This window comes from Massilia sp. Dwa41.01b, assembly GCF_014171775.1.
Classification (GTDB): Bacteria; Pseudomonadota; Gammaproteobacteria; order Burkholderiales; family Burkholderiaceae_D; genus Telluria.
On sequence record NZ_CP050454.1, the window covers coordinates 1,253,994 to 1,309,940 of the forward strand.

Annotated in this window: 53 protein-coding genes, 1 tRNA gene and 1 pseudogene (2 of these 55 running past the window's edge); 29 read left to right on the forward strand and 26 right to left on the reverse strand. The window is 65.3% G+C overall.

What is annotated here, in order from left to right:
• Positions 1–569, reverse strand: the 5' portion of a protein-coding gene (locus G4G28_RS05770; protein WP_182991216.1) for a LysR substrate-binding domain-containing protein. 370 nt of this gene lie to the left of the window's left edge; only the first 569 of its 939 coding nucleotides appear in the window; its start codon is at positions 567–569; its stop codon lies beyond the left edge, outside the window.
• 115 nt (positions 570–684) lie between these two features.
• Between G4G28_RS05770 and G4G28_RS05775 the strand changes: the two genes are divergently transcribed.
• Positions 685–1,929 (forward strand): urate hydroxylase PuuD, encoded by a 1,245-nt coding sequence (locus G4G28_RS05775; protein ID WP_183108126.1) that lies wholly within the window; start codon positions 685–687, stop codon positions 1,927–1,929.
• Positions 1,929–3,161, forward strand: a complete 1,233-nt coding sequence (locus tag G4G28_RS05780) for a M20/M25/M40 family metallo-hydrolase (protein ID WP_183108127.1) — start codon at positions 1,929–1,931, stop codon at positions 3,159–3,161. Before G4G28_RS05775 ends, G4G28_RS05780 begins: the two co-directional genes overlap by 1 nt.
• A 568-nt stretch (positions 3,162–3,729) precedes the next feature.
• Here G4G28_RS05780 and G4G28_RS05785 read toward each other — a convergent pair.
• The 7 genes from G4G28_RS05785 to G4G28_RS05810 all read right to left on the reverse strand — a co-directional run bounded on the left by G4G28_RS05785 (position 3,730) and on the right by G4G28_RS05810 (position 12,744).
• Positions 3,730–5,481, reverse strand: coding sequence for a von Willebrand factor type A domain-containing protein (locus G4G28_RS05785; protein WP_183108128.1), 1,752 nt, complete (start codon positions 5,479–5,481; stop codon positions 3,730–3,732).
• Between the two features lie 2 nt (positions 5,482–5,483).
• Positions 5,484–7,907, reverse strand: a complete 2,424-nt coding sequence (locus G4G28_RS05790; protein WP_229507902.1) for a hypothetical protein — start codon at positions 7,905–7,907, stop codon at positions 5,484–5,486.
• A gap of 70 nt (positions 7,908–7,977) precedes the next feature.
• On the reverse strand, positions 7,978–9,327 hold the full coding sequence (locus G4G28_RS28020) for a S9 family peptidase (protein WP_308601837.1): 1,350 nt from the start codon (positions 9,325–9,327) through the stop codon (positions 7,978–7,980).
• A 44-nt stretch (positions 9,328–9,371) separates the two neighbouring features.
• Entirely contained in the window at positions 9,372–10,316 is a 945-nt protein-coding gene (locus G4G28_RS28025) for a hypothetical protein (RefSeq protein WP_308601839.1), read from the reverse strand.
• A gap of 343 nt (positions 10,317–10,659) precedes the next feature.
• Positions 10,660–10,806, reverse strand: a complete 147-nt coding sequence (locus tag G4G28_RS05800) for a hypothetical protein (RefSeq protein WP_182991220.1) — start codon at positions 10,804–10,806, stop codon at positions 10,660–10,662.
• 153 nt (positions 10,807–10,959) lie between these two features.
• Positions 10,960–11,991, reverse strand: coding sequence for a hypothetical protein (locus G4G28_RS05805; protein WP_183108129.1), 1,032 nt, complete (start codon positions 11,989–11,991; stop codon positions 10,960–10,962).
• A 3-nt stretch (positions 11,992–11,994) separates the two neighbouring features.
• Positions 11,995–12,744 (reverse strand): DUF6345 domain-containing protein, encoded by a 750-nt coding sequence (locus tag G4G28_RS05810; RefSeq protein ID WP_182991222.1) that lies wholly within the window; start codon positions 12,742–12,744, stop codon positions 11,995–11,997.
• Between the two features lie 477 nt (positions 12,745–13,221).
• On the opposite strand from G4G28_RS05810, the gene G4G28_RS05815 reads away from it, so the two are divergent.
• From G4G28_RS05815 to G4G28_RS05830, 4 genes are read left to right on the forward strand one after another with little or no spacing between them, the layout of a single operon-like run.
• On the forward strand, positions 13,222–14,574 hold the full coding sequence (locus G4G28_RS05815) for a DUF6531 domain-containing protein (RefSeq protein ID WP_183108130.1): 1,353 nt from the start codon (positions 13,222–13,224) through the stop codon (positions 14,572–14,574).
• Positions 14,474–18,292, forward strand: a complete 3,819-nt coding sequence (locus G4G28_RS05820; protein WP_183108131.1) for an RHS repeat-associated core domain-containing protein — start codon at positions 14,474–14,476, stop codon at positions 18,290–18,292. The genes G4G28_RS05815 and G4G28_RS05820 overlap by 101 nt, the downstream gene beginning before the upstream one ends.
• Positions 18,289–19,149 (forward strand): hypothetical protein, encoded by an 861-nt coding sequence (locus G4G28_RS05825; RefSeq protein ID WP_182991225.1) that lies wholly within the window; start codon positions 18,289–18,291, stop codon positions 19,147–19,149. The genes G4G28_RS05820 and G4G28_RS05825 overlap by 4 nt, the downstream gene beginning before the upstream one ends.
• 37 nt (positions 19,150–19,186) lie before the next feature.
• On the forward strand, positions 19,187–20,050 hold the full coding sequence (locus G4G28_RS05830; RefSeq protein ID WP_182991226.1) for a hypothetical protein: 864 nt from the start codon (positions 19,187–19,189) through the stop codon (positions 20,048–20,050).
• Positions 20,051–20,074: 24 nt separating this feature from the next.
• Here G4G28_RS05830 and G4G28_RS05835 read toward each other — a convergent pair whose 3' ends face one another.
• Both G4G28_RS05835 and G4G28_RS05840 read right to left on the reverse strand, forming a co-directional pair.
• Positions 20,075–20,368, reverse strand: coding sequence for a PAAR domain-containing protein (locus G4G28_RS05835; protein WP_182991227.1), 294 nt, complete (start codon positions 20,366–20,368; stop codon positions 20,075–20,077).
• 81 nt (positions 20,369–20,449) lie between these two features.
• On the reverse strand, positions 20,450–20,587 hold the full coding sequence (locus G4G28_RS05840) for a hypothetical protein (RefSeq protein WP_183108132.1): 138 nt from the start codon (positions 20,585–20,587) through the stop codon (positions 20,450–20,452).
• Between the two features lie 562 nt (positions 20,588–21,149).
• Between G4G28_RS05840 and G4G28_RS05845 the strand changes: the two genes are divergently transcribed.
• From G4G28_RS05845 to G4G28_RS05855, 3 genes are read left to right on the forward strand one after another with little or no spacing between them, the layout of a single operon-like run.
• Positions 21,150–21,563, forward strand: coding sequence for a hypothetical protein (locus tag G4G28_RS05845; RefSeq protein ID WP_182991229.1), 414 nt, complete (start codon positions 21,150–21,152; stop codon positions 21,561–21,563).
• Positions 21,563–22,630 (forward strand): YafY family protein, encoded by a 1,068-nt coding sequence (locus G4G28_RS05850; protein WP_182991230.1) that lies wholly within the window; start codon positions 21,563–21,565, stop codon positions 22,628–22,630. Before G4G28_RS05845 ends, G4G28_RS05850 begins: the two co-directional genes overlap by 1 nt.
• Entirely contained in the window at positions 22,627–23,412 is a 786-nt protein-coding gene (locus tag G4G28_RS05855) for a hypothetical protein (protein WP_182991231.1), read from the forward strand. Before G4G28_RS05850 ends, G4G28_RS05855 begins: the two co-directional genes overlap by 4 nt.
• 507 nt (positions 23,413–23,919) lie before the next feature.
• On the opposite strand, the gene G4G28_RS05860 is transcribed toward G4G28_RS05855, so the two are convergent.
• The 3 genes from G4G28_RS05860 to ispB all read right to left on the reverse strand — a co-directional run bounded on the left by G4G28_RS05860 (position 23,920) and on the right by ispB (position 26,429).
• Positions 23,920–24,852 (reverse strand): hypothetical protein, encoded by a 933-nt coding sequence (locus G4G28_RS05860; protein ID WP_182991232.1) that lies wholly within the window; start codon positions 24,850–24,852, stop codon positions 23,920–23,922.
• Between the two features lie 457 nt (positions 24,853–25,309).
• A tRNA-Pro gene (locus G4G28_RS05865) sits at positions 25,310–25,386 on the reverse strand.
• Between the two features lie 53 nt (positions 25,387–25,439).
• The gene (gene ispB / locus G4G28_RS05870; RefSeq protein WP_182991233.1) at positions 25,440–26,429 is read right to left on the reverse strand and encodes an octaprenyl diphosphate synthase; all 990 of its coding nucleotides are present in this window, start codon (positions 26,427–26,429) and stop codon (positions 25,440–25,442) included.
• 270 nt (positions 26,430–26,699) lie between these two features.
• On the opposite strand from ispB, the gene rplU reads away from it, so the two are divergent.
• From rplU to G4G28_RS05905, 7 genes and pseudogenes are all read left to right on the forward strand, one after another.
• Positions 26,700–27,011 carry a 50S ribosomal protein L21 gene (rplU, locus tag G4G28_RS05875; RefSeq protein WP_082493710.1) on the forward strand — a complete coding sequence of 104 codons (312 nt, stop codon included), beginning with the start codon at positions 26,700–26,702 and terminating at the stop codon, positions 27,009–27,011.
• A 36-nt stretch (positions 27,012–27,047) separates the two neighbouring features.
• Complete coding sequence (rpmA, locus tag G4G28_RS05880; protein ID WP_182991234.1) at positions 27,048–27,326, forward strand: 50S ribosomal protein L27; 279 nt, start codon at positions 27,048–27,050, stop codon at positions 27,324–27,326.
• 103 nt (positions 27,327–27,429) lie between these two features.
• Positions 27,430–28,545 (forward strand): GTPase ObgE, encoded by a 1,116-nt coding sequence (obgE, locus tag G4G28_RS05885; RefSeq protein ID WP_182991235.1) that lies wholly within the window; start codon positions 27,430–27,432, stop codon positions 28,543–28,545.
• Positions 28,535–28,948 (forward strand): hypothetical protein, encoded by a 414-nt coding sequence (locus tag G4G28_RS05890; RefSeq protein ID WP_182991236.1) that lies wholly within the window; start codon positions 28,535–28,537, stop codon positions 28,946–28,948. The genes obgE and G4G28_RS05890 overlap by 11 nt, the downstream gene beginning before the upstream one ends.
• A gap of 10 nt (positions 28,949–28,958) precedes the next feature.
• A pseudogene (gene proB / locus G4G28_RS05895) lies at positions 28,959–30,087 on the forward strand (glutamate 5-kinase).
• An 8-nt stretch (positions 30,088–30,095) separates the two neighbouring features.
• Positions 30,096–30,458 carry a nuclear transport factor 2 family protein gene (locus tag G4G28_RS05900; protein ID WP_182991237.1) on the forward strand — a complete coding sequence of 121 codons (363 nt, stop codon included), beginning with the start codon at positions 30,096–30,098 and terminating at the stop codon, positions 30,456–30,458.
• Positions 30,459–30,531: 73 nt separating this feature from the next.
• The gene (locus tag G4G28_RS05905) at positions 30,532–31,125 is read left to right on the forward strand and encodes a hypothetical protein (protein ID WP_182991238.1); all 594 of its coding nucleotides are present in this window, start codon (positions 30,532–30,534) and stop codon (positions 31,123–31,125) included.
• 234 nt (positions 31,126–31,359) lie between these two features.
• Here G4G28_RS05905 and G4G28_RS05910 read toward each other — a convergent pair whose 3' ends face one another.
• The 3 genes from G4G28_RS05910 to rsxB all read right to left on the reverse strand — a co-directional run bounded on the left by G4G28_RS05910 (position 31,360) and on the right by rsxB (position 33,273).
• Positions 31,360–31,731 (reverse strand): energy transducer TonB, encoded by a 372-nt coding sequence (locus G4G28_RS05910; protein ID WP_229507903.1) that lies wholly within the window; start codon positions 31,729–31,731, stop codon positions 31,360–31,362.
• A gap of 114 nt (positions 31,732–31,845) precedes the next feature.
• Positions 31,846–32,550 (reverse strand): endonuclease III, encoded by a 705-nt coding sequence (gene nth, locus G4G28_RS05915; RefSeq protein WP_182991239.1) that lies wholly within the window; start codon positions 32,548–32,550, stop codon positions 31,846–31,848.
• Positions 32,551–32,553: 3 nt separating this feature from the next.
• A complete protein-coding gene (rsxB, locus tag G4G28_RS05920) occupies positions 32,554–33,273 on the reverse strand; it encodes an electron transport complex subunit RsxB (protein ID WP_182991240.1) in 720 nt (239 codons plus the stop codon).
• 182 nt (positions 33,274–33,455) lie between these two features.
• On the opposite strand from rsxB, the gene G4G28_RS05925 reads away from it, so the two are divergent.
• Together G4G28_RS05925 and G4G28_RS05930 are read left to right on the forward strand one after the other, a co-directional pair.
• Positions 33,456–33,872, forward strand: a complete 417-nt coding sequence (locus tag G4G28_RS05925) for an RcnB family protein (RefSeq protein WP_182991241.1) — start codon at positions 33,456–33,458, stop codon at positions 33,870–33,872.
• Between the two features lie 16 nt (positions 33,873–33,888).
• Positions 33,889–34,110: a hypothetical protein gene (locus G4G28_RS05930; RefSeq protein WP_182991242.1), complete on the forward strand. Its 222-nt coding sequence runs from the start codon at positions 33,889–33,891 to the stop codon at positions 34,108–34,110.
• A 100-nt stretch (positions 34,111–34,210) separates the two neighbouring features.
• Here the strand turns inward: G4G28_RS05930 and G4G28_RS05935 are convergent, their stop codons facing one another.
• From G4G28_RS05935 to G4G28_RS25300, 7 genes are all read right to left on the reverse strand, one after another.
• On the reverse strand, positions 34,211–34,465 hold the full coding sequence (locus tag G4G28_RS05935) for a hypothetical protein (protein WP_182991243.1): 255 nt from the start codon (positions 34,463–34,465) through the stop codon (positions 34,211–34,213).
• A gap of 112 nt (positions 34,466–34,577) precedes the next feature.
• Complete coding sequence (locus G4G28_RS05940; protein WP_182991244.1) at positions 34,578–35,813, reverse strand: polyhydroxyalkanoate depolymerase; 1,236 nt, start codon at positions 35,811–35,813, stop codon at positions 34,578–34,580.
• A gap of 263 nt (positions 35,814–36,076) precedes the next feature.
• Positions 36,077–37,174 (reverse strand): NAD(P)/FAD-dependent oxidoreductase, encoded by a 1,098-nt coding sequence (locus tag G4G28_RS05945; protein ID WP_229425474.1) that lies wholly within the window; start codon positions 37,172–37,174, stop codon positions 36,077–36,079.
• Positions 37,175–37,317: 143 nt separating this feature from the next.
• Complete coding sequence (gene fdxA / locus G4G28_RS05950) at positions 37,318–37,641, reverse strand: ferredoxin FdxA (protein WP_182991245.1); 324 nt, start codon at positions 37,639–37,641, stop codon at positions 37,318–37,320.
• Positions 37,642–37,815: 174 nt separating this feature from the next.
• Entirely contained in the window at positions 37,816–38,097 is a 282-nt protein-coding gene (locus G4G28_RS05955) for a protealysin inhibitor emfourin (RefSeq protein WP_182991246.1), read from the reverse strand.
• Entirely contained in the window at positions 38,094–39,452 is a 1,359-nt protein-coding gene (locus G4G28_RS05960; protein WP_229507904.1) for a hypothetical protein, read from the reverse strand. The genes G4G28_RS05955 and G4G28_RS05960 overlap by 4 nt, the downstream gene beginning before the upstream one ends.
• A complete protein-coding gene (locus G4G28_RS25300; protein WP_229425476.1) occupies positions 39,446–39,655 on the reverse strand; it encodes a hypothetical protein in 210 nt (69 codons plus the stop codon). Before G4G28_RS25300 ends, G4G28_RS05960 begins: the two co-directional genes overlap by 7 nt.
• A 157-nt stretch (positions 39,656–39,812) precedes the next feature.
• Here G4G28_RS25300 and G4G28_RS05965 point away from each other — a divergent pair, with 157 nt between their 5' ends.
• Positions 39,813–40,097, forward strand: a complete 285-nt coding sequence (locus G4G28_RS05965; protein WP_182991734.1) for a polyhydroxyalkanoic acid system family protein — start codon at positions 39,813–39,815, stop codon at positions 40,095–40,097.
• A gap of 130 nt (positions 40,098–40,227) precedes the next feature.
• Here the strand turns inward: G4G28_RS05965 and G4G28_RS05970 are convergent, their stop codons facing one another.
• Together G4G28_RS05970 and G4G28_RS05975 are read right to left on the reverse strand one after the other, a co-directional pair.
• Positions 40,228–40,482, reverse strand: coding sequence for an acyl-CoA-binding protein (locus G4G28_RS05970; protein ID WP_182991247.1), 255 nt, complete (start codon positions 40,480–40,482; stop codon positions 40,228–40,230).
• Between the two features lie 231 nt (positions 40,483–40,713).
• Positions 40,714–41,070 carry an FKBP-type peptidyl-prolyl cis-trans isomerase gene (locus G4G28_RS05975; protein WP_182991248.1) on the reverse strand — a complete coding sequence of 119 codons (357 nt, stop codon included), beginning with the start codon at positions 41,068–41,070 and terminating at the stop codon, positions 40,714–40,716.
• Between the two features lie 169 nt (positions 41,071–41,239).
• Here G4G28_RS05975 and G4G28_RS05980 point away from each other — a divergent pair, with 169 nt between their 5' ends.
• The 4 genes from G4G28_RS05980 to G4G28_RS05995 all read left to right on the forward strand — a co-directional run bounded on the left by G4G28_RS05980 (position 41,240) and on the right by G4G28_RS05995 (position 49,199).
• Positions 41,240–42,061 (forward strand): EI24 domain-containing protein, encoded by an 822-nt coding sequence (locus G4G28_RS05980; RefSeq protein ID WP_182991249.1) that lies wholly within the window; start codon positions 41,240–41,242, stop codon positions 42,059–42,061.
• Between the two features lie 393 nt (positions 42,062–42,454).
• Entirely contained in the window at positions 42,455–45,715 is a 3,261-nt protein-coding gene (locus tag G4G28_RS05985; RefSeq protein ID WP_183108133.1) for a transglycosylase domain-containing protein, read from the forward strand.
• A gap of 66 nt (positions 45,716–45,781) precedes the next feature.
• A complete protein-coding gene (locus tag G4G28_RS05990; protein WP_182991251.1) occupies positions 45,782–47,185 on the forward strand; it encodes a TAXI family TRAP transporter solute-binding subunit in 1,404 nt (467 codons plus the stop codon).
• 58 nt (positions 47,186–47,243) lie between these two features.
• The gene (locus G4G28_RS05995; RefSeq protein WP_182991252.1) at positions 47,244–49,199 is read left to right on the forward strand and encodes a CocE/NonD family hydrolase; all 1,956 of its coding nucleotides are present in this window, start codon (positions 47,244–47,246) and stop codon (positions 49,197–49,199) included.
• A 277-nt stretch (positions 49,200–49,476) separates the two neighbouring features.
• Here G4G28_RS05995 and G4G28_RS06000 read toward each other — a convergent pair whose 3' ends face one another.
• Positions 49,477–49,938, reverse strand: a complete 462-nt coding sequence (locus G4G28_RS06000) for a rhodanese-like domain-containing protein (protein ID WP_182991253.1) — start codon at positions 49,936–49,938, stop codon at positions 49,477–49,479.
• Between the two features lie 319 nt (positions 49,939–50,257).
• Between G4G28_RS06000 and glnA the strand changes: the two genes are divergently transcribed.
• The 6 genes from glnA to corA form a co-directional block, all read left to right on the forward strand.
• Positions 50,258–51,673 (forward strand): type I glutamate--ammonia ligase, encoded by a 1,416-nt coding sequence (gene glnA / locus G4G28_RS06005; RefSeq protein WP_182991254.1) that lies wholly within the window; start codon positions 50,258–50,260, stop codon positions 51,671–51,673.
• A 158-nt stretch (positions 51,674–51,831) separates the two neighbouring features.
• Positions 51,832–52,188, forward strand: a complete 357-nt coding sequence (locus G4G28_RS06010; RefSeq protein WP_229507905.1) for a DUF4124 domain-containing protein — start codon at positions 51,832–51,834, stop codon at positions 52,186–52,188.
• 15 nt (positions 52,189–52,203) lie between these two features.
• Positions 52,204–52,338, forward strand: coding sequence for a hypothetical protein (locus G4G28_RS27410; protein WP_267875272.1), 135 nt, complete (start codon positions 52,204–52,206; stop codon positions 52,336–52,338).
• On the forward strand, positions 52,335–53,450 hold the full coding sequence (glnL, locus tag G4G28_RS06015; RefSeq protein ID WP_182991255.1) for a nitrogen regulation protein NR(II): 1,116 nt from the start codon (positions 52,335–52,337) through the stop codon (positions 53,448–53,450). The genes G4G28_RS27410 and glnL overlap by 4 nt, the downstream gene beginning before the upstream one ends.
• A gap of 87 nt (positions 53,451–53,537) precedes the next feature.
• Positions 53,538–54,989, forward strand: a complete 1,452-nt coding sequence (ntrC, locus tag G4G28_RS06020; protein WP_182991256.1) for a nitrogen regulation protein NR(I) — start codon at positions 53,538–53,540, stop codon at positions 54,987–54,989.
• A gap of 286 nt (positions 54,990–55,275) precedes the next feature.
• On the forward strand, positions 55,276–55,947 hold the 5' portion of the coding sequence (gene corA, locus G4G28_RS06025) for a magnesium/cobalt transporter CorA (protein ID WP_182991257.1). The gene runs 297 nt beyond the window's last position; only the first 672 of its 969 coding nucleotides appear in the window; it begins with the start codon at positions 55,276–55,278; its stop codon lies beyond the right edge, outside the window.

Genomic DNA, 55,947 nt, shown 5'->3' on the forward strand with positions numbered 1-55,947 from the left:
AAGGCGGTGCGCTTCGCATACGGGCTGTCGGCACGCATGGTGCAGACGATGGGGTCTTCGAACAGCTTCGAGATGTGCAGGTGCGCCGGCGGCTCGTCCCAGTTGGCGATCACCAGGTCCATCTCGCCGTCCGACAGCATGCGCAGGTAGTCCGAGCCCGGACCCATGCCGTGGATGGCGACGCGGCTGTTGGGCGAACCGCGGCGCACCGCGGCCACGACATTCGGCAGGAACTGGGTGTCGAGGTAGTCGGGCGCGGCAATGTGGAAGGTGCGCGCCGCTTCCTCGGGCACGAAAGGCGACTTCTTGACGAACAGGTTTTCGGTTTCGTCGAGGATGCGCTTGGCGGGTTTGAGCAGGCTTTCGCCATGCTGGGTCGGGACCATGCCGCGGGCGCCGCGCACCAGCAGCGGGTCGCCAGTCAGTTCGCGCAATTTGCGCAGCGAGGCGGAAATCGAGGGCTGCGGCTGGTTCAATTTCAGCGCCACGCGCGAGACGTTCTTCTCCACCAGCAGCAGGTAGAGGATGCGAATCAGGTGGATATCGAGGTGCTGGGGCAGGGCGGCCATGTGGGCGATGTTTGGCGTATATCCGTTCGATTATGTCGAATATACGCCATGTTTCATGTTGTACAAAATGAAATCGGTTTATCGTCAGTGAAATACTCGCGACAAGGACGTGTGCATGGACGTGTTCGGAACCCTGGGCCCCTATGGCCTCGAATGGCTCAACCTGCTCGTACGCTGGCTGCACATCATCACGGGCATCGCCTGGATCGGTGCCTCCTTCTATTTCGTCTGGCTCGATAACACCATCAAGCCGCCGGCCCCGGGCTCGGAGCTGGCGAAAAAAGGCGTCGCCGGCGAACTCTGGGCGGTGCACGGCGGCGGCTTCTACAACCCGCAGAAATACCTGGTCGCCCCGGCCGAACTGCCCAAGGAACTGCACTGGTTCAAATGGGAAGCCTATTCCACCTGGCTGTCGGGCTTTGCGCTCCTCTTTATCGTGTATTACCTGAACGCGCAGGCGATGATGGTCGACCGCAGCGTGGCGGACCTGTCGAGCTGGCAGGCGGTCGGCATTGGCCTCGGTTCCCTGGTCGTCGGCTGGCTGGTGTACGACCTGCTGTGCAAGTCGCCGCTGGGCAAGCGCGACCTGCTGTTCGGTGTCGTCATCTTCGCCTTCCTCGTGGGCGCCAGCTATGTGCTGACCCACCTGCTGAGCGGGCGCGCGGCTTACCTGCACATCGGCGCGATGATCGGCACCATCATGGTCGCGAACGTCGCCCACGTGATCATTCCCGGCCAGCGCAAGATGGTGAACGCGATGATGGCGGGGGACAAGCCCGATCCTTCCTACGGCATCAAGGCCAAGCAGCGCTCGGTCCACAACAACTACTTCACGCTGCCCGTGCTGTTCCTCATGATCAGCAACCACTATGCGATGACCTACCGCCATGAACACGCCTGGGCAGTGCTGGCCGTGATCATGGCGGCGGGCGTCTTGATCCGCCACTTCTTCAACCTGCGCCACAAGGGCCGCATCGAGTGGAAGTACCCGGCGGCCGGGGTCGCCCTGCTGGCGCTACTGGCGGTGCTGATCGCACCGAAGGCACCGGTGGCGCCGGCAGTCGCTGCGGGGCAGCCGGCGGCGGACCACGCCGCCAGTTTCGCCCAGGTGAACACCATCGTCGGCCAGCGCTGTGTCGCCTGCCATGCGGCGCATCCGACCCAGCCCGGCTTTGCCACGGCGCCGGCCGGCGTGATGCTCGATTCTCCCGAACTCGTCGCCCAGCATGCGCAGCGCATCTACCAGCAGACCGTGCAGCTGAAAGCCATGCCGCTGGCGAACCTCACCCACATGACCGACGCCGAACGGGCGCAGGTCGGCGCCTGGTTCGAAGCCGGGGCAAAAACTGGAAGGAACTGATGGATACCAACGCAAGACAGCAGCTGCTCGACTGGATCGACGCCCATTTCGACGAGGAAGTCGCCTTCCTGCAGTCGGTTGTGCGCATTCCTACCGATACCCCGCCCGGCAATAATGCGCCGCACGCGGAAGCGGTGGCGGACATGGTGCGCAACTACGGCTGGGAAGCCGAGCGCCACGCGGTGCCGCAGCAGGCCGTGCGCGACTACGGCATGGAGAGCATCACCAACCTGATCGTGCGCCGGCCCTACGGTGGCGGTGGCCCGACCATTGCGCTCAACGCCCACGGTGACGTGGTACCGCCGGGCGAAGGCTGGAGCCGTCCGCCCTACGGCGCGCAAGTCGAGGACGGCTTCCTCTACGGGCGCGCCGCGGCCGTGTCGAAGAGCGATTTCGCGACCTATATCTTTGCGGTGCGTGCATTGGAGGCGCTCGGCCGCCCGCTCAAGGGCGGCGTCGAGCTGCACTTCACCTATGACGAGGAATTCGGCGGCCTGCTGGGGCCGGGCTGGCTGCTCGAGCAGGAGCTCACGCGTCCCGACCTGGTGATTGCCGCCGGCTTCAGCCACGGCATCGTCACCGCGCACAACGCCTGCCTGCAGCTGGAGGTGACGGTGCACGGGAAAGCCGGCCATGGCGCCATGCCCGAGACCGCGGTCGACGCGCTGCAGGCGGCCACGCGCATCCTGAACGCGATCTACGGCCAGCTGCCGGAACTCAAGAAGATCAAGTCGACCGTGCCGGGCATCGACTCGCCCACCATGCTGGTCGGGCGCATCGATGGCGGCACCAACACCAACGTCGTGCCGGGCAAAGTGACCCTGAAGATGGACCGGCGCATGATTCCGGAAGAGGATCCGGTACAGGTGGAAGCGGGCGTGCGCGCGCTGATCGAGGAAGCAGTGGCGGGCATGCCCGGCATCCGCATCGAGATCCGGCGCCTGCTGCTGTCGCATGCGCTGCGTCCCCTGCCCGGGTCCGGGCAGCTGGCCGCGGCCCTGCAGCGCAATGCAAAGGCGGTGCTGGGCGAAGACATTCCCGCCCACGGCACGCCGCTGTACGCGGACGCGCGGCTGTATGGCGAGCGCGGCATCCCCGCCGTGATGTACGGCGCCGGCCCGCGTACGGTGCCGGAATCGAACGCAAAGAAGGCGGACGAAAGGCTGGCGCTGGAAGACTTGCGCAGCGCGACCAAGGTGGTGGCGTTGACGCTCCTGGATTTGCTGTCGTAGGGTAGGCGGCTCGGTCGCGAGGGTGGTGCACACGCAGCTTAGCGCCGCGGTTGCCACCGCTAGTCGTGCACCGTAGGGTGGACTCCTGAGTCCACGCGTTAGGTGCGTATGCAGTGGCAAAACGTCTTGATAATCGGCGCATGGGCGCGCCGCTCGCTTACGGGGTCTGCATACGCAGTACCGCGTGGACTCAGGAGTCCACCCTACGTTATGCCGCTGCCAGCGACAAAGGTCGTTCCGTAGGGTGGACGGCTTAACTGGTCCGCGCCGTGGTTCGCACACGCGTGCGTTGAACGCGTGGGGTAGTGCACCGTAGGGTGGACTCCTGAGTCCACGCGTTGGGTGCGTATGCTGTGGCAAAACGTTTCAATAATCGGCGCACGTGCGCGCCGCTCGCTCTCCGGGTCGGCATACACAGTACCGCGTGGACTCAGGAGTCCACCCTACGTTAGGCCGCTGCCAGCGACAAAAGGTCGTTCCGTAGGGTGGACGGCTCCACCTGAGTGCCTGTATTCATGCAACCGGTGCGCCGTCCACGCGTTCAACCAGCAGGTGCCCGTTCGCGCGCTTACGGCTGCCCACTCCCTCCCACCTTCGCCAGCGCCTCGGCCTGGCGCACCAGCCTGACGAATTCGGCGCGGTAGCCTTCGCTGTCCACTCCGCGCGCGCCATTGGCCAGGTCGGCAATCTCGGCATGGCTGTAGCCCATTACCTGCGGCTCTCCGCGCAGGCGCTGGCCGAAGGCGGCAACGGCGACCGCGAAGCGCGCGTCAAGGGGCGCGGCCTGCAGCGTCTTGTGGTCCGAGGCGGCCCGCACCGGCTGCTCGACCAGGCGGCTGCTGGACTCGCCCGGCAGCTTGTAGCGCAGGCGCACGAAACACAGCTCGTCGCCCGTGGCCGCGTTGGCCGCCTTTTTCCCTCTGTCCGCGCCGTAGCGCAGCGGGTCGACCAGCTTGCCTGCGGCGGCCGCCGGCGTGATCTCGTAGATCGCGGTGACGCTGTGGCCCGCGCCCATGTCGCCGGCGTCGACCTTGTCGTCCTTGAAGTCCTGGCGTGCCAGCATGCGCGTTTCGTAGCCGACCAGGCGGTAGGCCGCGACCCGGGCCGGATTGAATTCGACCTGCACCTTGACGTCGTTCGCGATCGGGAACATGGTCGAGCCGAGTTCCTCGCTCAGGGTCTTGCGCGCTTCCAGCAGCGAATCGATATAGGCCGCGTTGCCATTGCCCGACTGCGCCAGGCGCTGCATCAGCGCGTCGTTCAGGTTGCCTTCGCCGACGCCCAGGATCGACAGGTAAACGCCGCTCTTGCGCTTCTCGGCGATGAATTTCTCGAGCTCGCGCGGGTCGCTCACGCCGACGTTGAAGTCGCCGTCGGTGGCGAGGACGACGCGGTTGACGGCTTTCGCATCGAAGTGGCGCTCGGCCATGGCATAGGCGCGCTGCAGGCCTGCGCCGCCGGCGGTTCCCCCGCCCGCGCCGAGGGCATCGATGGCGTCGAGGATCTTCTGCCTGTCCTTGCCGCTTGTCGGTTCCAGCGCGACGTTCGTGCCGTTGGCGTAGGTGACGATGGCGATCCGGTCCTGGGGACGCAGCTGCTGCGCGAACAGGTGGAAGCCCTGCTTCAGGAGCGGCAGGCGGTCCTGCGGTCCCATCGAGCCGGAGACGTCGACCAGCAGCACCACGTTCATCGGCGCGCGCTCGGCCGCCTTGACGTCGTAGCCGCGCACGGCGATGTGGACCAGCTGCTTGTCCGCGCTCCAGGGGCTGGGCATGACGTTCGTCGTCAGCGCGAAAGGCTGGGCGCGGTTCGTGGGCCGGACGTAATCATAGGGGAAGTAGTTCACCATTTCCTCGACGCGCACCGCCGCGGCCGGCGGCAGCTGCCCCTCGGTCAGCTGGCGCCGCACGTAGGCATACGAGGCGGTATCGACATCGGTACTGAAGGTGGAGACGGGCTGCTCCTCGACCAGGACCACGCCGTTCGCTGTCTTGTCCGGGAACTTGTCCATGCCCGGCTGAATGGGTGGGGCCACGCGGGAATACGCCATCGGTGGCGGCGCCGGGGCGGGCAGGTAGGACGACGCGATCGACGAACCGGTGACGGTAACGCGCTGCTGCGGCTGGTGCTGCTGTTTCAATGCAGCAGCCTCCGCGGCAGGGGAGGCCGCGGGAGGCTGCGCCACCGCGGCCGGCTGCGGTGCCGTCCCCGCGGTCACCTCGTTGGCACGCATGTGCTGGTTCGGCTCGGGGGCGCTGCACGCTGCCAGCAGGAGGGAAACGGCTGCCATGACGGGCAGCACGGCGGAGGGATGTCGCATGTTCAGGACCTTGTCGAGTTATTGTTACTACAAGGTGCTACAGGGACAGCTTCGTTGCAATCGCGGTTACATGTTGTAATCGTTTGGCCACGCGACAGCGCTCTCCTGGCCGCAACCCGGACCTCAGCGCGGCACGATCGCGAACTGCGGCCCCTTGCTGTAGTCGGGTTTGATGCTGCGCCCCATGAACAAGGCCCAGGCTTTGCGTCCCGCTTCGCCGCCCACGCCCGCCGCGTAGGCCAGCGCCGGCTGCAGGTTGGAGGGAAAGCCCATTGCCGTGGCCGCGTAGCCGCCCATGTCGCCCGGCTTGTGGTCGAGCGCGGCCGCGAGCTGGGGGCTGTCGCAGGGCAGGGCGGCAGCCTCCGGACCGACGGTGGTCGCATAGGCTTCGCCGATGTTGTCGAAATAGGGCGCCGTCGGCGTCGCGCGCACCGTCCAGTGTAGTTGGCCGCGGCCAGCCAGCAGGCGCCTTCGCCCACCATGCGCTCGAGCGGGAAGCGCGCCTTGTACTTCAGGAGCGGCTCGGCATCCTTGAAGCCCAGTTCGGCCAGGTGGCCGACGGCGGCCGTGAAGAAGTCGTCCTGCCAGGGCGCGACGGCGGTCTTCTTCTTGTAGATCACGGCCGGGCCGTTGACGATCACGCCGAGCTTGTTCGCCTGCGGGTTGGCGCTGTACTCGCTGTTGTACCAGTCGAGGTTACTGTCGAGGATGGCGAGCAGGTCGCGCTTGAGCGGGTGGCCGTCGGGCGTGATGTAAGCCGCTTCGCCCAGCGTGCGCAGGCTCCAGGCCTGGCCGCGCACCTGGTGCGGGGCCAGCAGGCCGCGGTTGTTCTTGCGGTAGCCGGGGTTGGAGGCGAACACGTTGTACATCGCCCAGAACTGCAGTTCCTCCAGATAGTAATGGTCGCCCGTGACCAGGTAAGGCAGGTAGGCAAAACCCGGCTGGTGCGCGCTGTCGGCCTTGTAAGGCGACTTGCAGGCTTCCCTCGGGCAGGGCGGGAAGGCTTCGAGCTTGCCGGTCTTCGGGTTATGGGTGTCGCGCTTCCCGCCGAGCAGGGTCATGTACGGGTAGTCGGCGAGGCTGACCGGCAGGCCGCTACGCTTGTCGCGGTAATGGGTGGACCAGCTTCCGGCCAGGTCGGCGGTGGCGAGCGTGATCTCCTTGGCGCGCGCGTCCATGCCGAGCAGGTAGATGGCGGCCCAGCCGGGCAGGATGCCGAGGTCGTGGCGTCCGCCCGTGTTGGGCATCGCCGGCGAGGCCTGGCCGACGCCCATCGGCTCGGTCTTCGGTCCGTTCCACTTGGCGTCCATGGCACTGCTCGACACCTGCACCGACTGGTCGTAGTTCGGCAGGGCGCGCGACGCGATCAGGTAGGCCGTGTCGTGGCGCAGGTGCACGTTCGGTGCCTGTCCGCTCCAGGCCAGCATGCGCCAGCGCGCATGGTGGAAATGGGTCAGGTTCTGTTTCGCGTAGACCGGCTTGCCGTCGACGGACAGCGTGACGTCGTAGGTGATGTTGCCTGGGTCGGGTTCGTAGGCCCAGTCGTTCTCGACGGCGACGTCGACCCGCGCCTTGTCGGTACCGCGGTACCAGCGTACGGCAAAGCGGGCTGCCAGGTGCGGATGCTCGGCACCCCTGGCGCTGCGTAGCGGCGCGGCCACCTGCAGCTCGGTGACGACGGGTCCGTTCAGCCAGGCCTGGGCTTTTTGCGCCTTCAGCAGCGCGCCGAGCGAAGCGCCATAGTGTTCGCCGTCGACGACGATGTCGAGGGTGGCGTCAATGTCGCGCGGCTTCGCGGCTGCGCCATCGTCGGCCTTCTTCGCCGTCTTCACGAACGCAATGCCCAGGTCCTTGCCGGCCGGGAGGCGCGGCAGCAGCGTGGAGATGACGGCGTGGCGCACCGAACCATCGGCATGGCTGGCCTTGACGTCGACCTGCAGCGGCAGCGTGGCGCCGTCGGCCAGCCTGGCGACCAGGCCCGCGCCACGCGGCAGGTCGCCGGGCGCGAACACCTGGCCGAAGGTGAGGGGCACGTCCTTCTGTTCGCCGCGGCCTTCGTTTTCGACCACGACACCGGTGATGCCGCCGGCAGGAATGGCGAAGCGCTTGCGCGGCGCTGGCTTGCCCTTCTCATCGTCGTCGTCATCGCGCGCACCGCCTTTGCGTTTCCCTGCAGGTTCCGATGGCGGGCCCGCCCGTCCCGCACCCGGTTCCTGCACCGGTGCCGGCGCCGCATCGCCATGGCGCTCGCTCAGCACGCGGCCGGCATCGAGCTTGCCGGTAACGGGCAGGCCTACATAGCCTGGATCGGCGCTGCTCCGCTTGTCCTGGGCGTGAACAAAGGCGGTGCCAAGGCACAGCAGGGCGCAAGCGAAGGGTAAGCGAAGGCCGAGGCGCAGGCGGGAAGGAGCGGAGACAGGATGCATGCGTGGTTCAGTGTTGGATACGGATGGGTGCACATTAAAACAAAAAGCGCCCCGCAGGGCGCCCGGTACATCACTGCTTGAGCGTGCGCTCGAACAGCTTGAAGATGCGGCGGTACTGGTCGAACCAGCTTTCCGGCTGCGTGTAGGCATGCCGTTCGAGCGGGTAGCTGGCCAGTTCCCAGTTATCCTTTTTCAGCTCGATCAGGCGCTGCGCCATGCGCACCGAGTCCTGGTAGAACACGTTGTCGTCGACCATGCCGTGGCCGATCAGGAGATGGCCTTGCAGCTTGTCGGCATACTCGATCGGCGAGGAGATGCGGTAGGCTTCCGGATCGATGTCGGGCGTGTTCAGGATGTTCGCCGTGTACTCGTGGTTGTAGCTGGTCCAGTCGGTGACGGGACGCAGGGCCGCGCCGGCCTTGAACATTTCCGGTGCGCGCATCAGCGCCATGAAGGTCATGAAGCCGCCATAGCTGCCGCCATAGATGCCCACGTTCGCCGCGTCGCCCTGGTGGTTCGCCACCATGTACTTCACGCCGTCCTGGTAGTCCACCAGTTCCGGGTGGCCCATCTGGCGGTAGATGGCGGTGCGCCAGTTGCGCCCATAGCCTTTCGACGCGCGGTAGTCCATGTCGAGCACGATGTAGCCTTTTTCCACCAGCAGGTTGTGGAACATCTGCTCGCGGAAGTAGACGGGGAAGCGCTGCGTCGTGTTCTGCAGGTAGCCGGCGCCGTGCACGAACATCACGACCGGGTACTTCTTGCCCGGCTCGAGCTTGGCCGGACGGTACAGCTTCGACCAGACCGGCTCGCCGCCCGCGCTCGAGGGCACGGCCACGTACTCGGGCTGGATCCATTCGCGCGCCTTGTATTCAAGCGTGCGGGTGTCGGTCAGCTTCGTCGCGGCGCCGCCCGATACCGGCACGCTGGCCAGCTGGGCCGGCGTGTAGCTGTTCGAGTAGTGCACCAGCAGCTTGCGCTCGTCCGGCGACAGGGCGAAGCGTTCGACGCCGGCCAGGCCGGTCACTTCGCGGGTGGCGCCGTCCTTCGCGTTCACCGCGCAGACTTCATAGGTGCCGGGTGTCTTGCGGTTGCACAGCAGGTAGGCGGTGGAGCCGTCGAAGCTCCATTGCACGTCGCCGGCTTCCCACTTGCCGCTAGTTAAGGCGCGTGCGTGGCCTGCCGCGTCCTGGGTGTACAGGTGCGAGTAGCCGCTTTCCTCGGACAGGTACCACAGCGTGCGGTTGTCCGGCAGCCAGCCGAATTCGGCATTGTCGTAATTGACCCAGGCTTCGTCGCTCAGGCGGTGCACGGGTTTCAGCTTGGCGGCGCCCAGGTCGACGGTGGCGATCCAGCGGTCCTTGTTGTCGACGGCGCGCAGCATCACCGCCACGCTCTTGCCGTCCTGGGTCCAGCGCATGGCGCCGGCTTCGCGGTCGGAAATGCGCAGCGGGCGGTTGCCCTTCAGGGGCTCCTGCCTGGCGGCCGCGCGCAGCTGCGCCAGCGGATCGACGGCGATGCCGGGCAGGCTGTCGAAGGACAGGTCGTGGACCTTCCCTCCCCCAGGTCGATCAGCTTGAGCTGCTCCGGCGCCGGGTTGTTGCGGCCGACGCGGGTACGCTCATCGTCCGCCTCCTCATAGCCCGATTCGGTCACGTAGCGCGGCATCTTGCCGACGCGGCCCTTGTCCGCGCTCTTGGCGGCGGTGATGACGAGCAGCCAGCGGCCGTCGGGCGACAGGGCGCTGCCTTCGATCGTGACTTTCTCGCCCGGGTAAATCGGGGAGGGCGCGCGGGTCGGGTCGGCGCGGCGCTCTTCCTCGGCGCGCGCACGGCCGGCGTCGCGGTCGTCCTGGCGCGTTTCAGGGGTGGAGATCAGGCGCAGCTGCATCTCGCGCAGCGCGTCTGGATCCGTGGCTGCCGGGTCCTTGGCCGCGCGCGGCAGGGCGAGCGGCGCCTGCAGGCGGCTCGTGCGGTCCCAGCCGAACCAGTCGTGGCCGACGCGGAATTGCACGGCGCGGCCATCGTTTGAAAATTGCGGATCTTCCGCCTTCACGCCGCGCGTGACCTGGACCAGGGCGCCGCTTTTCAGGTCGCGCTCGAACAGGTCGCCATTGCGCATCAGGACAGCGCGCGTATGGTCGCGGTTGTAGACCACGTTCGGGCTATCCAGGCCAGCGAGTTCCTTGTCGGCGACGCGCCGTGCTTCGCCACCGGTTGCCAGGAAGGTATCGCGCAGTTGGGAGCCGGTGCGCTTCTGCTTGAAGTACACGCGCTTGCCGTCCCAACTCCACCAGGCGGCTTCCGCGGGGTTGCCGATCCAGTCCGGGTGGGCCATCGCCTGGTCGAGCGTGACGGGCGTGGGCGCAGCCGTCGCGGAAGCCGCGGACAGCACGGTCAGCGCGCTCATCGCGCTCAGAAATGTCAGTGCAGGAAGTCGCATCGTGAATGTGTGTTGAGGTGAGGGAAATAGCGTTCTGGCTAGAAAATGCGCATGCATTCTAGCTCAGCCATCGTGCTACCGGGCGCCTCACGATACGAATGTCCTGAAACAAAAACGCGGCCCGCGTACGTACGTACGGGGCCGCGTGGGCGGGGCGCAGCGGCCTGCCGGCTTGCTGCGCTGCGATGGGTTCGCTCGGGTCAGTTCACCTGGCGCAGCGTTTTCGGACGGCGCGGCAGGAACATGGCGATGCGGGCAACCACGGCCAGGACGGCCAGGGCGACAGGCAGGAATTCAAGGATCGTCATGATCAACCCCTTGCGACTGTCGTACGGGCGGCGTGCCACCCACCGTGGGCCGCGTACAAGCCATTCGAGAAACTGCGCACCGCACTGAAGGCGGCCCTGAAATGGTGGCGCAGACCCGTTTGCTGCGCCTGGGTGATCTTGTGTTGCATGCTGCTCTCCTGGTCGATACTGCGATGTTGCGTTGCAGTATAAAGAGGAGCGAGGCATAAATAAACTTTCAGTTCATGATGCCAGCGATAAGCGGCGTGAATGTTTGGCGCCTGGTCCATCGCTGAGATATTGACGCTGCAAATGTCTGTCCGTTAGGGAACTGTATGGACGGGGGAATAGCAGGTGCGCCGACGTGTTCTTGCCGGCACACCCGCAAGCGCGCACCTGGGGCGGCCCGTTGGCGCCGGATCAGTCCTCGCAGTGCTTGCCGGCGTTTGCGCGCGAACGGGTGATGCCGGCCTCGGTGCCGAACAGCGGCAGGTCCAGGTAGGACTGCTCGGTGGCTGGCACCGCGAACACATAGCCCCGGGTTTCCGGGCGATGGCGCAGCACCACCGGGCCAGGAAGACCGGCGCGAGCACGCGCTGCGCCTTGCGCTTGCCGAGGTCGAGGTAGCCGAAGCGCAGCGTCTGCGAGACGATGGCCTCGGCCGGCAGGCGTTCTTTCGCCTTGCCCAGCACGCTGGCCAGGTTGCGTGCCACCTGGCGCGCCGCCAGTTCAGGGGCGATGATGGCCGCCGTGTCGAGCGTCTCGGCCACGCCGGGACGGATACGGACCGCCAGCGCGTCGAGCACGCCGTCGCCGGCCAGCGTCACGGCAACCGAGGCCGCGCCCAGCACCGGTATGCCGGCGATTGACTGGCGATAGGCGCCGATGGCGCGAAACAGTAGCGCTTCGGCCACGCGGCCGTTCGGGTCGGCGCCCTGGCCCTTGGACTGGAACAGGCGCTCGAAGGCGAGGGTGTGCTCGCCGGCCCATTCGCGCACGCGCAGGCGCTCGGCGGCCGCTTCGACCTGCCGGGTCAGGGCCTCGCGTTCCTCGACGCGGGCGAAGGGCGTGGCGAATGGCGCCAGCCCGGAATGGAACTGCAGTGCGCCGGACGCGTGATACACCACGGCGCGGGCGCCGGCCGGCAGCTGCACCAGCGTGCGGTCGTCATGGACGACGAAATTGGCGCGGTCGTGCGGGCAGGCGTCCGCTTCCTGGATCAGGTTCAGGAAACGGCGCGCACGGGCGGCGGCATCGTCGCGGGTGAAAGGGCGCAGGGCGAGCACCTCGGCGCGGTTGGGCAGGTGGCCGTCGCAGGAGGCGGCCAGGCCATCGATCAGCTGTTGTTCGTTCATGGTTCAACCCTCCGTCCAGTACCACAGGATGCAGGCCTGCTGGGCCGGCGCCAGGTCGGCATCGACATTGCCGTGTCCCCACAGGTGATCGCGGTTCAGGTAGGACAGGTCCCAGCGGATGTTGCCGTTGTTCCAGGTGGCGGCGTTGCCGACGCAGACCGTGATCGGGTGGTTGTCGACATACCAGTCGGACACGCCGTTGTGCCAGGCCTGGTGGACCGTGTCGCCATCCGTCAGGTTGTCGGCCACGTCCTCGCCGCATTCGTCGGTAGTAATGCCATCCCACATGGTTTCCCAGGCGCCGCAATAGATGTGCATGCGCGCGAAGATGTTCCACAGGCCGCTCACGCGGTCGCGGTTCACCGTTTCGCAGGAATAGGCCATCACCCATTCGTTGTTCCAGTCCTCGCCCAGTTGCCAGCGATTCGAATAGGTGCGCCACTCGGTCTGCGGCGTGTCATAGAGCATGCGCGCACGGCCGTCCGCCTCGTGGCCGCCGTGGGTCTCGATCCAGAACAGGTCGACGTCGTCGACCCAGCTGCGGTCGTCGCCGCCCTGGTCGTTATCGCGGATATCGTTTTCCCAGGCGTCCGTGTTCGCCCAGTAGAAGGCCCGCGTGTGGCCTGCCGAGCGCAGCTTCGCATCGAAGCCGTTACTTCGGTTGAAGGTATAGGTGAGATCTCCAGCCGTGCTCACGCCTGCGGCGCGCGCGTGACTGAAGTATCGGATCGCTTCGACTCCGAACCTTGCCATGACGTTCTCCTTTTCGACTATGAATGTTCCAGCGGAAAGCAATGCCTTTGATCAAGAAAAGCGGCATTTGCGTGGAACGAAGTCCACAGTAGCGGCCCCAACCGTAACAGTCTCTGCGCCAGATCATGGTCGCGACGACTTACCCGATAGGGATTGGTGCCGCGGTGGCAGGCAGCCCAGCCCCCGGCGCCTGGCGGCGAAGCGGCAGCGGCACTCCCGGACGCCTGGCGCAGCCGTTCTTGCGGCAACGCATGAGTTGTTTAAATGCTTGCAACAGTGTCGCTTTATTGACTCTTTGTTGTTGGTAAAACCACTCTGAAAGTGACAATTTATGTGTTTTACGACAAGATTCTCAGCTATAGTCGGGTTGCATCGCAGACATGACGGCAGTGCCGCAGACATCGTTCGCGCCGGTGTCCGCCAGTTCCCGAGACTGTCGGCCGGCCCCTGTTAAAGTTCAGTTCGCAATCAGACATGATGACTTCACTGACTACCCTGATTACCCGTCTTCCGCGCCCCGCCATCGCTCCTTCCTTGTTGACCCTGGTCCTGCTGCTCGTGTCAGCGGCCTCGCATGCGGACTTGCCCGGTTTCGGCTTGCCCACGCCATGTCCGCCCAACATGAGCTGCGTCCCCGGTACCCCGACCCTGCCGCCGACGAATCCGCCTGGCACTTGCGGTCCCGCTCCCGGGGGCGACACCTGCGGCGGCGGCGGGCCGGCCTCGGGCAGTGGCGCCGATGCCTTGAACGTTGGTGCCGGCAATCCCATCAACATCATCAACGGCAACAAATACCAGCGCGAAGTGGACATGGCGCCGCTGCCGGGCGTACTCGGACTGGAAATCGTGCGCCACTACAACAGCGCCTACAGCAAGGCGGGCGCATCGACGAACCTGCTGGGACGCGGCTGGAAGCTGTCCTACGAGACCGAGTTGTACGTGACCGCCACCGCCTTGCAGGTGGTGCAAGCCGACGGTGCACGCCTGATCTTCAACCGCGATCCGCGCAACCCCAGCCTGTGTGCCGGTGCCAATCCCGCCGACGGCAGCATCACCGAGACCGCCACCGCGCGCGGCAAGGAATACGTGTGGCGCTGGACGAACGGCCGCGAGCTGAGTTTCAACTCGGCCGGAAAGCTGGTGCAAATCCTCGCGCCCGGCGGACAATTCGTCACCCTCCAGCACGATCATCGCGGCGTCCTGCTGAGCGTGACCGATCCGCAGGGACGCAGCCTGCGCCTGCACTATCTGGGCAAGGACGATCGCACGGCCGGCTTTCGCGGCGTCCAGCACATCGACAGTCCTGTAGGCCGCTTCAGCTATTCCTACGGCGCCGAGGCACCGAAGGGAGCGGAGGTCGATCGCACGCTGCTGGCGACCACGCTGGTCAAGGTCGCCATGCCCAGCGGCGCCCGTACCTATCACTACGAGGACGCGCGCTTTCCCACCCTGCTGACCGGGATCAGCGAACTGACGGCCATGGCGGGCAAGCCGGCCTGGGAACGGATCGGTACCTACGGCTACGACGTCAACGGCAAGGGCATCCTGTCGATCCGCGGCAAGGCCGGGTCGCAGGCCGAAGCCGTCCGGCTCGATTTCGCGGAGCCGGGCGTGACGACCGTCACCGACGAGCGCGGCCGCAAGACCGTCTTCAGGCATGCCGTGCTGGCCGGCAGCTACCGGCTGCTGGAAGTGCGCGGTGCCGGCTGCACCGGCTGCGGCGAGACCAATGTGCGCTACCGCTACGACGGCGCCGGCCGCCACGTCGGCACGACCATGCTCGACGAAGCCGGGTTGCCGATCGCCTCGTCCGACCTCACCACGGGATAGCCTGGGCCGCACCCTGCGCGTCACCAGGACCCTCTACCAGAACGGCAAGCCGCTATCGAGCCATTGGCAGCGCCGCTACGAATACGTGGGCGAGTCCAGCCAGCCGGCGCTGGTGGCACGCCCCAGCGTGGTGCCCGGCAAGGAGCAGGTCACGCTGATCCGCTACGGCGACAAGGGCGGCGCAGCAGGCCAGCCGGTGGCCGTTACCGAGCGCGGTTTCGCCGCCGCCCCGGACAATCGCGAAGGTATCGTGGCGATCGAACGCAGCCTCGGCTACCGCTACGACCGCTATGGCCAGCAGGTGGAAATCGATGGGCCGCTTGCGAATGCCGCCCAGCCGAGCCCTGCCAACAGCGACATCACCGTCGCCGGCTACGAAGCGCGCAACAAGCTGCTCAAGCGGACGGTCGCACCGGGCGGTGTCGTGACCGAGGTGCTGGCGCGCGATGCCGCCTTGCGCCCGACCGTCACGCGCGTGACCGACGGCCCGCTCGTCACCACGACCACGCTGCGCAACAACTGGCGCGGCCAGCCCGAAGAGGTGCGCGTGGCCACCACGATGGCCGACGGCGCCGAACTGGTGCGGATCACCCGCTATCGCTACGACCTGAACGGCAGAGTGCTGGGCGCCACCGCCGCCGATGGCCGCGCGGTGCCCGTCGCGCCGGACGGCGAGGCGCCGCAGGCCGAAGCGCAGGTCGGCGGCATCCTGGCCAAGGCCGACTGGTCCGGCCGTCCGGTCGCCTGGCAGGACGCGAACGGGCAGGGCGCCTTGCGCGCCTCGTGGGGAGCCATGGGCACCGCCGCCGAATCCTTCGTACTGGCGTTCGCCACCGGGAAGGCCGAAGCGCTGCGCCTGGTCGACGATTTCGGCCGCGTCACCGCCATCCGCAACCCCGGCCAGGGCTGGCGCATCGCCCGCCACGACGCGGCAGGCAATATCGTCGAGCTGCGCGATCCGCGTGGCGCCGTGCAGAAAGCGCGCTGGGACCACGCCGGCCGCATGCTGCAACTGCAGCGTTTCGCGCCAGGCCAGGCGCAAGCCGAACAGACCCTGAGCTACCGCTACATCGGCAGCTTCGTGCACCAGCTGCGCATCCGGGATGCCGACGGCGAACGCGTGACGACCAGCGAGCGCGATGCACGCGGCCTGGTGACGAGCGAGTCGCTCGAGATCATTCCCGCCGGCGCACTGGCCAGGGTGATCCGCCCGATCCGCATGCGCTACAACTGGCGCCACGACGACGCCGGCCGGCTGGTTGGACGCAGCATCGTCGACCAGCACGGCCGTGAAACCGTGTTGAGCCAGGAGACCGACGCGCGCGGCATGCCCGTGCGCATGGCGACCAGGGGCGCACTGCCGGCCATGCTCGGCGGCAGCACCAGCATCGCTTCACGCATCGGCTGGCAGCGCAGCTTCGCCACCGACATCGTGCATGGCGACGGCAGCGTCGACCGTTTTAGCCTGCCGGCCGGGGAAGACGCATCGTCCGCCACGGGCGAGGAGGGCGAGGCTCCCGCAGTGCTGACGGCGGCGTCGCTGGGCGGTGCGCCCGGGGCCAACCACGATGCCGCCGGCCTGCCCGCCACGATCGACACGGCGCGCGGCCCGCAACGCCTGACCTGGAATGCCGCCGGCCAACTGGCCGCCAGCGCGCGCCTCGATGGCGGCAGCCGCTATGTGTACGACGCCCGGGGCCAGCGCGTGGTCAAGATCGTCAGCAGCGCGCAAGGGAAGGACGAGGCGACCGTGTTCTTCTACGAGGGGCGGCGCCTGGCGGCGGAGGCATCCGCCGACGGCAAGCTCAGTTTCGCGTATGCCTATCTCGGCTGGCGGCCACTGGCGCAGATCGACGCGCGTGCCGATTCGCTGTGGCGGCGTGCCCGCAACTGGCTGTTCGGCGCACCGGTGCGCGCCCTCCACACGGACCAGGCAGGCAAGGTGCTGAGCATGTCGGAAGGGGGACGCACCGTGTGGCAGGAACCGCGTGCCACGCCCGGCCTGATCCAGGCCGCCGCGGCGCCCTTGCCGGGGCTGCACCAGCCCTTGCGCTACGTCGGCCAGTACCACGACGCCGACAGCGGGCTGGCCTACCACGGCGCCCGCTATTTCGATCCCGCGCGGACGCGCTTCATCAGTCCGGACCCGCGCGGTGTCGGCGACGCGCTCGACCACCTGCCGGCCACCATGCTGCTCGACCTGTATGCCTATGCCGGCGGGCGCCCGGACGAATTCTTCGATCCGGACGGCGCCGCGCGCATCCGCTATTTTGCGATCACCACCGGCGCCAACGGTGCCGCCCTGGGCGATAACCAGGGCTATACCAAGGCACGCTGGGCCTTCATCGTCGACGACATCCAGGCCGGCCCGGGCCTGAACGCGCTCGGACTGAAGCGCAATGAATACGCGCAGAACGGCGCCGGCCTGCTGGTCGACGTCAAGGGCAACTACCTCGGGGGCAACAACTCGTCCAAGACCTGGATGGGCACGGGCGGCAACGACGTCAACCTGTTCACCCAGCACTACGGCAGGAACCTGATCAGCATTCCGGAGTTCACGATCACGATGAACGACGACGATGCCACCAGACTGATCGCCAGCTATATCGCGGCGGACCGGCAGGCGCTGTTCGGTAACAGCTGTCCTGTGCGTGCCAACCTGCTCCCGCAGATCAAGTTCGCCGCCGGCGACGCCGACATCAAGGTCACCTCGGCCACAGCGAACAACGCCAACAAGCAGCGCATCCTTGCCTGCGGCACCGGGGCGAGCCAGGACCAGGCCAAGCGCCGCATCGCCAAATACGAAGCCGCATCCGAAATCAACGAGACCGGCCGGATCAACCGCGACTGCAGTACCGGAGGGTGCCCGGGGATCGGCTACTACTGCAATGCCACCAAGTGCTTCGCGCCGCGCGACCAGCTGGCCTACGGTCCGCCAAACACCACCGAGCCGGTCTACACGCCCTCGTACGGGCGCTCGCAGTTCATCGCCAGCACGCTGGTGGGCGAATTGCTGGCGGGGTACGACAGCTTTTCCGCCAATGAGCTGACCACGGTGGGGCTGACGGAGGAACGGAAAACGATGCTGAACGCCGCCAAGACGAGGGGCGACAAGATGGCGGCGTGGTGGGCCAGCACACCATCGGCCGGGACGTTCGCCGCGGCGAATGCGGCCTGGTCGAACCTGTCGGCGGCGAACAAGCAGAAGTTCACCGCCGAAACCGGGCTGGGCCAGCGCGAATACACGGACATGGTGCGCATCAAGACCCAGCCGCCGACCAATTCCAACGGGGTCGATCTCTCGGGCGATGCAAAAGCGGCATTGATCACCACCGCGATCATGAGTAATGCCGATACCAAGACCTTCCTGATGGGGATTTTCGAGAATTTCGATACCTTCACCGTGATGAGTCACGCCCTGATGCGCAAGAACATGAACGCGGCGCTCGCCTACCGGCCGAATGCAACCGAGGAGCACCTGGCGGCGATGGTGGCGCGGGCGCACAACGGCGGCAACTGGCAGCGTACCTACGCTTCCCTGACCTCGTCGGACCAGCACGACTATGTGAAGAACTTCATGGGTGCGCCTGGCCATACCGGCAAAGGCGACTTCAAGTCGCTGCGCTGCACCGACGGCTTCGGCGAGCGCACCTTCCGGCCGGGCGTCGCCGACAAGGACATCGGCGGCCTGGAAATGAAACAACTGGACCTCCAATGATCACTACCAAAATCGTTGCATGGCGCCTGCGCCATCTCATCCTGGCCGCTGCCTGCTGCACCCTCGGCCAGGCCGCAGCCCAGGGTCTGACGCTGCGCGTGCCCGAATGCAGGCCAGCCGCGCCGAAGGCCTTGCCCGACAAATACCAGGCGCTGGCCAAGCGCTACAAGGAGTTCGCCTGGGCGGCGAAAGTCGGCCGCGACGCGTCCTTCGCAGGCGGCAATGGCTGGGAGCGGGTGGACGGATCGGAGATGCGTGACAGCTACAGTTTCCGCCGCATCGACCTGAACAACGACGGTTATTGCGACTGGTATCTCGATACCTCGTCACCGTTGTCGACCGGAGGCGACCGCGATTCCATCAACACCCTGTACCTGGGCGGGCCGCAGGGCTGGACCCGGATCGGCGCCACGGTCCCGGACGACAAGCCCGACGTGCTCGGTGTCGGCAAGGCTGCGGAGCAGCAGCCGCGCTACCTGTTCGGCGAAGAGCCCGGCGTGATCTACGATGCCGGCCAGAAGACCCGCTACCTCGTCACCGCCCTGTACAGCCGTCACCAGGCACGCGATACGCAGCCGGGATACCGGATCCTGGCTTGGGACGCGGCCGCAAAAACCCTGCGCGCGCTGGACAAATGGCAGCCGGGGTCGAAAGCGGCCGAGGTGTACGCCTACTTCAAGCAGCACGGCGCCTATGTCGCACCGGGGCCTGGCGAGCGTGCCGAGGACACGGCCCTGAACTTCGACAAGGAGATCGAGGCATACGAACGCGAACGCGCATGCGGTGCCAGCACCGCGGAAGCGGCCGAACGCAAGCTCTCGCCCTACCTGCTGGCCAGCTGCAAGCGGCCGCGCTGACGACTTGAGGTCTCGAAAAGGACCAATTGCAGACGCCATGATCACGAGAGCGGCCTTTTATCCCCGCCTGCGCCGTCTGCTGTTGGCCAGCGCCTGCTGCGGCGCTGCCGGCCAGCCAGCCGCACAGGGGCTGACGCTGCGCGTACCTGAATGTCAACCGGTCGCTCCCAAGGCGCTGCCGGAAAAATACTACGCGCTGGCCAGGCACCACAAGGACTTTGCCTGGGCGCAGAAAGTCAGGCGCGACCAACCGACCGCAGGTGGCAATGGCTGGGAGCTGATCGACGGATCGGAGATGCGTGACTGGTACAGCTTCTATCGTGTCGATATCAACAACGACGGTTACTGCGACTGGTATCTGAATACGTCGTCGCCACTGTCGACAGGCGGGGATCGCGATTCCATCAATACCCTGTATCTCGGCCGCCCTCAGGGCTGGATCAGGTTCGGCGCCACGGTTCCGAGCGACAAGCCTGACGTCCTGGGTTTTCGTAAAACCGCGGCGGAGGAACGGCGCTACCTGTTCGGCGAGGAGCCGGGCATTATCTACGACGCGGACCAGAAGATCAGCTACCTGATCACCGCGCTATATCGCCGCCACCAAAGGCGAGATGCGTTGCCGGGCTACCAGATATTAGTGTGGGATGCGCGCGCAAACATCCTGCAAGCGCTCGACAAGTGGCAGCCTGGATCGAAGGCAGCCTCGGTATATGCCTACTTCAAGCAGCACGGCGCCTACGTCGCTCCGATGGACGGCGTGAGTGCAGAGGAGGCGGTGATGGACTTCGATAAAGAGATTGAAACGCATGAAATAAGGCAAGCGTGCAGCGCCGACGCCGAGGAGCTGGCTGAGCGCAAGATATCGCCTGTCCTGCTGGCCACCTGCAAGCGGCCACGCTGACAGGACTTCGTCGCCGCAGGCCCGTCACGCCTCGACGCGCTGGCCCGAGCGCGTCTGCACCGCGACCAGGCGCGGCGGCGGATTGCATTTGCACAGGCACAGGTCGCCATCGAGGGCGTATTGCCTGCCCTCGTGCGCAACGTCGAGACGGGGGCCATCCGGAGCGATGACGCCATCGGACAGGCAGCGCGGGCAGGACACGGTATCGCCCTCGAGCGCAATGGCGGCGCCATCGATTGCGGTCAGGGAACTGGCGCTGGTGACTTCGCCGCCGGCCGTGGTGGTGGCGCCCAGCGTCATGTAAAAGCGGTCCGGCATTGGCTTCTCCCCCTGCTGGCAAAGCCACGACACTACCGGTGGCGCGCCGCGCTGATCTTGATCCGTCTTAAAGCATGCCGCTCATGCGCGGCGCTTGTCGGCGATCCGGGCGTAGCGCGTGCCGTCGTCCATGAATCCGATCGTCCATTCCCCCTGCTGCACCAGCATCTCGGTGACGTTGCACGTTGCCCGGTATCCCGTTCGCAGGGTTCGCTGCAAGCGCGATATCGGGTAGAGCACCGTGGTGTCGCCGGCGCGGCGCTGCTGTGCGATCCAGGCGCGCGCCTGCTCGAACAGGGCGCCGTTCCAATCGCCGGGGAGGGGCTGCAGCGCCGGCAGCCGGCAGGGCCGGGCCGATGCCGGCCGCGTCCAGCGCGCGGCCCGCTTTGCCTGCTGCGAACGGCGCCATGGCCGCCGCCGCGATGCCGGCCGCCATGGCGAGCATGGTCCTGCGTCTTGATGTGTTCATTTCATCCTTGATGGCGGATTGTCGATGCGGGCCATGATAAGTAGCGGCGGCGACAAGCGGTGTCGCGCAGTCGCCGAATGGGGTACAGGTCCGGCGTTCGCTACCGCGGCAGCAGCGACACCGCTTGTCGCATCGGCATGCCAGGATGGGGACACGGCCGCGTGGCGGTATGTCCGGCAAGCGGGCAGGCCTCCCGTCGGCGTGAGGTGTGCAGAAGAGTCGCAGCCGCGTCGCCAGTATTTCCGAATGGAAATATATTTGGTAACATGATATTTTGAACGGTCGCGGCAACGCACCGGATGTGAAAGCACCATGCCAAGACATATCGAACACATCGATGCGATCGCGCGCCGGCAGCAAGCCGACGCGCTCTATATCGAGTTCCATCCCCAGCCGTTCGCGCAGTGGCGCAACTACCGTTACGAGGACGATGCGACGCGTTCGGCCGTTCTCGCCTGGCTCGATGCCCACGGCGTCGGCTGGACCGCTTGCGGCCCTTTCGCCGATCCGCGTGTGATGGCGCCGTATCTGGGCCAGGTCTACCTCGATGTGCCCTACGACGAAGCGCTGCCGGCCTACCGCCAGTTGCGCGACTATCTCGAGCACCCGGACGGATCGATGCGCCACGACGGCGTGCGCTTCTGCGTCATGCCGCTGGACTACGCCATGCAGAATGCCGAACACGACACGCCGGGTTACTGGGAACGCTGGGCAGAGAACTTCTGATGGCGACCAATCAGTACTCGCTGCTGCGCCAGTGGCACATGCTGCGCATGGTGCCGCGTGCGCCCCAGCAGGTCTCGGCCAAGGAGTTGTGCGAGCGGCTCGATGCCGCCGGTTTTCCGGTGGCGAAACGCACCGTCGAGCGCGACCTGCAGGAACTCTCGACCGTGTTTCCGATCGCGGTCGACGACGGGGCGCGGCCCTACGGCTGGAGCTGGCTGCGCGATGCCTCGAGTTTCGACCTGCCCGGCCTGACCCTGCCGGAAGCCCTGACGCTGACCCTGGTCGAGCAGCACCTGCGCCACCACCTGCCGCCCAGCGCCGTCGATGCGCTCGGCCCGCATTTCCAGTCCGCCGCCCGCGCCCTGTCCGCGGTGGACGGTACCGCAGCGCCGCGGGCCTGGCTGGACAAGGTGCGCAGCATCGAGCCCCTGCAGCCGCTGCTGGCGCCGCTCATGGACGAGGCGTGTCAGCGCACCGTCTACCTGGCGCTGATGCACGACCGCCAGTTGAAGCTCCACTACCGCAAGCGCGACACGGACACGCCGACCGTGTACCCGTCCGTGCATCCGCTGGCCGTGGTGCAGCGGGGAGGGCTGGTCTACCTGGTCTGCATGTTTGCCGGCTACGAGGACGTGCGCACCCTGGCCCTGCACCGCGTCCAGCAGGCCGAAGCCCTGTACGAGCCGGCGCGCCGCAAGCCCGGATTCGACATCGACGACTACATCGCCTCCGGCCAGTTCGGCGTGATCGCGGGCGAGCCGATCGCCCTGCGCGCCGTCTTCACGCGCGCGGCCGGGGAACACCTGTTCGAGACGCCGCTCAGCGCCGACCAGGTGCTCACCCTCGACGAACAGGGCCGGCTGCAGCTGGCGGCCACGGTGCCGCACACCCGTGCGCTGCTCTGGTGGCTGCTCGGATTCGGCGACGGCGTGGTGATCCAGGAACCGGCCAGCCTGCGCGAGGAAATCGCGGGCATCGCGCGCCGGATGGCGGCGGCCTATGACAAACAGAACCCGGCTGGCGCAGCTTGCGCCGGCCAAACACAGGAAACAGAGGAAGCAGCATGAAGCGCATCGAAGTAGACGAGAAGGCATTTGACGGGTTCGAAGACTATCGCGGCAAGGACGACGCGAGCCGGGCGCTGGGGCGCCTGGTTCGCTATGCGGACCGGAAGCAGGAGGAAGAAGCCGACCGCATCGCGCTTGTCATGCTGGAAGACCACTGGTTCGATTTCAACGACAACCCGGGACAGGCCTCGAACGCCCCCTTCCTCGAAGGCGTCTGCCGGCTGTACAAGAACATCCGGTCCTATCGCCTGAATTTCTATGATGCCGACAGCTTCGGGCACGCGCTGGCAGCGGTCGCCACGCTGCCCGAAAGCCGGATCGTCCTCTACATCGGCGCGCACGGCTCGAAGGGCAGAATCGGCGCCGCCAATTCGAGCAACCTGATGAAGAAGGTAGCCGAATTTTCGCGCAAGAAGAAAATCGAGGGCATCCTCCTGAGTTCCTGCTTCGCCGCCGGCCACGACGGCGCCATGCAGGAAGCACTCAAGGGCGGCAGCAACTGGATCTTCGGCTACCGCACCGCCGTCGATTTCCTCGGCAGCGTGCAGGTCGAGGCGGCGATCCTGGCGCAGATGGCGGACACCGGCGCAGGTTTTTCCGATACGGGGGACGATGTCGTCGCAGCGGTCGGCAAGGCGCTGGGGTGCTTCAATCCAGCCTGGGAAATCGGGGAAGAGCCTTGCCTGACCCTGCGCCAGGCCTTCCGCCTGCTCGTACGCGGCAAGCACATGAAGACCGTGGTGGACTACACGCAGGATGCGGCCGACAAGGCCTGGCCCTGACCTGCGCCTGGGCGCGGCGGCGCCGGCGCCGGGTTCATCTGCCATGCGTAGGCGTGGCGAGCACGAAGACCGGGCAAGAAGAACAGCGGCCCGGGCCGCTAATGCCGTTCAGTTAAGCCACAAGCTTCCGTATCCGGTAGGGTGGGCACTCCGTGCCCACGCGGTACGTGCGTCCCCAGCACCCGCAGCTCGGACAGATCGTCGAGTGGGCCGCTCCGGTGGGGCACTCTGTGCCTGCGTCGTCATGCCGACCGCTAACGCTACAGCCAGCAGCCCGACTGACTCATGCATAGTCTCTCATCCCTAGCCTGGGCTGTTGCCTGTTCTGCCAACGGTGCCTTGGATCCGCATGGGAACGAGTGCCCACCCTACGGGCCTGGCTGCGGACTCGCGGTAGCAAAAGGCGGAAGAAATCTTCGAGCACGGCTTGACTGAACGGCATTGGGCCCGGGCCGCTGCTTTTCATGAATTCCGAGGTTGGCGTGAGAGGATTCGAGTCGCCGGGCTCTACTTTTTCTCCTCGCCTTTTTTCTCGTCGCCTGCGGGCTTCGGCGGATCTGCTTGATGAGCGAGATCCGTCGGCACGACAGTAACTTCGCCGATAGGAATTCGTCGGATCAAACCACTGTTCGGCTCGAAGAGAATAATCGCGGTCGCTGTCGAGACAACCAATCGCCCACTTGCGACTTGTGCGTCATTGTTGAATACCGCGACGCAGGTGGCTGTCGTGATCGCGGGCGCGTCCTTTTTCCTGGGCTTCGACCACGTCTGAAGCAGCATCGTGCGTGATTTGACTGGTTCACAAAAATCCGGGGCGACGACAAATTTTTGCAGATAGTGACTGCCCAGTTGCATGCCAAACATCGGCACGATTGAAATCACTACTACGGTAATCATCAAAGCGCCGACCATCAAAAATGGACTGATCATGATGAGTCCGCCGAAGAATCCCGAAGCAATCGCTCCCTTGCCAAGCAATTCACCAGTTGTGTCTCGCGGATTCGGCGGTATGAGGTAGCGCCAAACACTTTTCGTTCTGGTGCGAGCGCTCGCTCTCCGGGATTTGAGGAACACCGCGCAGCATACAAGCGCAAATGGGATGAGTGCGCCGAGCAGGCTGGGCAAAAGAAGCTGCTCGAACAGTGGCCACCAAGTGATTTCTCCCAGCCCCAGCACCAGTGAAATCACGGCGTAGGCCGACAGTCCGATCAGATCAAGGACAGACGAATAAATAGATTCATGAGGCAAACCAAATACCGTCTCGACGGCCAGGGAGACACCGTAACCGAGCAGCGTGAGGATGAGACTCATCGACGAGAGGATCGTAATTCCCCATGTCACGCCACTAGCGCGCTTTTCGGCAACGACTCCCTCGTCGGTGGAAGGCGAAGGCGACGCGGATGCCTGCTGGGCCCTGGGTGTGCTGATTCTTTCGTTCATAGGCAGCTCCCTATCTGAAATGGCCTGCTGCTTCCCTTTGCGAGAATGCCCGAGACCGCCAGGTCAAGGCAGGAGCATAAGCGTTACGTTTCATTTGAAAAGCTGTACAAAGTGCTAGGGAAGCGCTGATCTATTCACGACGGCGTCTCGGCCACGACAAAATGCGCCCCGCGGCGTTGCAAATCCTCGCGATACCCGCGGTATCGCTGCGGTTTGCGCCTTGCCCGGCACATTTTTCGCGACCGATTCCGTCCAACCGGAATACATCAGCACTTTCCTAGGGGCATGCCTGCAGAGCCAGAAATAGGCGATGGAAGCGCGGCACGGGCACAGGTCGCTCTACTGGAAGCGCTATATCATTGCCGTCGAGCTAAAACGAGCCGAAAGGAATTTTGCGATGTGAAGGAAGGGCTGAAACGAAAACAGCGGCCTGGGCCGCTGTTTTTCATGCATTCCTTGGTCGGGGTGAGAGGATTCGAACCTCCGGCCTCTACGTCCCGAACGTAGCGCTCTACCGGGCTAAGCTACACCCCGACTGGTTTGAGACGCCGAAGCTGACGTCTCGGGAAGCGTTACTATAATTATACTCAGTGGTTCCTGTCAACCGCGAAACTGCAGAGCTGGAGCAGGCTTTCCTTGTATGCGCTGTCGGGCAAACCGGCGATCGATTCGGCGGCGCGGCGGGCCGCGGCTTCGGCTTCGCGGCGGGTGTAATCAAGGGCGCCGCTGCTGGTGACGGCGGCCAGTACGGCGTCGAAATGCTGCTCGTCGCCCTGCTCGATGCACGAGCGCACCAGCTCGCGCTGCTGCGGCGTGCCGTTTTCCATCAGGTAGATCAGCGGCAGGGTGGGTTTGCCTTCGCGCAGGTCGTCGCCGACGTTCTTGCCGATCTCGGCGGCATCGCCTGCGTAGTCGAGCACGTCGTCGATCAGCTGGAAGGCCGTGCCCAGCGAGCGGCCGTATTCGCCGGCAGCGCCGATCTGCTCGTCGTTTGCGCCAGCCACCAGCGCGCCCAGTTCGGCGGCGGCTTCGAACAGCTTGGCCGTCTTCGAACGGATCACCTTCAGGTAGCTCTCGTGGGTCACGTCCGGGTCGTGCATGTTCAGCAGTTGCAGCACTTCACCTTCGGCGATCACGTTGGTCGCGTCCGACAGGATCTGCATGACGCGCATGTTTTCCAGGCCGACCATCATCTGGAACGAACGCGAGTAGAGGAAGTCGCCCACCAGCACCGAGGCCGCGTTGCCGAACAGGGCGTTGGCGGTCTGGCGTCCGCGCCGCATCGACGATTCGTCGACGACGTCGTCGTGCAGCAGGGTGGCGGTGTGGATGAATTCGACGACGGCCGCGAGTTCATGGTGGGCCACGCCCTTGTATCCGTAGGCATTGGCCAGCAGCAGCACCAGCACCGGGCGGATGCGCTTGCCGCCGGCACTGATGATGTATTCGGCGATCTGGTTGACCAGGCTCACTTCCGAATGCAGGCGCTGGCGGATCACCGCGTTCACCGCGTCCATGTCGGCTGCGATCGTCTGGGTGATGTTGTTCTGTTGTGCGTGAGGGGTAGCGGCGGACAAGGCGAACCTGCGTGACGTTGATGAGGTTTGATGGCGTATGGCTGCGGATTATACGTCATGCAAGCATGAGCCGTGCCATTTCGCCAAGCGTGGCGGGTAGGCATCGTTTTCCGGCCCTCGTTGCCGCTGTGCCACGATCTCGACAATGCAACGCCGGTCTTTGACGCAACAGGCCACTCCATGTATAATTCCCTGTTCCCCGGCACCAGAGAAGCACGACGCATCGTCGCCGTAGGGATTTTTATTAAACAATTGATGAGGTTTTCAATCATGTACGCGGTCATAAAAACCGGTGGCAAGCAATATAAAGTTGTCGCTGGCGAAAAACTTAAAGTAGAACAGATACCGGCAGACATTGGTTCCGAACTCACGATCGATCAGGTCCTCGCCGTTGGCGCGGGCGAGAGCATCAAATTTGGTGCTCCCCTGGTTGAAGGTGCGACGGTTCTGGTGAAGGTCGTTTCCCATGGTCGCCACGACAAGGTCCGCATTTTCAAGATGCGCCGTCGTAAGCACTACCAGAAGCGTCAAGGCCACCGCCAGAACTTCACCGAAATCCAAGTGGTTTCGATCAACGGCTAATTGCCCCTCTCTTCAAAGTCATCAAGGAGTACTTAAATGGCACACAAAAAAGGCGGCGGCACTACCCGTAACGGCCGCGACTCAGAAAGCAAGCGCCTCGGCGTGAAGGTGTACGGCGGCCAGGCGATCAACGCCGGCGGCATCATCATCCGTCAGCGCGGCACCCCAGTGCGTCCTGGCACCAACGTTGGCCTGGGCAAGGATCACACCCTGTTCGCGCTGGTCGACGGTACCGTCAAGTTCGTCAAGCAGGGCGTCGGTTCGAAGCAGTACGTGACCGTCATCGCTAACGAAGTCGAAGCGGTTGCTGCTTAATTAGCACGCAAGCGCCGCCCCGGGCGGCGCAGTTTGTAAGGCGCAAGCCTTCCATCGAAAGGCTCTGCTTAACGTAGAGCCTTTAGTTTTTTGGCGGTCAAAAATGAAGTTTATCGACGAAGCAAGAATTGAAGTCATCGCGGGCGACGGCGGCAACGGCTGCGCATCGTTCCTGCGCGAGAAGTTCCGTCCGTTTGGCGGTCCTGACGGCGGCGACGGCGGCAAGGGCGGCTCGATCTGGGCAGTGGCGGACCGTAACATCAACACGCTGGTCGATTTTCGGTATTCGAAAACCCACCATGCGCGCAACGGCGAACCGGGCCGCGGCTCCGACTGCTATGGCAAGGGCGCGGACGATGTCTACCTGCGCATGCCGGTCGGCACCCTGATCATCGATAACGTCAACGGCGAAATCATTGCCGACCTGACCGAGCACGGCCAGACCGAAATGCTGGCCAAGGGCGGCGAGGGCGGCTGGGGCAACATCCACTTCAAGACCTCGACCAACCGCGCACCGCGCCAGAAGACCGAGGGTAAAGCAGGCGAGCGGCGCGAGCTGCGCCTGGAACTGAAGGTGCTGGCCGACGTGGGCCTGCTGGGCATGCCGAACGCCGGCAAGTCGACCTTCATTACGGCCGTGTCGAACGCACGTCCGAAAGTGGCCGACTACCCGTTCACGACCCTGCATCCGAACCTCGGCGTGGTGCGCGTTTCACACGAGAAGAGCTTCGTGATCGCCGATATTCCCGGCCTGATCGAAGGCGCGGCCGAAGGTGCGGGCCTGGGCCACCAGTTCCTGCGCCACCTGGCGCGTACGGGTCTCCTGCTGCACATCGTCGACCTGGCGCCCTTCGAAGCGACGGTCGACCCGGTCAAGGAAGCCAAGGCGCTGGTGCGCGAGCTGGAAAAGTACGACGAAGAGCTGCTGAACAAGCCGCGCTGGCTGGTGCTGAACAAGCTCGACGTGGTGCCGGAAGACGAACGCAAGAAGCGCGTGAAGGACTTCGTCAAGAAGATGGCCTGGAAGGGCCCGGTCTTCGAGATCTCGGCACTGAACCGCGAAGGCTGCCAGGAACTGATCAACGCGATCTACCTGCACCTGGAAGAAAAACGCGCCGCCGAGCAGCGCACCGAAGCGACGACGCAGATGACCGAGGAAGCGCGCGGCATTTCGTCGATCGACCCGGACGATCCACGTTTCAAGACCCTTGAAGACTAAGGGGCGCCTCACCCGCGCCGGTGTGCGTGGCCAGCTGCTGCAGCTGGTCGCCACCGCCAGTTCGCTGGCGGCGCTCGTCGCCATGCTCGATCCGGACCGGATCGCGACGAGCCTGGGCGTGTTTCTCGTTGGCGTGAACGGCTACAGCCAGTTCTTCGCCATGTATGTCGGTGTCCGCCTCGCCATCGCGGGGCTGGCACTGCTCGCGGCAAGGCGGGGCGACCAGCCCCTCCTGGGCGATCTCGTCGCAATGTTCCTGCTGGCCCAGCCGGTCGGGCGCCTGGTCGCGGCCTTCGCGATCGGCCTGCCGCAAGGGCCCCTGTTCATCGTCAGTGCGATCGAGTTGCTGGCGGGCCTGGCCTTGCTGGCCTTGCGTCCGCCGAAGCTGGCACTGACACCATGAGAATTCTGCCATGACATCCGCCACCCGTTCCGTCATCCAGCCTGCCGGCCGCATCATCGTCAAGGTCGGCTCCTCGCTCGTCACCGACGAAGGCCGCGGCCTCGACCACGCCGCGATCGCGCGCTGGGCCGGCCAGATCGCCGCACTGCGCGCGCGGCAAGGAAGTCGTGCTGGTCAGCTCGGGCGCGATCGCCGAAGGCATGCTGCGCCCGGGCTTTGCCAACCGCCCGAGCGACATCCACGAACTGCAGGCCTGCGCCGCCTGCGGCCAGATGGGACTGGCGCAAATCTACGAATCCAGCTTCAGCGTGCATGGCGTGAAAACCGCGCAGGTGCTGCTGACCCACGCCGACCTGGCCGACCGCGAACGCTACCTGAACGCGCGCGCCACGCTCACCACGCTGCTGCGCCTGGGTGTGGTCCCGATCATCAACGAGAACGACACCGTCGTCACCGACGAAATCAAGTTCGGCGACAACGATACGCTCGGCGCCCTGGTCGCGAACCTGATCGAAGCCGATGCCCTGGTGATCCTCACCGACCAGCGCGGCCTGTATTCCGCCGACCCGCGCAAGGACCCTGACGCCCGCCTGATCGCCCAGGCCAGTGCCGGCGACGCGACCCCGGAAGCGATGGCCGGCGGCGCCGGCAGCAGCATCGGCCGCGGCGGCATGCTGACCAAGGTGCTGGCGGCCCGCCGCGCCGCGCGCTCGGGCGCGCACACCGTGATTGCCCGGGGCCGCGAACCGGACGTGCTCACGCGCCTGGCCGATGGCGAAGCGATCGGCACCGAACTGCAGGCGCCGACCACGCGCCTGACCGCGCGCCGCCAGTGGATGGTCGACCATTTGCACACTTCCGGCGAGGTCGTATTGGACGCCGGCGCGGTGCAGAAGCTGACGCGCGAAGGCAAGTCGCTGCTGCCGATCGGCGTCACCGCGGTGAAAGGCGAATTCGGCCGCGGCCAGGTGATCACCTGCGTCGACGAAGCCGGGGTGCCGGTCGCGCGCGGTCTCACCAGCTACACCAGCAGCGAAGTGCGCCGCATCATGCGCCACTCCTCGAACGAAATCGAAGCCATCCTCGGCTATATCGAAGGACCGGAGCTGGTCCACCGCGACAACCTCGTCCTCCTGTGAAAGCGCACATGACCCATCCCGCCACCGTCGTCCAGGCCCAGCTCGATGCCTATAACGCCAAGGACCTCGACGCCCTGATGCGTACCTATGCGCCGGACGCCCGTCAGTTCGCGCTGCACGGCACTCTGCTGGCAGAGGGCCATGCGCAGATCCGTCCCCGCTATGAAGCGCGCTTTGCCGAACCGGACCTGCGCGCCCAGCTGCTCACGCGCAGCATCGTCGGCAATATCGTGACCGACGTCGAACTGGTGTTCCGCAACCTGCCGGAAGGCCGCGCCACGGTCGAGATGCTGTGCATCTACGAGGTCGTCGACGGCCTGATCGCCCGCGCTTCCTTCGCGACCGGGGCAACGCTGCTCCTCACGGCCTGATTCCTACACGGAACGATGCTTTCTCGGTATGATATTTCTTTTTTGAAATATCTCAGGCACCAAGAGGACAGCGATGACCGATTTTTACTCCACTCTTGCCCTTGACGAGGAGCTGCCGGCTGTCGCCGGCGAGCAGCCCAGGTTCTACATCGTTTCGCGCCGCAAGATGGCGATCCTCTACCTGGCCACCTTGGGCATGTACGGTATCTACTGGTATTACAAGAACTGGGCCTGCTACAATAAGCATTGCCCAGACGCGGCCCAGGCGGGGAACGGCGTATGGCCGATCCCGCGTGCGATCTTCTCGGTCTTCTTCACGCACGACCTGTTCGAAAAAATCAAGCACCACGGCCGCCGCAGCCCGCTTGTGGCTGCCTGGGAGCACCGCTCGCAGGCCACGATGCTGGTGATACTGACCCTCGCCTGCAATCTGCTCGACCGGTTATCGATGCGGGAGATCGGCTCGCCGACCACCGACATTCTCGCGCTCCTGATCCTGCTGCCGATCCTGTACACCAAACTGCAGGCGCAGGAAATGATCAACGCCAGCTGTGGCGACCCCACAGGCGAGACCAATGCCAGCTTCAGCGGTGCGAACTATGCGTGGACGATCATCGGCTCCTTGTGGTGGGGCCTGATCCTGATCGGCATGAGGCTGCCCGAGTAGGGCGCGGCTGAGGCGGGCCGAGTCCGCGCGCTTCGGTCTGCCGCGAGCACCGAACTCGCCCGGGTCCTTGACGTTGCCGTTTCCGCGCTTCGCCACCGTCGTGCCGGGGTTGCCTGCGCCGGCTTTCTTGCCGCTCCGAGGTGACCAACTCGCCCATGAGTCCAACGCAGGCCGGCCCCGGCGCTGCGGGCCAGGCGCGCCGGAAGCGCCGGCCTGGTTTCCGGCGGAGCCTGTTTAGAGAGTCCAGACGTACTTGAGTTCGGCCCAGTCGCGGACGGGTTGTCCGTTTTGCGTCGCGGCTTTGAACTTGCATTTGGCGAGGCCGGTGCGCGCGGCTTCGTCCAGGTCGGCATGCCCGCTGCTGGCCTTGACCTTTGCATCGAGCACCGCGTTATCGGGACCGACGAGGAAGGCGAGACCGACCGATCCCTGGCGCCGTTCCCGCTGCGCAGCCTCGGGCCACGCTGGTTTTTGCGGGCAGCTGCCGAAAACGATGGCGGCCGGGGTAGCGGCAATCGCGGGAGGCGCCGCGGGGGCGGTCGCGCAGCCAGCGAGGGTGGCAAGGAGGGGCGGCAGCATGACCAGGCTGAGGGTACGGTGTTCCATGGGGATTCCTGTCTCTTGAGTGGAAAAATGCGGACTCAGCATTATTCGATCATCTAGACAGTTTTGTCTACTTCTTTCCGTCGCGCCCACAGCCGATGGCCGGGCAGGCTGGCCTCAGCGTCCCGTCACGTCATCGGCGGCGAGCACGACGGGTGCCACGGCCTCGGGCGCAATTACCCCGTCCGGCATCGGTGTCTTGTCGCGGAACTCGCACAGGTCATTGATGATGCAGTTCCAGCATTTCGGCCGGCGCGCCACGCAGGTGTAGCGCCCGTGCAGGATCAGCCAGTGGTGGGCGTCGATCAGGAACTCCTTCGGCACCACCTTCAGCAGCTTCATCTCGACTTCGTCGACATTTTTCCCCGGCGCGATCTTCGTGCGGTTCGATACGCGGAAGATGTGGGTGTCGACCGCCATCGTCGGTTCGCCGAAGGCCGTGTTGAGCACCACGTTCGCCGTCTTGCGGCCCACGCCCGGCAGGGACTCGAGCGCCTCGCGCGAATGGGGCACCTCGCCACCGTACTGGTCGACCAGGATCTGGCAGGTGGCGATCACGTTCTTCGCCTTCGTGTTGTAGAGGCCGATCGTCGCGATATAGCCCTTCAGCTCTTCCAGCCCGAGGTCGAGGATCTTCTGCGGCGTATTCGCCACCGGATACAGGCGGCGCGTCGCCTTGTTGACGCCAACGTCGGTCGACTGCGCCGACAGCAGCACGGCGATCAGGAGTTCGAAGGGCGTCGTGAACTCGAGTTCGGTGGTCGGATGCGGATTGGCGGCGCGAAAGCGCGTGAAGATTTCTAGGCGTTTTGCCGGGTTCATCGATCAGTCTTTCCGTTCGGGCGGCGGTTCGGTGGAAGCCGCGGCGGCATTTGCGGCCGCACGCAGGCGCGCGCGTTCCATGGCGGCGGCGATGATGGCGCGCTTGCGCTCCTTCTCGGCCAGCTCCTCTTGCGTGTTGGTGGTCTCCGCGGTGACGGCGCGCATCTTCTCGACCGCCTTGGCGGCCAGGCGCGCATCGTTTTCCTCGCGCTCGCGCGTCAGGCGTTCGGTGCGGAAATCGTGGCGCGCGCGGGCGGCGTCGGCCGCCTCCTGCGACCAGGCGGCCCAGCCGGTGCTTTCCCAGTCGGGCTCGTTGATGCGCGGGACCATGCTGATGCAGTCGACCGGGCAGGGCGCCACGCACAGGTCGCATCCGGTGCACAGGCTCGGCAGGATGGTGTGCATCTGCTTCGCCGCGCCCATGATCGCGTCCACCGGGCAGGCCTGGATGCACAGCGTGCAGCCGATGCACAGCGACTCGTCGATGAAGGCCACCGGCCGCGGGCGCTCGATACCGTTCGCCGGATTGATGGGAATGACCGGGCGCCCGGTGACGCCGGAGAGCCGGCGTACCCCTTCCAGGCCGCCGGGCGGACACTGGTTGATCTCCGCCTCGCCGCTGGCAATGGCCTCGGCATACGGCCGGCATGCCGGATAGCCGCACTTGGTGCATTGCGTCTGCGGCAGCTGGTCTTCGATCAGGTCGGCGAGGGTCTTGGTCACGATGGCGGGCGGCGTAAAGCCGTCATTATCCGACAAAAGCGCGTCCCGCGCGATGTACTGCCCGGATCCCGCATGATGATTCCGACAATAAGTGGAGCACCGTACAGAGTGGCGCACGGGAGCGTGATGCAATGGGGGTATGGGCGCGCGCCTGCGTAGCCTGCCCTCATACGGAGAACAACATGAACAATCGTTTCATTGCCAAGGCCATGATCCTGGCTTTGCTGGCCGCCAACGCGCCCGCTTTTGCGCAGCACAGCCATGCCCAGGAGCGGCGCGACGACCGCCGCGAATACCGACAGGAACAGCGGGAAGACCGCCGCGAGTATCGTGAAGAGCGCCGCGAGGACCGCCGGGAAGCGCGCGAGGACCGCCGCGACGACCGCCGTGCCATGCGCGGCGCCGGACCGCGCCACGACCTCTACCGCGGCGGACGCCTGCCGGCGAACTACCATCATCGCCAGTACGTGGTCGACAACTGGCGTTCGCACCGCCTGAGTGCGCCGCCACGCGGCCACCATTGGGTGCAAGTCGGCAACGACTACGTGCTGGCCGCCATCGCCACCGGCATCATCGCCAGTGTATTGCTGGGTAACTGACAGAAGAAGGAGCATCATGAGCGAATGGATCATCGCCCCCCTGCTGGCCGTCGACCCGACGGGCCTGCCGACCTACCGCCAGGACAGTACGGGCACCACGGACAATTCCTCGGCGGAGAGTGAGGATGGCCTCGACGAGCAGGGCGACCGCCGTGGCGGCGAACGCCGCGCAGACCATCAGGGCGAGCAGGACGACGACTTCGCCCGTGGCGAGGACAGGCGCGGCGAGCTGCGCTAGCGCTGCCGGAGCTGCGCTTCAGTAAAAAATGCCGCAGCGTGCTGCGGCATTTTTTCGCGCCGGGAAGCCCGCACAGGCAGGGCTTTCCGGTTCGCCGGCTTTACGGGGCTGGACGCGCCAGGGTCTTGCGGAAGTCCGGATCGTCGAACAGCTGGCCAGCCAGCTTGCGGTAGAGTTTCTGGTACTCGGCTGCCGCCAGCGGAATCGCCGTCGCGCCCACGAACGAGGATTCCCACGTGGCATCGGTACCAAGGGTGCGATCGTACTTGACAGCATCGCCATGAGTGACGACGAAGCGGGCACCGAGCTTGGCCGTGCCGGTAACGATGGCGGGGTCGGCCTCGCTTTCGGTCAAGCGCAGGCAGTGTGCGTTGTTGCAGCAGAGGGATCACGATGCCAGGTGCCTGGCACCATTGAAAAAGCCCCGGCGCCGTAAGGCGGCCGGGGCTGTTGAAAGGGTCTTGCGGTCAGCGGAATTCGCGGATGAACTCGCCGATCTTCGGGCAGATGATCTCGCGCCAGCGGCGGCCCGAGAAGATGCCGTAGTGGCCGGCTTTCGGCGCCACGTAGTCGCGCTTCATGTTTTCCGGAATGCTGCTGCACAGCTCGTGCGCTGCCTGGGTCTGGCCGGCACCGGAGATATCGTCGAGTTCGCCTTCGACGGTGAACAGGGCCACCGTCTTGATGTCCTGCGGACGCACCAGCTTGCCGCCGACTTCCCAGGTGCCTTTCGGCAGGCGGTGTTCCTGGAACACGGTCTTGATGGTGTCGAGGTAATACTCGGCCGGCATGTCGAGCACGGCGTTGTACTCGTCGTAGAACTGGCGGTGGTTTTCCGCCGATTCCTCGTCGCCGCGCACCAGGTGCTGGTAGAACTCGCGGTGGCTCTGGGCATGGCGGCCCGGGTTCATGGCGATGAAGCCGGCGTGCTGCAGGAAGCCCGGATAGACTTTGCGGCCATAGCCAGGGTAATTGCCCGGCACGGCGTAGATCACGGTGTTCTCGAACCAGGAGAAGGGCTTTTCGGTTGCCAGGTCGTTGACGGCCGTCGGCGACTTGCGCGGGTCGATCGGGCCGCCCATCATCGTCATCGTTTTCGGCAGCTTCGGATCGTTATCGGATGCCATCAGCGAGATCGCGGCCAGCACCGGCACGGTCGGCTGGCACACCGAGATGACGTGCACGTTCGGGCCGAGGTGACGGATGAAGTCCTGGACGTAGTAGATGTAGTCGTCGAGGTGGAAGGGACCGTCGCTCAGGGGCACCATGCGCGCATCGATCCAGTCGGTGATGAACACGTCGTGGTCGGGCAGCAGGGCGCGCACCGTGTCGCGCAGCAGCGTCGAGTGGTGGCCCGACAGTGGGGCAACGAGCAATACCGTCGGCTGGTCGAGCGCGGCGAAAGCGGCGTCGGACAGGTTCTTCTTGAAGTGCAACAGTTTGCAGAATGGCTTGGTGACGGCGGCATGTTCGATGATGCCGACCGGCTCGCCCTTGATCGTGGTGGTGTCGATGCCGAACGCCGGTTTCTCGTAGTCCTTGCCCAGACGATACATCAACTCGTACCCGGCGGCGATACGCTGGGAAAACGGGGTGTGGGCGAACGGGGAAACGGGGTTCGAGAACAGCTTCGATGACGCATCCGCCCATTGCATCAGCGGGGTCAGGAAGGAGCGTTGCATCTCGTGCAATTGGTAGAGCATAGTAATCCTTCGTGGTGTTGCGCGCCGCCCCAGCGTGTGGCCGGGACGCGTCGCCCGGCGGGTCGCCGTGCGCGAAATTTCATCAATTCATTATAGAGTAACTTGCTTGACTGGTGGAAATATCGGTTTCGCCTGAACCTTCGTTCCATGCGCGCTTGAACCGGTTATACACCCGTTTTTGATAGGGCGTCCGTGATGCATCCCACATAAAAAACAATGCCCCGTGAAGACGGGGCATTGTGGTTTTGAAGTAACTGAACCGATTAATCGAAGACGGGGGTCTCGACGCCGAGGATCTTGTGCAGCTTCGGCGAGGTCGTCGTGTACTGCATGTGGATCTTCTTGTCGGGGAAGATGTAGGGGGCGGCGCCGAAGGCGGCCAGGGCCGCTTCGTGGAAGCCCGACAGGATCAGCTTCTTCTTGCCCGGGTAGGTGTTGATGTCACCGACGGCGAAGATGCCCGGCACGTTCGTTTCGAACTTCTCGGTATCGACCACTTTCAGCTGGCGGCGCTCGATGTCCAGGCCCCATTCGGCGATCGGGCCGAGCTTCGGCGACAGGCCGAAGAAGACCATCAGCATGTCCAGCGGCACGCGGCGGGTGACGCCGTCGGCGCCGGTGACCTTCACTTCGGAGAGCTTGCCGTCCTTTTCGTCGAAGCCCGTGACCTGGCCGGTGATCAGCTGCATCTCGTACTCGTCGCACAGGGCCTTCATCTTGGCGACCGATGCCGGCGCGGCGCGGAAGTCTTCGCGGCGGTGCACCAGCACGACCGACTCGGCCTTGCCGACGAAGTTCAGGGCCCAGTCCAGGGCGGAGTCGCCGCCGCCGCAGATGACCAGGTTCTTGCCGTCGAAGATCGCCGGGTCCTTGACGCGGTAGAACAGCTGGCTGTTCTCGAACTTCTCGATGCCGTCGACCTTGATCGTGCGCGCCTGGAAGGAACCGACGCCGGCGGCGATGAAGATGGTCTTGGTGATGAACTGGGTGCCGGTCGAGGTCTCGACGTTGAAGCGGCCGTCTTCGCGGCGCTGCACGGTCGTCACTTCCTGGCCCAGGTGGAAGGTCGGCTCGAAGGGCTCGATCTGCTTGAGCAGGTTGTCGGTCAGTTCCTGGCCGGTGCAGACAGGCACGGCAGGGATGTCGTAGATCGGCTTGTCCGGATACAGTTCGACGCACTGGCCGCCCACGGCCGGCAGCGAGTCGATGACATGGGCCTTGATCTCGAGCAGGCCGAGTTCGAAGACCTGGAACAGGCCGACGGGACCTGCGCCAATGATGACGGCATCGGCTTCGATGGCGCCGGCGAACGAGCTGTTAGGGGCGATGCTGCCCGCATCGTGGGTGGCATTGATAGTCATGCACGCAATCCTGTTGATTTTTTAAAAGAGGGGGCGGTGACGCGATGGCCGCTAGTGTGCCACGGAAGACGCACGGCTGCAGGCGCCGGACCAAAACCGCAACTGCCGGCGCAAGCGCGCGCCGGCGGCTGCTACATGCAATGTCAGCGGGCCAGTTGGTCGAGCTTGGACTTGACGTCTTTCCACTCGTCCGCGTCAGGCAGGGCCGGTTTGGTCTTGGTGATCGATGGCCATGCGCGCGACAGGTCGGCGTTGATCTTGATGAATTGCTGCTGGTCGCCCGGCACGTCTTCCTCGGCATAGATCGCGTTGACCGGACATTCGGCCACGCACACGGCGCAGTCGATGCACTCGTCGGGGTCAATCGCGAGGAAATTCGGGCCTTCCCGGAAACAATCGACCGGGCATACATCGACGCAGTCGGTGTAGCGACAGCGGATGCACGATTCGGTGACAACGTGGGTCATAACAGTCCTATTGATGGTGGGTGCCGCAGCGTCAGCGCGCAAGGAGGGGCCGCCAACATGGCAAAGCACTGTATTTTAGGGCAATTCGGGCTTTCCTACAAATCACGCTTAGACACAATATACATAAGCAAATGTGCTGCGTGACGTACGATGAGGCCGGTTTTGCCGCGCCGCTCAGGCCGCACCGTGGAGGTGTGCCAGCAGCGCCGCCCAGGCGCTGGCGTCCGGCGCGCCGTCGTCGACCAGCACCAGCGAGCGGCAGCGCTCGCCGTCCTCGACCGTGATCTCCCAGCGCGGCAGGTCGGCGCCTACTGCGCGCGGCGGTGTGGTGCAGAAGAAATCCAGGTGCCGCAGCACCTCCTCGAGCGCCGCGCCGTCGGGGTGGCAGGCGGTGTCGAGGGCGACCGAGCGTTCGGCACCACTGAAGCCGCCCGCGCACCTGGCGGTGATTTTCATTTGGCGCCGGCCAGCTCGGCTGTTGTCGCCGGGTCGACCATCGGCACCACCGCGGCGCTGCTCTCGCCGGTTTCCTGCCCGAGATCGACGCCGGCCGGGCCGTTGCGACCGCGCTCGGCACACCAGCGCGCCAGCGCCTCGGCCTCGGCTTCGAGGACGCGTTCGATGTTGTAGTACTCGGCCAGGTTCATGGTGCCGCAGCAGGCGCGCCGGTCCTGCTGGGCTCCGGGGGCGTCGCAAACGGCCGGGGCCAGGCGCCGGAAGCCGCGCGCCGGGGATGCCGGCGCGGTCTCGTCGGCCGGAACCGTCGGGGCGTGCTCGTCGCCTGCTTCCGGCTCGGCCAGCACTTCGCGCAGCGTGAACTGGCGCCGCACCGATTCGGCATAGGACGCCGGCTTGCCGTCCTCGAGCGTCAGGCGCAGCATGTCGTTGGCGACGTCGGCATAGGTGGCGGCAATGTCGGGCGCGGCCACCGGGGCGCGCAGCACCAGGCCGCGCAGCCAGGACGCGACCCGGTGCAGCACCGCGGCATCGTCCTCGAAGGCGGGGTTGCGCTCGAGGGCGAACAGGTCGGCCAGGATGTCGTAGACGGCCCCGGTGAATACCTGCGAAATGGCATGCACCTGGGTGCCGGCCTGCGACAGCGTCAGGTCGTTGTCGGCATTCCGGAGGCCCGTGGTGCCGCCGAGTGCCAGGCCGAATTGCTCGGCGATATCGGCCAGGAAGGTCTTGTCATGCAGGCGCGCCTTGGTCTGGGCAACCACCGCTTCGCACTGGTCGAGCTGGGACAGGGCCAGGAAGATGGCGGTGAGGTCGCCGAAGGATTCGTGCAGGCCGCCGGTCTGGGGGGGATTGTCGGCCTCGAGCCAGTGCGGTTTCAGGCCGTCGAGCACGGCATGGCCGGTCTCGTGGGCGACGATGTCGAAGGAGCGGCAGGTGAACACCCGGTCGGTTTGCCCGGAGGGCACGAACTCGCCGAACTTCAGGCAATTCTGGGTGCGGCTGTAGAAGGCGTTCATCACATTCGGCAGGCCGTAGGGAAAAACTTGCAGCGGCGCCGTATCGATGCTGCTGTTCCATTGCCACGGCAGCGGCATCTCGACCCCGCTGGACGAGAGCGAGCGCTGGTACATGGTCAGGGTCTGGCGCACCACCGCAAAGGTGTGGACGGCATCGAACTGAGGCGTGTCCGGCATGGTGACGAAGTCGCCGAAGGCGTTCGGCTCGACTGCGTCGATGCCGGGCGTGCCAGAGGCGATGCGGGCGTCGCGCGGCCCGGCCAGCACGATGCCGGGCAGGAAGGCCTTGCGCGTGCCCATTTCCGTGACCGACGGGTCCTGTTTCCACATCAGCACGCGCGCGCCGAAGGCATAGGGCAGGGGACCTTACCCGGAGGCGGCTCGTCGGCACCGCGCGGGAGGCCGGGTTGGTCGAGCAGCTGGGCAGCCTTGCGGTGCTGGCGGTAGGGCGCGCTTGGGGTGGGAACAAAGGCGACCGGCGCCGTCTCCCGCTCGAAAGTAATGGTTGTTTGATCCGGCAGCAAGACTCGTTGTTCCATGGCGCACCCTCATGTGATTGAGATACATCATCAGATAGTCGCGCCCCCGGCGGAATCGATCTTGACCCACGTCAATTGCACAGCGCACTGGTATCTCGCGCATGCAACTGGCATCATGGCGGATTGTCTTGAGCAATTATGTAAGGAAGGAATGCAGATGGCGGACATTCAGATCGTCCAGGAACACAAGCTGAGCCCGGAACGGGCGCGCGCGGCGGCGCAACAGGTGGCCGACAAGGTGGCTGCCGAGTTCGGCATGGAATGCCGTTGGGATGGCGAGGACGTGCTGCGTTTCGAGCGCAGTGGGGTGGAGGGCGCGTTGACCCTGGGCGAACAGCGCGCAGCGCTGCGGATCAAGCTGGGTTTCCTGATGAGCGCCTTCGGTCCGGCGATCGAGGCCAAGGTGGCCGACAAGATGAAGCGGGTGTTTGCCGCGGCGTGAGTACCGTAGGGTGGGCTCTCGAGCCCACGCGGTCGTACCCTTGCATACCGCAACGTTTTTCGAAGGGAACAATGATCAACCGGTGATACCGCGTGGGCACGGAGTGCCCACCCTGCCAAACCGTGACCGATCAGCCCTTCAGCTCTTCGATCAGATCGATGTACTGCTGCATCGCGTCTTCTTTCGAGGTGCCTTTCAGGCCATCCCAGGCGTCGTACTTGGCACGGCCGACCATGTCGGTGAAGCCAGGACGCTCGCCGCTGACGTCGCCGCTCGACGCCTGCTTGAACAGCGCGTAGATCTTCAGCAGGGTCATGTTGTCCGGACGCTCCGGCAGGTTCTTCGAATCGGCCTGGGCCTGGGCGAACTGGTCTTGCAAGCTCATAAAAACTCCTGTTGTGTTTGCTGGATGAGGCATTGACTGTAAGGCAATGCATGCGGGGCATCTTAGCGCAGGAGGCGGCGGGTCACGCAGGAATCGCCCGTATTTTAGAGGGCTTACTCAGAAGACAAGGGGTAGCGCCGACGGCGCCTGGACATCAAAAAAGCCGCGTCGGCCGGGAGCTCCCGGCCGACGCGGCTTCGCGCACGCCTGACTGCCTTGCAGCCCGGCTGCTTACACCGCCAGCAGTTCGACGTCGAAGATCAGCGTCGCGTTCGGCGGGATCGCGCCGCCGGCGCCGCGGGCACCGTAGCCCAGGCTCGCCGGGATGGTCAGGCGGCGCTGGCCGCCGACTTTCATGCCCTGCACGCCTTCGTCCCAGCCGCGGATCACGTGGCCGGCGCCCAGCGGGAACTGGAACGGATCGTTGCGGTCCTTGCTCGAATCGAACTTGGCGCCCGGGGTGCCGTCGTCGTTGCGCAGCCAGCCGGTGTAGTGGACGGTGACGTAGGCACCGGCTTTCGCCTCGGCGCCTTCGCCGACGACGGTATCTTCGTACTGCAGGCCGGAAGCGGTGGTGGTAGTGGACATGGTATTCCTTCGCTGTTCAAGTTGAGGGGCGATTGTAGTGCATCAATCCGCCCCGCGCCATCGAGCGCCCGCTGCGGCGCCCCCGCGATCCCGGTCTACAATACGCTTTTGACTTCTGGAGCCGCACGATCATGCCTGCTCAACAGTCCAGCACGCCGGGGAGCCCCTCATGAATGCCGTCGCCACCGCCTGGGCGCGTGCGTTGCGCGCCCAGTTCTCGAGCCGCATGCTGCTGTTGTCGCTGCTGCCGCTGATGCTGTCGCTGCTGCTGTGGGGCGGGCTGCTGTATGCCTTCGGCCAGCCGCTGTTCGACTGGCTGCAGGGCCTGTTCGCCGAGTACGGCTGGTTCACCTCGAGCGACAGCATCCTCTCGACGCTCGGCCTGGGCATGCTGAAGGTGATGGTGGTGCCGATCATGGCGATCTTGCTGCTGCTGCCCCTGATGATCGCCTCGTCGTTGCTGTTCATGGGCGTGGTCGCGATGCCGGCCATCGAAGGCCACGTCAGCCGCCGCCAGTACCCGAAGCTCGAGCGCAAGGAAGGCGGGTCTTTCGTGGGCAGCGTGGCCATCAACCTCTCGAGCGTGCTCGTGTTCGCGGCCCTGTGGCTGTGTACGGTGCCGCTGTATGCGGTGCCGCCGGTGGCGGTGCTGGTGCAGGCCGCGCTGTGGGGCTGGGTGACCTCGCGCGTGATGAGCTACGACGCGCTGGCCGGGCACGCCAGCACGCTTGAACGCAAGGCCCTGATGGCTGCGCACCGCTGGCCGCTGCTGGCGATCGGCATGGTGTCGGGCGTGCTCGGCGCCTTGCCGGGCATCGCCTGGATGGGCGGCGCGCTGCTGTCGATGGTGCTGTTTCCCTTCCTGGCGGTGCTGTCGGCCTGGTTGTACGTGCTGATCTTCCTGTTCACCGGACTATGGTTCCAGTACTACTGTCTGGACGCGCTGGAAAGGCTGCGCGGGTCGGGTGCGACGGCGCCGATGCCGGCTTGAATTTCCACGGTCGGACACCCCGGACTCAGGCCGAAAAGACAGGCCAGGTACGCCGAATCTCATCCGTGTAGGAGGCGAATACCCATGCTTGTAGGCATCAGTGCTATCCCGATAACTCGGCCGTTGTTTTTTTGCGAAAATGTTCGGGGCAGGTCAAATTTGTTGAACAGGTCTACGTGGAAGACCTGTTGATGTGGTGGAATGATGGCTTGGGCGCGGCGCATTTTCATCGCGATTTTTAGCGCCAGCCACGTGAACCAACAACGACCTCGATCACTCGAACAGACCAGTAGTACGGATGGCGAGCAGGTTGACAGGATGGGGCATTCGGAAACCGCCAGCAGGTTGCCCGAGGCCCTCGTAGGAATGACGATTCAAACCGGTTAAGCCATCATGGAAAGCACCCGCCGTTTCAAACGGCCACGTAACGTATTCAGCGCCATGCGCAACCTGCGCACGCGCGCCGACGGCAGCGCCGCGCCCGCCCTCGCCATGGCAGCGACCGCGCAGGACGCGCCCCTGTACGACACCTATCCGCACCTGTCGCTCGTCTCCGACGCAGGCGCGAACTCCGCCGAGGCTCCGCCAGGCGATGGCGCCGGACCCGAACACGAAGGCGAGCCGCCTGCCGGCAAGGGCCGCGGCAAGCGCGTCCTGTTCGGCCTGCTGCTGGTCGTCGTCGCGGCCGGTTCGGCCTACGCCGTCTACGAGACCCGCACCTCCACGCTGCAGGCGAAGCTGTTCGCCGGCATGATGAAGGACGTGCACTATCGCATGCACAAGGGCGCGAGCGACGCGATCCGCTTCCCGTCCGAGAGCCCCTACGATGCCCGCCTTGGCTACTCGCATCTCCCGGCGTTTCTCACCAGGCTGCAGTCGCGCGACTACGTCATCGAAGCGCAAGCGCGCATGTCGCCGAAAATGGTGCAGCTGGCCGACCGCGGCATCTTCGCGACCTACCGCGAAAAGACCCGTACCGGCCTCGAGATCCTCGACTGCCGCAGCCAGCCGCTGTTCGGCTCGCGCTTCCCGGAACGCTTCTACGAGCGCTTCGACGACACCCCGCAACTGCTGGTGCAAAGCCTGCTGTTCATCGAGAACCGCGAGCTGCTCGACCCGGCCTACCCGAAACGCAACCCGGCCGTCGAATGGGACCGCTTCTCGAAAGCCGTGTTCGACAAAACCCTGCACGCCGTCGGCGTCGGCAGCGGCGGGCGCGTTGCCGGCGGTTCCACGCTGGCCACGCAAATCGAAAAATACCGCCATTCGCCGGAAGGGCGTACCGCCTCGCTGTCGGACAAGCTCGTGCAAATGGCCTCGGCCACGCTGCGCGCCTACCAGGATGGCGAAGACACCACTGGCGCACGCCGCCAGATCGTGCTCGACTACCTGAATACGGTGCCGCTGTCGGCCAAGCTCGGCTACGGCGAAGTGAACGGCATCGGCGACGGCATGTGGGTCTGGTACGGCCGCGATTTCGCCAAGGTCAGTGCCGCCCTGAAGGGCCGCATGGACAATTCCGAAGCGGTGCTCATCTACAAGGAAGCGCTGTCGCTGATGATCGCGCAGCGCCGTCCTGCCTACTACCTCGGCGCCGGCAAGGAAGACCTCGAAACGCTCACGAACAGCCACCTGCGCGTGCTGGCCCAGGCCGGCGTGATCACGCCGCAGTTGCGCGACGCGGCCCTCGCCGTCAAGCTGCAGCCCTCGCTGCATTCCGGCGTGGCCGCACCCGAGCCGAACGCCTTCGTGTCGCGCAAGGCCTCGAACGCCGTGCGCAACCACCTCGGCTACCTGCTGGGCGAGCCGCGCCTGTACAACCTCGACCGCCTCGACATGTCGGTGGTTTCCACCCTCGATGCCCAGGCCCAGCAGGCGGTGACCGCCACGCTGCGCCAGCTGACCACGCCCGAGGCGGCCGCAGCGGCCGGCCTGACCGGCAAGGGCCTGCTCGGCAACGGCGACCCGGCCCAGGTGGTCTACAGCTTTACCCTGATGGAGCGGGGCGACAACGTCAACTACCTGCGCGTCCAGACCGACAACTACGACCAGCCCCTCGACATCAACGAGCAGGCCAAGCTCGACCTCGGTTCGACGGCCAAGCTGCGCACGCTCGTCACCTACCTCGACATCGTCGACCAGCTGCACCGCCGCTACGAGCCGATGGACCCGAAGGCGCTGCGCGAAGCGCGCATCGACCCGAAGGATCGCCTGAGCCAGTGGGCGGTGGAATACTTCCTGGCGCTGCCGGCGAATGCCGACCGTGGCTTGACGCCCATGCTGGCGGCGGCGATGGAGCGCAAGTACTCGGCCAACCCTGGTGAAGGCTTCTTTACCGGCGGCGGCCTGCATTACTTCGGCAACTTCAGCAAGCTCGACAATTCGAAGATCATGACCGTGCAGCACGCGCTGCAGCAGTCGACCAACCTGGTCTTCGTGCGCATGATGCGCGACGTCGTGCGCTACTACATGTTCCAGCTGCCCGGTTCCTCGGCCGCCCTGCTGGCCGACGCCAACGATCCGCGCCGCGCCGAGTACCTGGCGCGCTTCGCCGACAGCGAGGGCAAGACCTTCCTGGCGAAGTTCTGGAACAAGTACAAGGGCAAGACCCCGGACGAAGCGCAGGCGCTGCTCTTTGCCGGCGTGCGCCCGGCCGCCTCGAAGCTGGCCGCGGCCTACCTGACGATCGCGCCGAAGGCCACGCTGGCCCAGTTCGGCGCCTTCATCGACCGTTCGCTGCCGAGCAACGAGGTCGACGAAGAGCGCATCGCCAGGATGTACGAGCAGTATGCGCCGGCCAACATGTCGCTGGCCGACCGCGGTTATGTCGCCTCGACCCACCCGCTGGAACTGTGGCTGGTCGGCTACCTGCAGACCCACCCGAAAGCCGGCTGGAGCGAAGTGGTCGCGGCCAGCGTGCGCGAGCGCCAGGAAGTCTATTCGTGGCTGTTCAAGACCAGCCGCAAGAACGCCCAGGACAAGCGCATCGCCGGCCTGATCGAAGTCGAAGCCTTCCTCAAGATCCATGCCCAGTGGAAGAAGATGGGCTATCCCTTCGATTCGCTGGTGCCGTCCTACGCCACCACGCTGGGCGCCTCGGCCGACCGGCCGGCGGCCCTGGCCGAACTGATGGGCATCATCGTCAACGGCGGCGTACGCAAACCCGTCGAGCGCATCGACTCGCTGCACTTTGCCAAGGCCACGCCTTACGAAACCCTGGTCAAGCGCGCACCGAAAGTGGAGAACGAAGTCGTGCTGGCGCCGGAAGTGGCGCGCGCGGTGGCCACTGCCATCCGCGGCGTGGTGTCGGAAGGTACGGCCAAGCGCGTCAAGACCGCCTTCACGCAATCGGACGGCAATGTCATCGCGGTGGGCGGCAAGACCGGTACCGGCGACCAGCGCTTCGACGTGTATGCTAGAGGCGGGCGCCTGATCGAATCGCGCTACGTGAACCGTTCGGCCACGTTCGTCTTCAACATCGGCGAGCGCTTCTTCGGCAGCATGACGGCCTATGTGCACGGACCGCAGTCGGAGAACTACGACTTCACCAGCGCCTTGCCGGTGCAGCTGCTCACAACGCTGGCGCCGAGCCTGATGCCGATGATCGAACCGCCACAGGGCAGCGTGGCCGCGCAGCGCCAGTGCGTGCGCTGACCCGTCCGTCGCCGGCCTGCTTGCCCAAACGGATGAGCAGCCGGGGCCTGGCCTTATAATGGCTGGATGAGTCCCGGAGAAAGGGCGCGCAGCGCAAGCCGGCGCGCCGTATCGACAATTCGCAGCTTCAGCCTGGTTTCGCTGCGCGACCTGATCGTCGCGGCGGGGCCGACCGTCGTCCTGGTCGCGCTGGCCTGCTTCATCGCCTACCTGGTTGTCGACCCGGCCCCGCCGCGCATCGTGCGCCTGGCAAGCGGCCAGGAAAACAGCGCCTACGAAGCCTTTGGCGCCCGCTATGCCAAGGAACTCAAGAGCGACGAGATCAAGGTCGTGCTGCAGCCCTCGCTGGGCTCCCAGGAAAACCTGCTACGCCTGCAGCGTGGCGAAGCCGACATCGCGTTCGTGCAAAGCGGTTCCACCAGCGAAGAGCAGGCGGGCCAGCTCGGCCTGGTATCCCTGGGCAGCCTGTTCACGGAACCCGTCTGGCTGTTCCTGCGCAGCGAGGTCAAGGCCACCAGTCTCACCGGCCTGCGCGGCAAGCGCATCAACCTCGGGCCGGAGGGTACCGGCGTGCCGACCCTGTTCCGCCAGGTGCTGGCCGTGAACGGCGTCGAGCCGAACGAACTGACCATCGGCGCGCTCGAGAACACGCCGGCCACGGTCGAACTGCTGGCCGGGCGCATCGACGGACTCGTGTTCAGTTCGGCGCCGGAAGCGCCGCTGATCCAGATGCTGCTGCAAACGCCCGGCATCCGCCTGTTCAACTTTTCCCAGGCCGAAGCCTATACGCGGCGCCTGCCTTTCCTCACCCACGTAACGCTGCCGCGCGGGATCGTCGACCTGGGCCGCGACATTCCGTCCCAGGACTACCACCTGATCGCGCCCACGGCCACCCTGGTGGCGCGGGAAGACCTGCATCCGGCCCTGGTCGACCTGTTTGTCAAGGCGGCCGGCGAGATCCACGGCGGCGCCGGCTGGTTCCAGCAGCAGGGCCAGTTCCCCTCGCCGAAATTTACCGAGATTCCCGTGTCGGAGGAAGCGGCGAAATACTACCGCGACGGCCCGCCGCTGCTGCAGCGCTACATGCGCTTCTGGCTGGCGAATCTGTTCGAGCGCCTGTGGGTCGTGGTGGTGGCGCTGGCCGCCCTGGTGATACCGCTCTCGAAAATCGTGCCGCCGCTGTACGTGTGGCGCGTGCGTTCGCGCGTGTATCGCTGGTACGGCGAATTGCGCGCGGTGGAGCAGGCCTGGGAGGCCGTGCAGCCGGAAGCGGAAGAGGCGCGCCGCGAGATCGTACGCGAGGATCTCTTGCACCGCCTGGACGACATCGAGGAACGCGTAAACCACATCTCGATTCCGCTGGCCTATGCCGATGGCCTGTACGGCCTGCGCGGCCATATCAACATCGTGCGCCAGCGGCTGCGCGCATCGGCACCGGCGGCGGCCGGACCGGGCGACTTCGGCGGATAACAATTTCCTGCGGATGAGATTACACTGGCAGGCCGTGTGATTTGTCTTTAAGGAAATTATGATCCGCCGTCCTCTCTCCCTCCTGGCACTCAGCCTGGCCTTTGCCTTCGGCGCCACTCCCGGCGCCCAGGCCGCCACCTCGACGGACGGGGCGGCGGATGCGCCCGCTCAAAAGCGCAACCTGCGCGAGACCTACACCAAGCACGAATACCAGATCCCGATGCGCGACGGCGTCAAGCTGTTCACCACCGTCTATGTGCCCAAGGATGCCTCGCGTCCGTATCCCTTCCTGATGACGCGCACGCCCTACAGCGCCGGCGTGTTTGCACAGGGCGAGCTGCACTACGGTGTCGACTGGTTCCCGGAGTCCATCGGCCCTTCGCGCGAGCTGGAAGATGCCGGCTATATCTTCGTCAAGCAGGACGTGCGCGGGCGCTACATGTCGGAAGGGAAGTGGCAGGAGATGACGCCGCACGGTAAAGCCAAGCTGGCCGCCGGCGAAGGCGAGGAAAGCCGCGACATGTACGACACCGTCGAATGGCTGCTCAAGCACGTGCCGAACAACAACGGCAAGGTCGGCATCCACGGCATCAGTTATCCCGGCTTCTATACCTCCGCCAGCATCATCGACTCGCACCCGGCCATCAAGGCGGCCTCGCCGCAGGCGCCGGTCACCGACCTCTACATGGGCGACGATTCCTACCACGGCGGCGCCTTCATGCTGGCTGCGAACTTCGATTTCTACGCCGCCTTCACCTCGCGCCCGAATCCGACGCCGCTGCCGAAAACGCGCGACAGTTTCGACTACGGCGACACCGATGCGTACGATTTCTTTCTCAAGCACCTGACGCTGTCGAACATCCTCGGCACCATGACGGACGAACAGCGTCTGCTCCTCGTGCCCACCATCGAGCATGACACCTATGACGAGTTCTGGACCTCACGCGCCATCGGTCCGCGCCTGAAGAACGTCAAGCCGGCGGTGCTGACCGTTGGCGGCTGGTTTGACGCGGAAGACCCGCAGGGTCCGTTCACGACCTATGCTTCCATCGAAAAGCTCAACCCAGGCACGACCAATGGCCTGGTGATGGGACCCTGGGTGCACGGCGGCTGGGCGCGTGGGGAGGGCGCACGCCTCGGACACGTCAGTTTCGACAGCAAGACCTCGGAGTACTTCCGCCGCGAGTTGCAGTTCCCGTTTTTCGAACAGCACCTGAAAGGCGTCAAGCCGGCGAACCCGGTCGCCGAGGTCACGGCCTTCGAGACCGGCAGCAACGTCTGGCGCCGCTACACGGCCTGGCCGCCGGTGCAGGCCAAGCCACGCACGCTGTACTTCGGTGCCGACGGCAAGCTGGGCTGGACGCAGCCCGCGGCAGCTGGCACCGCTTTCGACGAATACGTGGCCGACCCGAAAAAGCCGGTGCCCTATATTGCCTATCCAGCCACCGGCGTGCCGCAGGAATACATGGTCTCGGACCAGCGTTTCGCCGCCAAGCGGCCCGACGTGCTGGTCTACCAGAGCGAAGTGCTGGAGGAGGACGTGACGATCGTCGGAGGAGTGACGCCGAAACTGTTCGTCTCGACCACGGGCACGGACGCCGACTGGGTGGTGAAGCTGATCGACGTCTATCCGGCGTCCTACCCGGAGGCGCCCGCTGGAGCCCACGGTGCCGACCCGGGCGTGCCCGCGCTGGCGCTGGGCGGTTTCCAGCAGCTGGTGCGCGGCAACCCGCTGCGCGGCAAGTTCCGTAACGGGTTCGCCAAGCCGCAACCATTCACGCCGGGCAAGGTCGAGGCGCTGGATTTCGACATCGGCCAGGTCAACCACACCTTCCGCCGCGGCCACCGCATCATGGTGCAGGTGCAGAGTTCGTGGTTCCCGCTGGTGGACCTGAACCCGCAGACGTTTACCCACATCCCGAAGGCGAAGCCGGAAGATTTCGTCAAGGCGACCCAGCGTGTGTACCGCGCGCCGGGCACCGCGTCGGGCTTGCAGGTGATGGTGATGCCATAACCGGGTAGATGGACGGCTGCCAGGGCGGCAATAGGTCGTTCGATGTACGCCGCTACATGCTGCACGCCGTAGGGTAGGCGGCTCCACCCGCAACACTTCCGCAGACGCGGCGCCTGCGCCGCCTACGCGTTCAAACCCGCGCGATCAGCCCCAACGCGCTTGAACGAAGGGCTCGAACGAATGGCCCGAACGGCAGCGCGAATGAGCCGCCGTGGGTTGAACGCGTAGGCGGCGCGTGCAGTGGCGCAACGCATCGGGCGCGATGGAGCCGCCTACCCTACGCTCCGATCCAGGGCAGGCCAGCCTTGCACCAGCCGCCAATCGTCTTGCGATGCCCCTCTGCATCGCGGTCGCCCTCGAAACCCTCCAGGATGTCGTAGGACTGCGCATAGCCAAGCTCCGTGGCCACCCGTGCGCTGTGGCGCGAGCGCACGCCCGAGCGGCACAGGAACAGCAATACCTCGTCCTTGCCCGCCACCTGCCCCAGCTGCTCGCTGAACTGCGGATTCGGCTGGCCGCCCGGGTAGGTGGCCCATTGCACGGCCACGTGCTGCGCCTCGGAAACCGAGGCGACGCGTCCAACCCAGTCGCGTTCGGCATTCGTGCGCACGTCGACGATCTTCACCTTCGGATCGCTTTGCAGCAGCGTGAACGCCTCGCGCGGCGTGACGGCACCGGCGTAGGGCTGGCCCGGCGCGCGGGTGCGCGCACTGGCGAGGATGTCTTCGGTCGTGCTCATCATTATTCCCTTTGATTAATTCGACTGCACCAGGATGGCGCCAGCCTTGCCGAAAAAGTGCGTTTTGCACCATCATGGTGCAATAAGGATAAAATGCACCATGATGGTGCGCCGCGCACCAATTGCCCGCACGCTTGCCGCAAGGCCTGTCGTCGGAGATTTTATGGTTAAACTCTCGGGTTGCCAAAGAACGAATGCGCATTTGTTCATGACAGGGAAGCTGGCATGGTTCCTGCATTAGTTCCTTGCAAGATTGTCGCACCGGCTGACGGGACAGCGCCCTCGCTGCGCGACACACCATTTTAATTAGGAGAAACGCATGGCAAAGACCGCCGCAGATGTGATGCAGATGGTGAAGGACAACGAAGTCAAGTTCGTTGATTTCCGCTTCGCGGATACCCGTGGTAAAGAGCAGCACGTCACCGTTCCTGTGTCGCACTTCGACCTCGACAAATTCGAGTCGGGCCACGCGTTCGACGGTTCCTCGATCGCCGGCTGGAAGGGCATCGAGGCATCGGACATGATCCTGATGCCGGACCCGAACACCGCCAACCTCGACCCGTTCATGGAAGAGACCACCCTGTTCATGCAGTGCGACGTGATCGAACCGTCGGACGGCAAGGGCTACGACCGCGACCCGCGCTCGATCGCCAAGCGCGCCGAAGCCTACCTGAAGTCCACCGGCCTGGGCGACACCGCCTTCTTCGGTCCGGAACCTGAATTCTTCATCTTCGACGGCATCCGCTGGAAAGTCGACATGTCGGGCTGCTTCGTGAAGATCGATTCCGAAGAAGCCTCCTGGTCGACCGACGCCAAGATCGAAGGCGGCAACAGCGGCCATCGTCCAGGCGTGAAGGGCGGCTACTTCCCGGTCCCGCCGGTCGATAGCTTCCAGGACATGCGTTCGGAAATGTGCCTGATCCTCGAATCGCTCGGCATCCCGGTCGAAGTGCACCACCACGAAGTGGCCGGCGCCGGCCAGAACGAAATCGGCACCCGCTTCTCGACCCTGGTCGAGCGCGCCGACTGGACCCAGAACATGAAGTACGTGATCTGGAACGTCGCCCACAGCTACGGCAAGACCGCCACCTTCATGCCGAAACCGATGGCCGGCGACAATGGCTCGGGCATGCACGTGCACCAGTCGATCTGGAAGGAAGGCAAGAACCTGTTCGCGGGCGACGGCTATGCCGGCCTGTCGGAAACGGCCCTGTTCTACATCGGCGGCATCATCAAGCACGCCAAGGCCCTGAACGCGATCACCAACCCGGGCACCAACTCGTACAAGCGCCTGGTGCCGGGCTACGAAGCCCCGGTGAAGCTGGCCTACTCGGCCCGTAACCGCTCGGCCTCGATCCGCATTCCGCACGTGGCCAACCCGAAGGGCCGCCGCATCGAAGTGCGCTTCCCGGACCCGCTGGCCAACGTCTACCTGTGCTTCGCCGCGCTGCTGATGGCGGGCCTGGACGGTATCCAGAACAAGATCCACCCGGGCGAAGCGGCGTCGAAAGACCTGTACCACCTGCCGCCGGAAGAAGACAAGCTGATCCCGACCGTCTGCGCCTCGCTGGAAGAAGCGCTCGACGCCCTGAACGCGGACCGCGAGTTCCTGATCCGCGGCGGCGTCTTCAGCGACAGCATGATCGACGCCTACATCGACCTGAAGATGCAGGAAGTGCAGCGCATGCGCATGACGCCGCACCCGGCCGAATTCGACATGTACTACTCGTCGTAAGCAGATAGCTCCACTGTTGCAATACGGCATCAGAAGCTGTAAGCACAGGTAACAAACGCGGGGAGGGCCATTGGCTTTCCCCGCGTTTTTATGTGGATGCGGTATATTCGGGCTCAACTCCACCTTGCACGCCCTGCGTGCCGCTTTTACCGATGCGAATGATAACGTTTGGTTTTCGCCATGGCGCCGCGCTGCTAGCAGGCGTGCTCGCGCTGCAGTTCCCGGCCCAGGCCCAGGTCTACCGTTGCACCGATGCGAGCGGAAACAAGCTGTACACGGACACGAAAAAAGGCAATTGCGAGCTGCTCGATACCGGCCCGGCATTGCCGCGTCCGGTGGCGGCCTCGCCCATGATTCCCTCGGCACGCCCGGTCAGCCCGGCGCCGGCTGCCGCCGCATCGAGCCCGACCAACTTCCCCGGGTCGACAGCTCGCAGCAGCGCGCCCGCGACGACGATCGCCGCGGCATCCTCACCGAGGAACTGCGCGCCGAAGAGAAGAAGCTGGCCGACCTGAAGCAGTCCTTCAACAATGGCGAACCCGAGCGCCAGGGCAACGAGCGCAACTTCGTCAAGTACCGAGCGCGTCGTCCAGATGCGCGACGACATCAGCCGCACCGAGCGCAACATCGAGGCGCTGCGGCGCGAAATCGCCAACATCCGATGACGGAACCCGACAGCGCGGCCCAGGCCCCGCAGCCGGGCCCGCCATCGACACAGCCAGCCTCCGGGTTCGCCGGCCTCGAGCTGCTGGCCTCGAGCGTGCTGCTGGTCGATGCCCACGACCGCGTGCGCTACGCCAACCCGGCGGCCGAGAACATGCTCGACGCCTCGCTCAAGTCGCTCTCGCGCCAGACCCTGGCGGCGCTGTTCTCCAACGGCGACGAGCTCGCTGCCCTCTGCGGCCAGACCCGCGCCCACCAGTATGCCGACCTGCGCCAGGACCTGGCGCTCGAGCGCCCCGGGCGCGAAACCCTCCACGTGCACAGCATCGCCAGTAGCCTGGACAACGGCGAGGTGCTGATCGAACTGCGCGAGAACGTCCAGCAGTTGAAACTCGATCGCGAGGAGCGCTTCCTCGACCAGAGCCAGGCCAACAAGGAACTCATCCGCAACCTGGCGCACGAGATCAAGAATCCGTTGGGCGGCATCCGTGGCGCGGCCCAGTTGCTCGAGCTGGAACTGCCGCCGCTGCACCTGGCCGAGCTGAAGGAATACACCCAGGTCATCATCAAGGAAGCCGACCGCCTGCAGACCCTGGTCGACCGCCTGCTGGCCCCGCACAGGAAGCCCCACATCGTCGGCGACGTCAACATCCACGAAGTGTGCGAGCGCGTGCGTAGTCTGGTGCTGGCCGAATTCCCCAACGGCCTGGCCATCCGGCGCGATTACGATGCCTCCATCCCCGAGTTCCGCGGCGACAAGGAGCAGCTGATCCAGGCCGTCCTGAACATCGTCCACAACGCCGCCCAGGCCCTGGGCACGCGCATCGCAGCTGGCGATGCCGAGATCGTGCTGCGCACGCGCGTCGCCCGCCAGGTGACGCTGGCCAAGGTCCGCTACGGGCTGGCATTAGACTTGCATATCATTGACAATGGACCGGGCATCGCACCCGAAATCCGCGACCGTATCTTCTACCCGCTGGTGTCGGGCAGGGATGGCGGCAGCGGCCTGGGCTTGACCCTGGCGCAAACCTTCGTGCAGCAGCACCTTGGGATGATCGAGTGCGAAAGCCGGCCTGGACTGACGGATTTCCGGATACTCCTGCCGCTGCATTGAGGCGGGCGGGTCCGCCGGGTCCACGATGAATCACAGCCCGCATGGCATTCCGAATGACCGGCGGGCAGGGCGGAAAGCAGGAAGCACATGAAACCAATCTGGATTGTCGACGACGACGCATCGATTCGCTGGGTGCTGGAAAAAGCACTGGCACGCGAGAGCCTGTCCACGCGCAGCTTCGCCAATGCGCGCGAGGCCCTGGCCGCCTTCGAGCACGAGACGCCGCAGGTGCTCGTGTCGGATATCCGCATGCCGGGCGAATCCGGCATCGACTTGCTGCAGGCGGTCAAGGAGAGGCATCCCGGCCTGCCGGTCATCATCATCACCGCCTTTTCCGACCTCGATTCGGCCGTCGCGTCCTTCCAGGGCGGGGCTTTCGATTACCTGGCGAAGCCCTTCGACATCGACAAGGCCGTCGCCCTGATCCGCCGCGCCCTCGAGGAAAGCCTGCGCGAGGCGAGCGTGGAAGCGGCGCCTGCCGAGACGCCCGAGATACTCGGCCTGGCGCCGGCCATGCAGGAAGTCTTCCGCGCGATCGGCCGCCTGTCGCAATCGAACGTGACGGTCTTGATCACGGGCGAATCGGGCACTGGCAAGGAGCTCGTCGCACGCGCCCTGCACAAGCACAGCCCCCGTGCGCGGCAGCCTTTCATCGCCCTGAACACGGCCGCCATCCCGAAGGATTTGCTGGAGTCGGAACTGTTCGGCCACGAACGCGGGGCCTTCACGGGCGCGCAAGCCATGCGGCGCGGCCGCTTCGAGCAGGCCGAGGACGGTACCCTGTTCCTCGATGAAATCGGCGACATGCCTTTCGATTTGCAGACGCGCCTTCTGCGCGTGCTCTCGGACGGCCACTTCTACCGCGTCGGCGGGCACCAGCCGGTGAAAGCCAACGTGCGCGTGATCGCCGCCACCCACCAGAACCTGGAGCAGCGCGTGCGCGACGGCCTGTTCCGCGAAGACCTGTATCACCGCCTGAACGTGATCCGCCTGCGCCTGCCCAGCCTGCGCGAGCGGGTGGAAGACATCCCGCTGCTGGTACGCCACTTCCTGGTGCAGAGCGCACACCAATTGGGCGTCGAACCGAAGCGCATGAGCGAGGCCGCGATGCGTTTCCTCAGCGGCCTGGAATTGCCGGGCAACGTGCGCCAGCTGGAAAACCTGTGCAACTGGATTACCGTGATGGCGCCCGGCCAGACGGTCGAGGTCAAGGACCTGCCGCGCGACCTGACGCAGGCGCCGCCGGTGGCCGCGGCATTGGCCGCATCCACGCCGGCGGAAGGCGCGCCGGTATCCCTGTCGGTGCCGCCCTCGCCGGACGGCTGGATCGGGTTGCTGGAACTGCAGGCGGCCAGCATGCTCAGCGCCGGCCAGTTCGAAGTGATGGACACGCTCGGCAAGCAGTTCGAATCGGCCCTGATCAAGACGGCACTGAAGCACACGCACGGCCGCAAGCACGACGCCGCCATGCGCCTGGGGATCGGCCGCAACACGATCACGCGCAAGATCGTCGAACTGGGCATCGAAGGGGCGGAGTAGGGGGCGGCCCTGGCGTAGTGCTGATCCCGTAGGGTGGGCGCCCTGTGCCCACGCGGTCATATGAACCATGCCACGACGGCTCGCCGACGCCTCGCCGCTATGTTCTCGTCATCAAGGTTTTGCCGGAAGACACGTCGACGATCAAACGACGCAACGGCGTGGGCACGGGGCGCCCACCCTACGTGATCGCACGCGTTCAACCGGCGGATGTAGACACGCGAAGGCGGAAGAGGCCCGGTGAATGGTGTAAGCTCTCGCATCGCCGCCGACCCATCCACCGAACCACATGCTGATCAACTGCGTCGCCTACCAGGAAGGCAAGAAACTGTCCGATATCCCGGTCGAGGATATCAGCGAATACCTGAAACAACCCGACTGCTTCGTCTGGGTCGCGCTGCGCGACCCTGAGCCGGCCGAGCTGGCCGAGATGCAGCACGAATTCGACCTGCATGAACTGGCCGTGGAAGACGCCTCGCGCGGCCACCAGCGGCCCAAGCTCGAGGAATATGGCGACTCGGTGTTCACGGTCGTGCATACCGTGAACCTGAACGGGGACGAGCTCTGCTCCGGCGAGGTGGCGATTTTCGCCGGCCTGAATTACGTGTTGTCGGTGCGGCGCGACTCCGCCCAGGGTTTCCTCGGCGTGCGGGCCCGTGCCGAGCGCCAGCCGCACCTCTTGAGGATGGGTTCGGGCTTCGTGCTGTACGCGCTGATGGACGCCGTCGTCGACCGCTACTTCCCCGTCGTCGACAAGCTCGAATCCGATCTCGAATCGATCGAGGACCGCATCTTCGGCGGCCAGGGCAACCAGCGCGACAACATCGAGCGCCTGTATGACCTCAAGCGCAACACCCTGGTGCTGCGCCACGCCGTGATCCCGCTGATGGATGCTGTCGGCCGCCTGCACGGCGGACGTGTGCCGCAACTGGCGATTGACACCCAGGACTACTTCCGCGAT

Bases quoted from the DNA above. Each gene is read 5' to 3' on its own strand.
- G4G28_RS05775 (WP_183108126.1), top strand. From the start codon at position 685: ATGGACGTGTTCGGAACCCTGGGCCCCTATGGCCTCGAATGGCTCAAC.
- G4G28_RS05780 (WP_183108127.1), top strand. From the start codon at position 1,929: ATGGATACCAACGCAAGACAGCAGCTGCTCGACTGGATCGACGCCCAT.
- G4G28_RS05785 (WP_183108128.1), bottom strand. From the start codon at position 5,481: ATGCGACATCCCTCCGCCGTGCTGCCCGTCATGGCAGCCGTTTCCCTC.
- G4G28_RS05790 (WP_229507902.1), bottom strand. From the start codon at position 7,907: ATGCATCCTGTCTCCGCTCCTTCCCGCCTGCGCCTCGGCCTTCGCTTA.
- G4G28_RS28020 (WP_308601837.1), bottom strand. From the start codon at position 9,327: ATGCGCTGGACCCAGGACGGCAAGAGCGTGGCGGTGATGCTGCGCGCC.
- G4G28_RS28025 (WP_308601839.1), bottom strand. From the start codon at position 10,316: ATGAGCGCGCTGACCGTGCTGTCCGCGGCTTCCGCGACGGCTGCGCCC.
- G4G28_RS05800 (WP_182991220.1), bottom strand. From the start codon at position 10,806: ATGCAACACAAGATCACCCAGGCGCAGCAAACGGGTCTGCGCCACCAT.
- G4G28_RS05805 (WP_183108129.1), bottom strand. From the start codon at position 11,991: ATGAACGAACAACAGCTGATCGATGGCCTGGCCGCCTCCTGCGACGGC.
- G4G28_RS05810 (WP_182991222.1), bottom strand. From the start codon at position 12,744: ATGGCAAGGTTCGGAGTCGAAGCGATCCGATACTTCAGTCACGCGCGC.
- G4G28_RS05815 (WP_183108130.1), top strand. From the start codon at position 13,222: ATGACTTCACTGACTACCCTGATTACCCGTCTTCCGCGCCCCGCCATC.
- G4G28_RS05820 (WP_183108131.1), top strand. From the start codon at position 14,474: ATGTGCGCTACCGCTACGACGGCGCCGGCCGCCACGTCGGCACGACCA.
- G4G28_RS05825 (WP_182991225.1), top strand. From the start codon at position 18,289: ATGATCACTACCAAAATCGTTGCATGGCGCCTGCGCCATCTCATCCTG.
- G4G28_RS05830 (WP_182991226.1), top strand. From the start codon at position 19,187: ATGATCACGAGAGCGGCCTTTTATCCCCGCCTGCGCCGTCTGCTGTTG.
- G4G28_RS05835 (WP_182991227.1), bottom strand. From the start codon at position 20,368: ATGCCGGACCGCTTTTACATGACGCTGGGCGCCACCACCACGGCCGGC.
- G4G28_RS05845 (WP_182991229.1), top strand. From the start codon at position 21,150: ATGCCAAGACATATCGAACACATCGATGCGATCGCGCGCCGGCAGCAA.
- G4G28_RS05850 (WP_182991230.1), top strand. From the start codon at position 21,563: ATGGCGACCAATCAGTACTCGCTGCTGCGCCAGTGGCACATGCTGCGC.
- G4G28_RS05855 (WP_182991231.1), top strand. From the start codon at position 22,627: ATGAAGCGCATCGAAGTAGACGAGAAGGCATTTGACGGGTTCGAAGAC.
- G4G28_RS05860 (WP_182991232.1), bottom strand. From the start codon at position 24,852: ATGAACGAAAGAATCAGCACACCCAGGGCCCAGCAGGCATCCGCGTCG.
- rplU (WP_082493710.1), top strand. From the start codon at position 26,700: ATGTACGCGGTCATAAAAACCGGTGGCAAGCAATATAAAGTTGTCGCT.
- rpmA (WP_182991234.1), top strand. From the start codon at position 27,048: ATGGCACACAAAAAAGGCGGCGGCACTACCCGTAACGGCCGCGACTCA.
- obgE (WP_182991235.1), top strand. From the start codon at position 27,430: ATGAAGTTTATCGACGAAGCAAGAATTGAAGTCATCGCGGGCGACGGC.
- G4G28_RS05900 (WP_182991237.1), top strand. From the start codon at position 30,096: ATGACCCATCCCGCCACCGTCGTCCAGGCCCAGCTCGATGCCTATAAC.
- G4G28_RS05905 (WP_182991238.1), top strand. From the start codon at position 30,532: ATGACCGATTTTTACTCCACTCTTGCCCTTGACGAGGAGCTGCCGGCT.
- G4G28_RS05910 (WP_229507903.1), bottom strand. From the start codon at position 31,731: ATGGAACACCGTACCCTCAGCCTGGTCATGCTGCCGCCCCTCCTTGCC.
- nth (WP_182991239.1), bottom strand. From the start codon at position 32,550: ATGAACCCGGCAAAACGCCTAGAAATCTTCACGCGCTTTCGCGCCGCC.
- G4G28_RS05925 (WP_182991241.1), top strand. From the start codon at position 33,456: ATGAACAATCGTTTCATTGCCAAGGCCATGATCCTGGCTTTGCTGGCC.
- G4G28_RS05930 (WP_182991242.1), top strand. From the start codon at position 33,889: ATGAGCGAATGGATCATCGCCCCCCTGCTGGCCGTCGACCCGACGGGC.
- G4G28_RS05940 (WP_182991244.1), bottom strand. From the start codon at position 35,813: ATGCTCTACCAATTGCACGAGATGCAACGCTCCTTCCTGACCCCGCTG.
- G4G28_RS05945 (WP_229425474.1), bottom strand. From the start codon at position 37,174: ATGACTATCAATGCCACCCACGATGCGGGCAGCATCGCCCCTAACAGC.
- fdxA (WP_182991245.1), bottom strand. From the start codon at position 37,641: ATGACCCACGTTGTCACCGAATCGTGCATCCGCTGTCGCTACACCGAC.
- G4G28_RS05955 (WP_182991246.1), bottom strand. From the start codon at position 38,097: ATGAAAATCACCGCCAGGTGCGCGGGCGGCTTCAGTGGTGCCGAACGC.
- G4G28_RS25300 (WP_229425476.1), bottom strand. From the start codon at position 39,655: ATGGAACAACGAGTCTTGCTGCCGGATCAAACAACCATTACTTTCGAG.
- G4G28_RS05965 (WP_182991734.1), top strand. From the start codon at position 39,813: ATGGCGGACATTCAGATCGTCCAGGAACACAAGCTGAGCCCGGAACGG.
- G4G28_RS05970 (WP_182991247.1), bottom strand. From the start codon at position 40,482: ATGAGCTTGCAAGACCAGTTCGCCCAGGCCCAGGCCGATTCGAAGAAC.
- G4G28_RS05975 (WP_182991248.1), bottom strand. From the start codon at position 41,070: ATGTCCACTACCACCACCGCTTCCGGCCTGCAGTACGAAGATACCGTC.
- G4G28_RS05980 (WP_182991249.1), top strand. From the start codon at position 41,240: ATGAATGCCGTCGCCACCGCCTGGGCGCGTGCGTTGCGCGCCCAGTTC.
- G4G28_RS05985 (WP_183108133.1), top strand. From the start codon at position 42,455: ATGGAAAGCACCCGCCGTTTCAAACGGCCACGTAACGTATTCAGCGCC.
- G4G28_RS05990 (WP_182991251.1), top strand. From the start codon at position 45,782: ATGAGTCCCGGAGAAAGGGCGCGCAGCGCAAGCCGGCGCGCCGTATCG.
- G4G28_RS05995 (WP_182991252.1), top strand. From the start codon at position 47,244: ATGATCCGCCGTCCTCTCTCCCTCCTGGCACTCAGCCTGGCCTTTGCC.
- G4G28_RS06000 (WP_182991253.1), bottom strand. From the start codon at position 49,938: ATGAGCACGACCGAAGACATCCTCGCCAGTGCGCGCACCCGCGCGCCG.
- glnA (WP_182991254.1), top strand. From the start codon at position 50,258: ATGGCAAAGACCGCCGCAGATGTGATGCAGATGGTGAAGGACAACGAA.
- G4G28_RS06010 (WP_229507905.1), top strand. From the start codon at position 51,832: ATGATAACGTTTGGTTTTCGCCATGGCGCCGCGCTGCTAGCAGGCGTG.
- G4G28_RS27410 (WP_267875272.1), top strand. From the start codon at position 52,204: ATGGCGAACCCGAGCGCCAGGGCAACGAGCGCAACTTCGTCAAGTACC.
- glnL (WP_182991255.1), top strand. From the start codon at position 52,335: ATGACGGAACCCGACAGCGCGGCCCAGGCCCCGCAGCCGGGCCCGCCA.
- ntrC (WP_182991256.1), top strand. From the start codon at position 53,538: ATGAAACCAATCTGGATTGTCGACGACGACGCATCGATTCGCTGGGTG.